Genomic DNA, 56,956 nt, shown 5'->3' on the forward strand with positions numbered 1-56,956 from the left:
CAAGACTTTCGGCACCGCTGCTGACCCGCTTCATACACATATTTCGTCTGCGACCCTTATCGACAGGGGCGGCACAGCAAACGCACTAGATATTAACAACAACGTCTCGAACGACCAGTTTACGACCAATATCGGCGCGGGTACGCAGACGTATACCTATGATGCCAGCATTATTTACAACGCGGTCATTACCTATGCCAACGGTACAACCGCCAATGTCACCGCAGTGGTCGTCCAAAGCACAACGGGGCAATTGTTTCTTGCGCCCGACCGGACAGCCAACCCTGCACCGGATACGGTGGCCTATGAGACAGCGCCGATTGTATCGGTGCGGCTGGTCAGCGTTTACAACAACGTCACGACGTTTTCGGGGCTTGATACTGACCGGATCGTGACCGGCTTTGATGATGGTTATATTGACGGCACATCGGGCAATGATGTGATCAACGCCAGCTATATAGAACCGGTTGCAAACGGCACTGACAGGGTTGATGGCGGCGACGGGATTTCCAGCGCTGGCACCGGCTGGAATGATGACCGCATCCGCGCAGGCGCGGGCGATGACACTGTGCACGCGGGGCTTGGTGATGATTATGTCGACGGTGGCACAGGCGCAGATTATATCGACGGTGGTGCGGGCAATGACACGCTTTATGGTGGTGCAGGCACGTTCACCGATACGATCTATGGTGGCGATGGTAACGATTATATTGATGGCGGTGACGGCAACGATTTTCTGTATGGTGGTGCGGGCAACGACACGATTATCGGCGGCAACGGCAATGACACCATTGATGGCGGCGATGGCAACGACACGATCACCGGCGGCAGCGGAAATGACAGTATCACGGTCGGCGTTGGTGACATCGCGACCGGTAGTGCGGATTCCGACACGTTTACACTGGATTTCGGCCAGACGAGCAGCACGGGTTCGCAGACGATAACCATCCACGGCAGCACCGATGGTGTTGACTATGATACGCTTGATCTGACCGGCCACGGCGCCTTTACCCTGACCACAACACTGGATGCAGATGGCGATTCACGCAGTGGCACCGCAACATATGCCAGCGGCCAGATTGTCAATTTTACAGAAATCGAAAATCTTGTCGTTTGTTTTGCAAAGGGCACAATGATCAGGGCCGAAAACGGGACCGTCCCGATTGAAACGCTTTGCGCCGGTGACAAGGTCGTCACCTGCGATCACGGGCTACAAACCATTCGCTGGATCGGGTCGCGCAAGGTCAGCGCGCAAAAACTGGCACAATATCCAAAACTGCGGCCGGTCCGGATTGCGGCCAACGCATTAAGCCAAGGCGTGCCCGCGCGTGATCTGGTCGTTTCGCCGCAACACCGGATTTTTCTGCGCTCGAAAATTGCGATGCGTATGTTCGGGACAACCGAAATTTTTGTCGCGGCCAAGAACCTGCTGGGATTGAAGGGCGTTTCCATCGCGGCCGACCTGAGCGACGTAACCTATTATCATATCTTGTGCGACGACCATGAAATTGTCGAGGCAGACGGCGCCTTTGCCGAAACGCTATACACCGGCACAGAGGCGATGAAAGCGATGACGCCAGAGGCGCGCGCGGAAATTGCGACTATCTTTGCGGGTGAGGCGTTTTTGAACCCGCCGATGGCGCGGCCCGCACCCAAGGGCAATCAGGCGCGCAATCTGATTGCGCGGCACTGTAAAAACGCCCAAGCGGTTTACTGCAACTGACGATCTAGGATAAGGTCGCGACCCGCGTCTGAACCGCCCCGCAATAGCACCCCAGCACCAGATCCCAGCCGGTCACATAGCTGCTGCTGACCGCATCGGCGAGCGGGCCGAGGATGTCGAAGCCGCCGTGGGTGAGGTCGACTTGGGTGCTGTCATGCGTCGCCTTGAAACTGACCGACACCACAGTCGCCTCGGCTTCGGTTTTGCCGGGGTGCCATGAGAACGACAGATACGTGCCCGGATCATATGCGATAATTTCGCCCCAGATGTATTCCGCCCCATCCGGCGCGGTTTCGATGATCTTGCCGCCCTTGTGCGGCTCAATCCGGATATTGCTGGGGATATCTCCTTTGCCAGCGGTAACGGAATGGGTCTCGCCGGGCCACCAGCTGTCAATTTCAGCGGCAAAAAGCGAAAACGCATCAGCGGGTGTCAGCGGCACGGCGACGGACTTGCGGATCGGATCGTTCATTTCACTGTCCTTTTGCTTTTTCATGGGCGGCGCGGGCAAAGGCGCCCAATGCGTCATCCCACAGGCTATCGAGATATTTGCGCAATGCGTCGACACCGTCAGGGGCAATGGCATAAAGCCTGCGGTTGCCCGATGGGGTGACGGTCAATAGCCCCGCGTCCGATAGCACGCGCAGGTGTTGGCTGACCGCGGGGCGGCTGATGTCCATGCCGTTTGCGATGGTGCCAACCGCCATGGGGCCGCCGCGCAAACGGTCGATAATGACACGGCGGGTGGGGTCGGCGAGCGCGGTGATTGCATGTTCGTAGCTCATGACTTACGGTAAGTCATTGCTTACGATTCGTCAAACGTTTCGTGCAACCCTTGAAGCCCCTGCCTGCTGTCACTAAGACTCTGTCAGGACTTTTGAATTAGGACGTACCCGTCCCAAAGTGAGGCACTACATATGCAAGACCCCGTCGAGACCTACATGAACCTTGTCCCAATGGTCGTTGAACAGACCGCCCGGGGTGAACGCGCCTATGATATTTTTTCGCGCCTGCTGAAAGAACGGATCATTTTTGTAAACGGCCCCGTGCATGACGGCATGAGCCAGCTGATTGTCGCGCAATTGCTGCACCTTGAATCGGAAAACCCGAAAAAAGAAATCAGCATGTATATCAACAGCCCCGGTGGCGTTGTGACATCTGGCCTGTCGATCTATGACACGATGCAGTACATCAAACCAAAGGTCAGCACGCTGGTGATCGGGCAGGCGGCGTCGATGGGGTCGCTTTTGTTGACGGCAGGTCACGAAGGCATGCGATTCTCGTTGCCCAATAGCCGCGTGATGGTGCACCAGCCGTCTGGCGGGTATCAGGGGCAGGCGACCGATATCATGATCCACGCCGCAGAAACCCAAAAGCTGAAAACACGTTTGAACGAAATTTACGTCAAACACACTGGAAACACGCTGAAAAAAGTCGAAGCAGCGCTTGAGCGCGACAACTTTATGTCGCCCGAAGAGGCCAAAGACTGGGGTTTGATCGACGAAATTGTCGCGAACCGTGAAAAAGCGGAAGATTAAGCACAATAGAAACCTGCCGCTTTCAGGGGCATTTTGACATTGTGGACCTTGGCGGGCTGCCCTAAAGTTGCGACAAAGGCAGTCCGCACAATATTTGACGGGCCATAGGGCCAAGGGGTTTGAGATGGCGACAACGACCGGAAACGACAGCAAAAACACGCTTTACTGTAGCTTTTGTGGCAAAAGCCAACATGAGGTGCGCAAGCTGATTGCCGGGCCAACCGTATTTATCTGCGATGAATGCGTGGAACTTTGCATGGATATTATCCGCGAAGAAACCAAAACCGCTGGGCTGAAATCCGGTGATGGTGTGCCGACACCTTCTGAAATTTGCGGCGTTCTTGACGACTATGTCATCGGTCAGGTCCACGCAAAACGCGTGCTGTCGGTGGCTGTACATAACCACTACAAACGCCTGAACCACGCCGATAAATCCGATATTGAACTCGCCAAATCCAACATCATGCTGATCGGCCCGACAGGTTGCGGCAAGACGCTGCTGGCGCAGACGCTGGCGCGGATTCTGGATGTGCCGTTCACAATGGCTGACGCTACCACTTTGACTGAAGCAGGTTATGTCGGTGAAGACGTTGAAAACATCATTCTGAAATTGCTGCAGGCCTCCGAATACAATGTCGAACGCGCGCAGCGCGGCATCGTCTACATCGACGAGGTCGACAAGATTACGCGCAAATCCGACAACCCGTCGATCACCCGCGATGTATCGGGCGAAGGCGTGCAGCAAGCGCTTTTGAAGATCATGGAAGGTACGGTTGCCTCTGTGCCGCCCCAAGGCGGGCGCAAGCATCCTCAGCAGGAATTCCTGCAAGTTGACACGACCAACATCCTGTTCATCTGCGGCGGCGCCTTTGCGGGGCTAGACAAAATTATTGCACAGCGTGGCAAAGGCACCAGCATGGGCTTTGGCGCGGATGTGAAAGATGTTGATGCGCGCGGTGTCGGCGAAGTGTTCCAAGACCTTGAACCCGAAGATCTGCTGAAATTCGGTCTGATTCCGGAATTTGTCGGCCGTTTGCCGGTGATTGCGACACTGACAGATCTGGATGCGGATGCACTGATCACCATTCTGACCAAGCCCAAGAATGCGCTGGTCAAACAGTATCAGCGCCTGTTCGAGCTTGAAAATACTAAGCTGACGTTCACGGAAGACGCGCTGACAGCTATTGCGGCCCGCGCGATCGAACGCAAGACCGGCGCACGCGGGTTGCGGTCCATCATGGAAGACATCTTGCTTGATACGATGTTCGACCTGCCCGGGATGGACACAGTGACCGAAGTTGTCGTGAACGAAGAGGCAGTTACATCTGACGTAGCCCCTTTGATGATCCATGACGAAGGCAAGAAAACCAAAGAAACCGCATCGGCTGGCTAAGATGAAACGGATCAGATCGGGCGGCATTTTCGAAGAAAAAGTCGGCTATTGCCGTGCCGTTGTGGCCGATGGCTGGGTACATGTTGCGGGGACAGTGGCACCGGGCACCGATATTTCCACCGATATCGTTGACCAGTGCCGCGCAGCGCTTGCGGTGATCGAAGATGCGCTTTCCAAAGCGGGGGCAAGTTTTGCGGATGCGGTGCGTGTGAACTATGTGGTGCCAAACCCCGCCGAGTTCGAAGCCTGCTGGCCCTTATTGGCCGAAACATTCGGGGCCAACCCGCCCGCCGCCATGATGATTTCATGTGCGCTGGTGGACCCCAAATACAAGATCGAGATTGAGCTGACCGCTTATCGCGCTGCGCTCAAAGTGGACTAGACCTTTGTGCCGATTTGAGGCATGCAGAGGCAACACATACGGAGACGTAACATGAGCCTTGGTCATAACATTAAACGCATCTTTACCTGGTGGGACGGACAGTCATTTGGCACCCAGCTTTGGACCAGCCGCAATGGCACCAAAGTCGGCGAGGATGCGCAAGGCAACATCTTTTACCGCAACAAAGACGATAGCCGCCGCTGGGTGATCTATAACGGCGAAAACGAAGCGTCGCGTGTTGCGCCTGAATGGCACGGCTGGCTGCATCACACTTGGGATGACGCCCCGACCGAAGTGGCGATTGTTCACAAGCCATGGGAACAGCCGCATGTCGAAAACCTGACAGGGACCGCTGCCGCCTATGCGCCCGCCGGTTCGATCCGCAAAGCGGCCCCCGCGGCACGCAGCGATTATGAGGCGTGGACGCCGGAATAGGCGCCACACGCAATGTTCAAAGCCCCGATATATGCGTCGATTGCAGCACTGTTTCTGGCGCTGCCAGCACTCGCGCAGGACGACCCGATTGACCTGACTGAACTGTTACAGGGGCTTGAAAGCGATGTTGTTCCGCTTGAACCCGTGCAGACCCAACGCAGTGAAATTGCGCTCACGGCTGAATCCGGGGTTGTGCGTGTGCTTGACAAGCTCACAGGTGACCGCATTGATCTGACTTTGCAGTCGGGCGAAACGGGGCATTTGGGCTTTTTACTGGTCACGCTGAACGAATGCCGTTACCCCGAAAACAACCCCGCGGGTGACGCGTTTATCAGCATGCGCATCCACTACCGCGACGAAGCTGCACCGGTGTTCTCAGGGTGGATGATCGCATCTTCACCGGCGCTGAATGCTTTGGATCACCAACGCTATGACGTTTGGGCGTTGCGCTGTATCACGTCCTGAGCGCACGGCACATCGGGGTCTTGGTTGAATGACGCAGGGCAAGCCAGCGCGCGGACAAGCTGCGCGTGATAGGTTGCACGGCTGATTTCAACCGCGCCAAGACTGGCAAGATGTGGCGTGATGAACTGCGTGTCGCATAACATGAATCCCCCCCTGCGCAGACGGTCCACCAGATAGGCCAGCGCGACTTTTGACGCATCGGTTGCCAGACTGAACATGCTTTCGCCGAAAAACGCCGCACCAAGCGCCACGCCATAGGCACCGCCGACCAGATTGCCGTCTTGCCAGACCTCGACAGAATGCGCGTCGCCTTGGTCGTGCAGCTGTGCATAAAGATCAAATATTGTGGCGTTGATCCAAGTTTCGTCACGGTCGGCGCAGCCTGCGACGACCCTTGCAAATGCCGTGTCGAACGTGACCTTGAAATGCCCGCGCCGCAAGGTTTTGGCAAGGCTGCGTGAAATGCGAAAACCGTCTAGCGGCAGCACACCGCGCATCTGCGGATCGACCCAAAACAGCGCGGGGTCGTCGCGGCTTTCGGACATGGGAAACACGCCTTGCGCATAGGCCGAAAGTAATAATTCTGCGGATAGTTCCTGCATCATGTCACCATGAAAAACGCGGCCCGAATTTCGGACCGCGCATCTACCTAACCGTTAAGGTTTTCTTCGAGCCAATGTTCAAGCCAGTGGATATTGTAATCCCCTGTTTGTACGGCTTTTTCCGCCAACAGCGCATGAAACAGCGGCACGGTCGTATCGACACCGTCCACGATCAATTCCCCCAACGCACGTGAAAGCCGTGCGAGCGCTTCGGGCCGGTCGCGCCCATGCACGATCAGTTTGCCAATCAAACTGTCGTAATAGGGCGGAATACGGTAGCCGTCATAAAGCGCACTATCCATCCGCACGCCAAGCCCGCCGGGCGCGTGGTATTGCGTAATGGTGCCGGGGCAGGGCGCAAAGTTCGGCAGTTTTTCCGCGTTGATCCGCACTTCGATCGAATGGCCGTTGATCTGCAGGTCGTCTTGGGTAAACGACATCGGCAGTCCTGACGCAACGCGCAGCTGTTCGCGCACCAGATCGACGCCAAAAATGGCTTCGGTGACGGGGTGTTCGACCTGCAAGCGGGTGTTCATTTCGATGAAATAGAATTCGTCATTCTCGAACAGGAATTCAATTGTGCCAGCGCCGATATAGTTGATCTTGGCCACGGCATCAGCACAGACCTTGCCGATTCTTGCGCGCAATTCGGGGGTGATGCAGGGGCCGGGGGCCTCTTCCAGCACTTTCTGGTGGCGGCGTTGCAGCGAACAATCGCGCTCGCCCAAATGCACAGCATTGCCTTTACCATCGCCAAAGACTTGGATTTCGATGTGGCGCGGCGTGGTCAGGTATTTTTCAATATAGACTTCGTCGTTGCCAAAAGCGGCTTTGCCTTCGGCGCGGGCGGAATGGAACGCCTTTTCCATGTCAGCGGCGGTTTGCGCCACTTTCATGCCGCGGCCACCGCCGCCTGCTGTCGCCTTGATGATGACCGGATAGCCGATTTCATCGCCAATGCGCTTGGCGTCGTCCAATGTGGGCACGCCGCCGTCCGATCCGGGCACGCAAGGCACGCCAAGCGCCTTCATCGTGTCCTTGGCAGTGATTTTATCGCCCATGGTGCGGATGTGTTCGGCTGTGGGGCCGATGAATGTCAGCCCGTGGTCTTCGAGCGCCTGCACAAAGGCCGCATTTTCCGACAAAAAGCCATAACCGGGGTGGATTGCCTGCGCGCCGGTGATTTCACAGGCTGAAATAATCGCCGGAAACGACAGATAGCTTTGCGCGGATGATGGCGGTCCGATGCAGATCGCCTCATCAGCCATGCGCACATGCATTGCATCAGCGTCCGCTGTTGAATGCACGGCAACGGATTTCACGCCCATTTCACGACAGGCCCGCACAACGCGCAGCGCGATTTCGCCACGGTTCGCAATGAGAATTTTTTCGAACATGGGCGGCCCCTATTCGATGATCACAAGAGGGGCGCCAAATTCGACGGCGCCGCCGTCTTCGACCAAAATCCGCTTGACGGTGCCTGCGCGCGGGGCAGGGATATGGTTCATTGTTTTCATCGCTTCGATGATCAACAATGTGTCGCCCTCGCTGACGGTTGTGCCAACAGCAACAAAGGGGGCCGCGCCCGGCTCTGCGGCCATATAGACGGTGCCAACCATTGGCGATGTCACAGCACCCGGGTGGCTTGCGGGGTCCGCGGAAACTTCGGTGGCTGCGGCAACGGCAGGGGCGGCAGCAACGGGTGCCGCGACTGGGGCGGCAACGGCGGCTTGCACAATGGTTTGGGTCTGGCGGCTGACGCGCACATTCAGGCTGTCATTTTCACCATAGTCCCTTTTGACCTGCAATTCGGTCAAATCGTTTTCGCGCAAAAGCTCTGCAAGAGCCTGAATAAAGCTGACATCGCTGTCGTGAGAGGTTTGTTTGCTCATGGTTTCCTCGGCCGTTGCCCTTAATTCGCTAGGATCGCGACGTAACGTCACAATGCGTGTAGGTTCTTATAGGGCAAGCCAGCCGAGGGGGGAAGCGTTGCGATATGAAAATACGACGTTAGGCAGGAATGGCAAATGTGGCTTTCATATCAAGCGTTTCTGTTTGCCCATCGGACGCAGGCGGAGAAGCCGCAGGTTTTGTTGGGGCTTCATCATCATCATAGGGCAACATGGGTACACCGTAGGGGCGTAAAACACGTTCCGGCTGCTGCGCGGTAATATTTTTTTCGTGAAGTCCGGTGAAGGCTAACTTTGCATTCACAATTGGTGCGATAAAAGGTTTTTGTTCGCTTGTTATCGCCGTTCGGTCCAGCGCTGCAATTGTCGGGACCTTGGTGTCGACCGGACGCGGAACCGGCGCAACCGGCGCGACTGTCGCAACTGCTTTGGGGGCGGTGATAGGGTGAATGTCCATGGGTCTGACTCCGAATTTGCCAAAACGGCCTTGTCACAGAATCGCGCCAGAAGATTACCAAACCCTTAATAAATATGCGCCAGATGCCTGCTTAGGGGACAAACATCTGGCGAATTTTCTTAGATTGCGAGGTATTGCGCCCGCAGATCATCGTTTTCAAGCACCTCTGCCGCAGAGCCGTCAAACACAACCGTGCCCGTGTCCAAAATCACGGCGCGGTCCGCGAGTTTCAGCGCGGCAACGGCGTTTTGTTCAACGATTACAGTGGTGATGCCCTGATCGCGGATGATGCCCAATGTCTTGGCAATTTCTTGCACAATAACGGGGGCCAGACCCTCGTAGGGTTCGTCCAGCAGCAGGACCTTGATGTCGCGCGCAAGCGCGCGTGCAATGGCAAGCATCTGCTGTTCACCACCCGAAAGCGTGACGCCTTCTTGCTTGCGGCGTTCGCCAAGGCGCGGAAACAGCTCGTAGATGCGGTCCAGTGACCAGCCCTTGGGCGGTGCGATTTGCGCAAGCTGCAGGTTTTCTTCGACCGTGAGACCGGGGATGATGCGCCGGTCCTCTGGCACCAGTGCGATTCCGGCAGATGCGGCCTGATGGCTTTTCATTTCGTGCAGTGGCTGGTGGTCAAGCCAGATTTCGCCGTGGGTCAGGGCAGGGTCGTCAAGCCGCGCAATCGTGCGCAGGGTTGATGTTTTGCCGGCACCGTTGCGGCCCAAAAGAGCAAGAATTTCGCCCTCGTGGATGTTAAAGCTCACGTTTTGCACGATGTAGCTCTCGCCGTAATAGGCTTCGACTTCCCAAACGCTGAGGAAGGCGGGATGTGTCGCCGCGTTATTGGCGTGTTTGTTAAATGGTTGGTTCATTTTGTTCTCCGGGGTGCCAAACTCTCTTTGAGAGTTTGTGACCAATTCTTCTGGGAAGAATTGGCCGCTGGATGAAGGGTTAGACCTGCGCTTCGCCGAGATAGGCTTCGCGCACCTTTGGGTGGCCTTTGATGTTTTCGGGCGTGTCTTCGACAAGAGGTGTCCCTTGTGCCAAAACCGTGATCCGCTCTGCCAGCGAGAACACAACGTTCATGTCGTGTTCAATGATGGCCATGGTGATCCCGCGTTTGGTCCGGATCTCTTTGAGCAAGGCGATCGTGTTTTCCGTATCGGCCCGCGCCATCCCCGCTGTCGGCTCGTCAAGAAGCAAGAGCTTGGGGTCCTGCACCAGACACATTGCCATTTCCAAACGCCGCTTGTCGCCGCGTGACAGGCTTGACGTCACCATGTCCCGCTTTTCAAGCATATTGACATCGGCGAGCATTTCTTCGGCTTGGGCGCGAATACCTTTTTCCGCGAAGATGCTTTCGATCGCGTGCATCCGGAATGCGCCGTCGCGTTTGGCAAAGCAGGGGATCATCACGTTCTCGAATACGGTCAGATCGGTAAAGATCTCGGGTGTTTGAAACACCCGGCTGATCCCCATCTGGTTGATCTCGTGGGGCTTGCGCCCCAAGACCGATTGCCCGTCAAACATCACCGACCCTGAATCCGGGATCAGTTTGCCAACCAACACGTTGAGCAATGTCGATTTACCCGCCCCGTTTGGCCCGATAATCGCGTGCACCGTGTTTTCTTCAACGCTCAGGTTCACGTCACCCAGCGCTTGCAGGCCACCAAACCGTTTGTTGATGCCTTTGACTTCAAGGATTCCCATATCCGTTTCTCCTTATTCGGCAGGTTTGCTGGCGCCGGGATTGGCGTCATCGGTTTTCGTGCGGCGCAATGCAGCGAGGATTTTCTGCCCACCTTGGACAAGCCCACCGGGCAGGTAGATCACAACGAGCATGAACACGATCCCGAGTGTCAGGTGCCAGCCTTTGCCCACGAAGGGGTAAATGATGGTGACGACGAAATCTTCGAGCCCGCCTGGCAGGAACCCGAACCAGTCGTGCAGAACCTGACCGTTGATCTTTGAGAAGATGTTTTCAAAGTACTTGATCATCCCCGCACCAAGAACCGGACCGATCAATGTGCCGGCACCGCCAAGGATTGTCATCAACACAACCTCGCCCGATGCGGTCCACTGCATCCGTTCCGCACCGGCCAGCGGATCCATAGAGGCCATCAGCCCGCCCGCAAGTCCGGCATACATGCCCGAGATCACAAAGGCCGCAAGCGTATAGGGCCGTGAATTCAAGCCGGTATAGCTCATCCGGGTTTGGTTGGATTTGATCGCCCGCAGCATCAGGCCGAACGGTGACCGGAAAATCCGGATCGCAAGGTAGAATGCAAGTACCAGCATCACAGCAGCCAGATAGTAACCTGTGTTAAAGGTAAACGACCACGCGCCAATATTCAGTTCATAGGATGCGCGCATTTCTAGCCCGAACAGGGCCGGCACAGGAATGTTGCCGCTTGCGGTTTGCGCAGCACCCAAAATCCGTGGATCGTCCAGCGCCAGTTGCAGCCCGGTTTCGCCACCTGTGATGGGTGTCAGCACCGAATAGGCCAGCGCGAATGACATCTGCGCAAAGGCCAGCGTCAGGATCGAGAAGTAGATCCCCGAACGCCGCAGCGAGATATACCCGATCACCAGCGAGAACAGACCCGCAATGATCACGCTCAGGATGATCGCTGGCAGTACGTTCATGCTTAGCAGCTTGAACATCCAGACAGCAGAGTATGAACCCACACCCAAGAACGCCGCGTGACCAAATGACAGGTATCCGGTCAGACCGAACAGGATGTTGAACCCGATCGCAAAGATCCCGAAGATCACAAAGCGTTGCATCAGGTCAGGGTAGCCCGCGTTGAACTGGGCCATCTCGGACCCCGCAGGGAAGGGGTTCAGGATGATGGGTGCAAATAGTGTCAGGCCAATGACAACAAGTAGCAGCCGAAAGTCTTTCTTTTCGAGACCAAGCATTGGCTTATTCCTCCATCACGCCTTTGCGACCCATCAGGCCACGTGGACGTGTTAATAGAATGATAATTGCGACCAGATAGATGATAACCTGGTTGATACCGGGCAGGTTGCTGACCGCCCAAGAGGTTGAAGCAAAGCTTTCAAGAATTCCCAAAAGGAACCCCGCCGCGACCGCACCGGGAAGTGACCCCATGCCGCCCACAACAACAACCACAAAGCTAAGCACCAGAAAATCCATGCCCATGTGGTAGTTCGGCGGGTTGATCGGCACATACATGACACCGGCAAGCCCCGCGACGGCTGCCGCGATCCCGAACATGATGGTGAACCGTTTGTCGATATCAATGCCAAGCAGCCCGACAGTTTCGCGGTCGGCCATACCGGCGCGCACAACCATCCCGAAGGTGGTGAACCGCAAGAAGGCGAATACCGCACCGATGATCACAAGCGAGAAGAAGAAGTACACAAGACGCCAGTAGGGGTAGATGATCGCGTTTGCATCAAATCCAACAAGCACACCGAAATCAAAGCTGCCCTTGAACGCGCTTGGCGCAGGGGTCGGGATCGGGTTTGCACCGTAGTAGTATTTGACGATCTCCTGGATCACGATGGCAAGACCAAAGGTCACAAGGATCTGGTCCGCATGGGGGCGCTTGTAAAAGTGTTTGATAAGCCCGCGTTCCATCACATAGCCGATGCCGATCATGATCGGAATTGCGAAAATAAGTGAAAGCGGAACCGCCCAGTCTATGATCGCATCGCCGGCGGCAACGCCGAACCAGTCGTGCACATAGGGAACGTCGACTTCCATTGGATTGCCCAAGAAGTCGGTCCGTGTCTCGTCCACAATTTTGTGGCTGAGGCTTAAGAATTTGCTAAGAGTTACGGCGCAGAATGAGCCGAGCATAAAGAGTGCGCCATGCGCAAAGTTGACAACGCCAAGCGTCCCAAAAATGAGCGTAAGCCCAAGCGCGATAAGCGCGTAAGCTGACCCTTTATCGAGCCCGTTAAGGATTTGCAGTATGAACTGGTCCATGAGGTGACCTCTGATCGGTTAAGTGTTGGCGGGATACCAAAAGACATACCGCTGCCCTTGAGGGCGCAGTTTCTTGTCGACGTGACAGGCCACCACGTGATGTGGTGACCTGTAATTTTTGGTGATTTATGCGCCCGGGTTACATGTGCCCAATGCGCCGCCCGCGAATTGCGGGTGCTCTGGGTCGTATGTGACCTGATCCACAGGGGTAACTTCAACGATTTCAACGAGGTCGAATTCGTTTTCAGGGTTTTCTTTACCACGCACAACCACAACGTCTTTAAAGCACTGGTGATCGTCTGCACGGTACAGTGTTGGGCCGCTGCCCAGACCGTCAAATTCAAAGCCTTCAAGAGCTTCGACAACGGCACATGGGTTGAACGAGCCTGCACGTGTCACAGCATCCGCATAAAGCAGTGTCTGTACGTATGTTGTGTGTGCAGCCTGGCTTGGTGGGAAGCCGTATTTCTCGCCAAAGGATTTCACGAAAGCGTTGGTGCCGCTATAACGCGCGCCTTTTTCGTTTTCGAGTTTCCAGTCCCAGTTCTGTGAACCAAGGATGCCGGCGATGTTTTCGCCCGCACCGCGTGCCATCAGCTCTGAGTAGAGCGGAACAACGATTTCGAACTGCTTGCCGTTGGCTTGTGCTTGACGCAGGCCGAACTGAACAGCGTTGGTCAAAGAGTTCACCATGTTTCCGCCGTAGTGGTTCAGAACCAGAACGTCGGCACCAGAGTTCAGAACAGGTGCGATATAAGAAGAGAAGTCGGTCTGTGTCAGCGGTGTTTTCACAGCGTTCACAGTTTCCCAACCCAATGCTTCGGTTGAAGAACGTACAGCTTCTTCTGTTGTGTAACCCCAGTTATAGTCTGCGGTCAGGTGGTAGGCCTTACGGTCGGTGCCGTATTGCGCTGCAAGCACGGGCGCAAGCGCCGCACCGGACATGTAAGAGTTAAAGAAGTGGCGGAAACCGTTGGCCCGCTTGTCTTTACCAGTTGTGTCGTTCGAGTGGGTCAGACCCGCCATGAAGATAACACCAGCTTCTTGGCAGAGAGCTTGAACAGCAACAGCTACACCAGAGGAAGAACCGCCGGTGATCATGATGGCGCCGTCTTTTTCGATCATAGACCGTGCAGATGCGCGCGCAGCGTCAGACTTTGTTTGTGTGTCGCCTGTGACATATTTTACTTCGCGGCCAAGAATACCGGTACCATCCAATACTTTAGATGAGAAGGTGCTCAGCATGCCGCCGTCGCCGCCACCGTTCAGGTGCTCGACAGCAAGCTCATACGCACGCAGTTCGTCTGCGCCCTCGTCTGCGTATGGGCCTGTTTGTGGCACGTTAAAGCCAAGGACGACTTCGCTGGCGCCTGGGGCATTTGTAAAGCCAGTATGTGAATCCGCGCGTAGATACGTCGGAAGCGCAAGACCGGCACCGGCAATTGCGCCGGTTTTCAACACGCCGCGACGTGAGAAATTCGATTTTGACATTAGTTTCCTCCCTAAAGGTTTGTGCTGCTTGATCCACAAGGGACCGTACAGCTTGTACGTGTACGTACCTTTCCATTCTTGAGCTTGAGGGGTGTTCAATCAACAAGCCATTGGGGGGACTTGTTTTATTTGTAAAGTTATGTACAAATTTTTTTGCAAGTCTGTAAACCCGTTATCCCGCAGGTGCAGAAAGCAATTGAAAGCATTGAGGTAATTTTTCATGCCAACGCAGCATTTGACCGGCGGGCGCATCCGCGACAGACGACTTGAACTGGGGTTGCGCCAAGCAGCAGTCGCAGCGGCGGTCGGGATTTCACCTTCTTACCTCAATCTGATCGAACATAACCGTCGCAGAATCGGCGGCAAGCTGTTGGCCGACATCGCGCGCCTTCTCGAAGTCGACGCGACATTGCTCACACAAGGGGCGGATCGTCACCTTTTGGAGCGCATGCGTGGCGCTGCCGCCGCATTTGAAACCGACGCCGAAATTGCCCGCGCCGAGGACATTGCCGCCCGTTTTCCCGGCTGGAGCGCGCTCATCGTTGCCCAGGCCCGCCGGATTGCGGCGCTTGATACGCATATGGCCGCGCTGACCGACCGGATCACGCATGACCCCCAGCTTGCAAATGCACTGCACGAAGTCATTTCAACAGTCACTTCGATCCGCTCTTCGGCCTCGATCCTTGTCACCCAAGAAGAGCTGGACGCCGACTGGCAGCGCCGGTTCCACGAAAATATCCACAAGGACAGCCTGCGGCTTGCCGCCAGCAGCGAAGCATTGGTTGCCTATCTCGAGACCCCAGAAGCAGATGTCGACATTGTGCAGTCGCCGGTTGAACAGCTCGAAAGCGCTTTGGCGCGCACGGGTTACCATGTTGCAGCGTTGGAAGCGGGCAATGCCGATGTGGCGCAGGTTGCCCGTGATCTGGGGCTCAAGGGGCCTGCAACCGTGCTGTTTGCCAGTTTTGCCAAGCAATATATGGCCGACGCAAGGGTTCTGCCTTTGGCCACATTTACCGAAGCCTGCCGCGCGCTTGACTATAACCCCGCGCAATTAGCAGGGGAATTCGGTGCCGATTTTGCGGCCGTTTTGCGCCGCTTGGCAAGCCTGCCTGCCGATACGTCGCTTCCGGCGATGGGATTGGCGATTGCAGATGTTTCGGGGACGCTGACGTTTTTGAAACCTGTGCCCGGGTTCAACTATTCACGGCGCAACGGGGCCTGTCCGCTGTGGCCGATTTTCGGGGCGTTAAGCCGCCCCACTCAGCCCGTCCGCGCCGAAGTTTCGCTGCCTGACGCGGCCCGTACACGTTTCTTGTGTTACGCGATTGCCCAACCCCAAGGGGCGCAGCAATTTGATGTTACCCCCGTTTTGAACAGCACGATGCTGGTCGTCGCAGACCCCCCCGAAAGTAAAGCAAATGCAATCGCAGTCGGTGGTTCGTGCCGTATCTGCCCACGCCCTGATTGTACCAGCCGCCGCGAGCCTGCGTTAATTGGTATCAGTGGAGCCAGAGGGCTTTGACTTCCCCAAGCAATCGCCTGATACTCGCGCATAGGGAGGCTGCGCTTGCGGGTGCGGTAAGACAATTGGGGAGGCGATGGGATGGGCAAACGTGTCCTTCTGATCGAGGATGAGCCGAATATTCTTGAGGCGATCAGTTTTATCCTGTCCCGCGACGGCTGGACGGTGCACACACATGAAGATGGGGAAACGGCAATGAAAAAGGTCATCGGGTTTCCACCCGATATGATCATTCTCGATGTGATGCTGCCGGGACGCAGCGGGTTCGATATTTTGCGCGACTTGCGCGAAAACCAGATTACCAAAGATATTCCCGTAATGATGTTGACCGCGCGCGGACAAGAAAAGGACCGTGAACTCGCGATGCGGCTCGGGGCGAACCATTTTATGACCAAACCGTTTTCAAATGCCGATGTGCGCGATCATGTGCGCAGCTTGATTGACGCATGAGCGGTGGTCGCAAAGCCACGATTTTTCTTGAACAGGCTGGCTACCGGCAACGCCGGCTTCGTGATGCGCTGCGGGTTTGGCCGGTTTTCGGGTGTATTCTTTTGGTGGTGCCGCTGCTTTGGTCGCTGGACCCGTCGGGACAGCCGGGAAATGCGGCGGCGCTTACCTATGTTTTCGGGGTCTGGGTCATATTGATTGCGGTGACTGTGCTGATGGCGTGGGCCTTGCGGGGTGACGACCCGAGCAACCCGAAACCCTGAGCGCGCCAATGCTTGGGATCAACACCGTCATCGCCTTTTCGCTTTGCTATGTCGCGTTCCTGTTTTTCGTGGCATTCTGGGCTGAACGGCGGGCCAAGCGGGGCAATGCGACATGGTTGCATTCGCCGCTGATCTATACGCTGTCGCTTAGCATTTATTGTACCGCCTGGACGTTTTACGGCGCTGTCGGTTATGCAGCCCGTTCGGGGCTGGAATTTGTGACAATCTACCTGGGGCCGACGCTGATGATGATCGGCTGGTGGTGGATATTGCGCAAACTAGTGCGGATCGGACGCGCGCAGCGGATTACATCGATCGCCGATCTTGTGTCGTCGCGATTTGGCAAATCCACCAGTCTTGGGGTGATTGTCACGGTGATATCCGTGGTGGCTGCGACCCCTTATATTGCGCTGCAATTGCAATCTGTGACCCTGTCGTTTGCGGTTTTTGCGCAATCGGGCGGACAGCTTTGGCAAGATGCCGATCTTAATGCGACAGCAACATGGGTCGCGGTCGGCTTGTTTGTGTTCACCGTGATCTTTGGCACCCGCAATCTTGACGCAAATGAACGCCACCACGGGATCGTTATTGCTATCGCCGTCGAAGCCGTGGTCAAGCTGATCGCGCTACTTGCGGTCGGGGTGTTTGTGGTTTGGGGCATTGCAGGCGGCCCCGCCGAGATGATGCAGCGGATCGACAATTCGCAGATTGTACTTTGGGATCAGGATGGTGGACGGTGGATCAGCCTGATTTTTCTTTCGGGTGCAGCGCTCTTGTGCCTGCCGCGGATGTTTCAGGTGCTGGTTGTCGAAAACGCGGACGAGCGTCACCTCGCGATCGCAAGCTGGGCCTTTCCGACCTATCTGTTCCTGATGAGCCTCTTTGTGGTGCCGATTGCGGTTGTCGGGCTGGATCTGCTGCCTGTGGGCAGCAACCCCGATCTGTTTGTACTTACCGTGCCATTGCAAGAAGGCAAACAAGGGCTTGCGATGCTGTCGTTTTTGGGCGGGTTTTCTTCGGCCACGTCAATGGTGATGGTTGCGACAATTGCGCTGGCAACGATGGTGTCAAATCATATTGTTGTGCCGGTCTGGCTGTCACTGCGGCCCAGCCAGCAGGCGGTAATTTCAGGCGATATCCGGCATGTCATTTTGTTGGCGCGCCGTCTGTCGATTGCGGGCGTGCTATTTCTCGGGCTTGTCTATTACCGTCTGTCGGGCGGCGGGACAGCGCTCGCGGCCATCGGGCTTGTATCGTTTTCAGGGGCGGTGCAAATCCTGCCTGCGATGCTGGGCGGCGTTTTCTGGCGCGGTGCGACACGGCTGGGCGCGGCCACAGGGCTATTGATCGGGCTTACGGTGTGGCTTTGGACATTGTTCCTGCCCAGCTTTGGCGATGCGGCGCTGATCGGTCAGACGGTGCTGGATCAGGGGCCATTCGGGATGGCTTGGGCGCGCCCGCAGGCGCTTTTCGGGATTGTTGGGCTTGATCCGTTGGTGCACGGGCTGCTTTGGTCGATGCTGTTGAATACAGCGGGATTTATCATTGTTTCGCTCGTCACTTTTCCGACGCCGCTGGAACGGCTGCAAGGCGCACAATTTGTGAATGTGTTTGAACATTCCGCAGCGGCACCCGCATGGACCACCGCCGCCGCTGGGGCCGAAGACCTGTTGATCATGGCACAGCGCATTATGGGCAGCGAACAGGCGCAGGCGATTTTTGAACGCGAGGCCGTGCGTCAGGGCAAGAAGGGTTTTCTGCCCGAAGTAACACCAAGTTTTGTCGAACTGCTCGAGCGTGACCTTGCGGGCAGCGTTGGCGCGGCCACGGCCCATGCGATGGTCGGACAACTGATCGGCGGCAGCGGCGTGTCGGTCGAAGACCTGATTGCGGTGGCCGATGAGGCGGCGCAAATCCTCGAATACTCCAGCAGGCTCGAGGCCAAATCCGCCGAACAAGAACAGACCGCGCGCGCCTTGCGCGAAGCGAATGACAAGCTCACCGCGTTGTCGATCCAAAAAGACGCTTTTCTAAGCCAGATCAGCCATGAGTTGCGGACACCGATGACCTCGATCCGGTCGTTTTCCGACATCCTGCGCGACGGAGAAATCGGGCTTGCGGAACAAAAACGCTATTCGGGGATTATCCATGACGAGGCAATTCGCCTGACCGGATTGCTGGATGATTTGCTGGACCTGTCCGTGCTCGAGAACGGGCAGGTAATGTTACATGTGAAAACGGGCAATCTGGGGCAATTGCTCGAACGCGCAATCGGGGCCGCGGGCGGGCTGGGCGATGCATTTGAAATCCGTAGCGCGCCTGATCTGGGTGATATGCGCGTGACCACAGATTTGGACCGTTTGGTGCAGGTCTTTATCAACCTGATTGCAAATGCACGCAAATACTGTGATGCGCAAACACCCTGTCTCAGGATTTCATGCGCCGATCATGGTGATAGTTATCTAATTGATTTTATTGATAATGGAAGCGGCATTGCCCCCGAAAACCAGCAACTTATCTTTGAAAAATTCTCGCGGGTTGCGGATGGATCAAAGGCCGGCGGTGCGGGGCTAGGTCTTGCGATCTGTCGCGAAATCATGCGCCGGCTGGGGGGCGATATTGCCTATCTGAACGGGCAATACGGCACAGCGTTCCGCGTCACATTGCCCAAAGAAAAACCTGCGGATTGTTAGGATAACCGTAACGATTGGTTGGCTATTCTAATCGCGGAATTCTTGGTAACGGGCGCATGTCTGACAGCACACATTCATCCATTTTGCGGCGTATGACGGGGCAAAATGAACAGGCCAAAGGCCACAGCCCTGTCACATCGTCGCGCGCGGTGCGGCTGGCATTGACCAAGGCTGCAAATGATACGGTCGGGCTTGAACTGACGGTTGGCGGCGTTGCCGATCACATTGTGCCGCTTGATGAAATGCTTGCCGCATTGGATGACGGGCTGCTGCTTGTGGGGCTAACCCGTGATGCACAGCTTGTCGGTCTTGCAGCACTCGATATGGAACTGCGCGCTGCGATTGTCGAAATGCAGACAATGGGGCGGCTAAGCACACAAAAATCTGATGGTCGTGCACCAACGGGTACGGATAAAATCCTTTGTGACCCGATGCTTGCGGCGTTTCTGGGCGCTTTACCACCCGCATTGGCCGGCACCAGTTTTGGCGGTTGGGTTGATGATATCAAGACGCAAGACCAGATTGATAGCAAACGATGGGCGGGGCTGAACCTGCGCGACTGCCCCTACCGATTGCTGCGCATGACGGTTGATCTGGGCGTCGCCGACCGCGAGGCGCAAATCGTGATCGCGCTTCCGGTGATTACTGTCGCGCAAGAACCCGAAGTAACGCCGCCAGCCTGCATCAATTGGTCCAGCGCGTTTCAGGCCAGTATTGCGGCGGCACCAGCCTGTCTTGACGCGCATTTACACCGGTTCAAAATGGCAATCGGTGCGGCGCAATCGCTTGCTGTGGGGCAGGTTGTGCCGCTTCCTGGATGTACGGTTGGTTCGGTGCGTTTGCGCGCGCCGGACGGCAAGATAATCGCCCATGCCAAATTGGGGCAGGTGGGTGGCATGCGCGCGTTGCGGATCGAAAAACAAATCACACCAGAACTGTCTGAACTTGACGGGGCACCAATGGCACCCCCGCCCGCACTTGGCTTGGATCACATGTTGGGGGATGCCGAATCCTATCCAGAGGCGTCGGAGGCAACTGATCTGGGTATTCCAATGACCGCAACTGCGGAACTACCGGCGCTGGAAGATAATTAACCGGCGCTAAGGTGGTCCAGTTGCGCGCGCATCCCTGCCAGATCATAGCCGGCAGCGGCAGTAGCTGCGATGATATCATCGGTCGGCATTTCACCAGCCTGGCCAAGCGACCAGACGATGGATGATCTGGTGCCAGAGGCGCAATAAGCCAAAGTCGGACCATTTGCGCCCAGCATGACCTCTTTTTGAAGCCTTACCATATCCATGTTCAACCCTTGATGGGTGACGGGATTAACGACAAATGCCAGTCCGGCTGCCTTGGCTGCGGCTTCTATTGCGTTGGCCTGATGGCTTGGCGGGACTTCGGCATCGGGGCGGTTGCAGATAATCGTCGTAAACCCGGCCGCAATAATTGCAGGCATGTCCGTGACATCAATTTGCGGCGAGACCGCGTAGGTCGGGCTGATCTGTCTAATATCCATGACGGGTCTTTTAGCTTGCTGTTTCGTATTGGTCCAGATGTGTCCGCACGCGTGGTGCGATCGCCATGCCTGCAAGCATCGCAATCATAAATGCAATCCCGCCAATGCCCCCAAAAAGAAGCGAAGCAACCGCCGGACCAGGGCAAAGCCCCGCCAGCCCCCAACCTATGCCGAACAATGTCGAGCCAATCACAAGATTGCGCCCGATGCGCGGTTCAGGCGGCGCGGGAAAACTGTCGGCATAGACGGGTTTGCGCGACTTTGTCAGCTGCCATGCAATCGCCATTGGCACGATCGCGCCGCCCATGACAAAGGCCAGTGTCGGATCCCAATTGCCAAAAATATCCAACCATCCCTGCACCTTATCGGTATTGGTCATGCCAGATACCAGCAATCCTACGCCAAATGTGGCGCCGGTAATAAATGAAACAAGCACCCGCATCAGATTACTCCTAGAACATGTTTAAAGATCACAACGGTCAGCCCGCCCGCGCCGATATAAAACCCTGTGGCCACTATGCCGCGCAGCGACAGTCGCGAAATCCCGCAAACCCCGTGCCCCGATGTGCAGCCGTTCGCCAGCCGTGTGCCGACCCCCACAAGCAGCCCCGCGGCGACGACCACCACCAGATTGCCTGTCACATTGGTTTGCGCGCCGCCCGTCGCAAAGGCGGCTATCCCCGGCACGAACAACAGCCCTGCAACCAAAGCGGCGCGTTCTTGCCAGTCGCTTTTGCCCGAGCCGTCGACCAGCCCGCCGATGATCCCCGATGCGCCCATTATCCGCGCGTTAAACAAAAGGAATATCGCGCCTGCGATTCCAATGATCGCGCCGCCGATCAGCCCGTAAATCCAGTCGATATGCATGTCACAGTCCTGTCTTCTTGCCCGTTAGGACGCTGATAACCGCACCGGTTTTGGCCGGGCGTCGTCGCGGTCCTGTTAAAAATGCCTTTACATTACGGGCTGTTCAATTTCTCTAGGGGTGAACATATAGGCTTTCCAAAACATTTCAATATTGGAATATAAATAAATGCAGCGGTGTTGGTTCGATGTCGGAAACAGTTGAAATGATTGCGGAAAAAATGGATGCGGCGGCGGTCGAAGCCGCTGAACTGTTCAAGGCGCTTTCCAATCCGGGCCGTTTGCGGATTTTATGCGCGCTTGTGCCGGGCGAACAAACTGTTGGCGCGCTCGAAGAGCAATTGGGCGCGAGCCAGTCATATGTATCGGGTCAGTTGCTCCGCCTGCGCAGCGAGGGGCTTGTCATCTGCGAACGGGACGGGCGCAGCATGCGCTACCGGCTTGCGGATCCACGGGTCCGCCCGATGCTTGAACGCGCCTACGAGGTGTTCTGCCCGCTTTAGCCGAAGAAAACCCCGATCACGACCGCCATCAGTCCGATCATCGACACGAACAATGCGCCAAGGTTGATCGGCAAAATCACCGACACACGTGCGCGCAATTCTTCGTCGGACAGGTTTGCGCGTTTGGCTTTGGTCACCGCGACGATGCTATAGACGATGCCGGCAAGCCCGATCACCGACAAAATCGCACCGCCCCAAACAATGATTTCCATGACCCGTCTCCTTGCGTTTATGTCCGCCTATCGCGCGCGCGCGCATCGTGCAAGGGTTGCGGCGCTGCGGGGCAAGGGCTAGGACATGAAAAACCTATCAGGAGAGCAGCCATGAACGATCAAGTCACCGATTCTGTATCCACTGTCGCAGGCGACGAATTGCGCCAGTTTATCGAGCGTTATGAACGTCTTGAGGCGGAAAAGAAGGACATCGCCGAGGCGCAGAAAGAAGTCATGGCCGAAGCCAAAGGGCGCGGTTACGACACCAAGGTGCTGCGCAAGATTGTCGCAATCCGCAAGCGTGACGCAAATGATATCGCCGAAGAAGAAGCCGTGATGGACATGTATATGGCCGCCATCGGCATGTAGGTTCTAGGCGAAGGGCAGCAGCAATGTGACGCCATCCATCGCCGCGATTTCTGCAAGGTCTGCCTCGTAGTTATCTGACATCATTTGGACCATGCCCGCGTCCAGTTCGGGCAGGTCGATTTCGGCCTCATCCGCGCCAGGGATTGCGTATTCTTCCCAGCAATCGGCAATGATTGTCTGGCGCGCGCTTTCGCTGGCTGCGGGCTGCGCATTCAGCCGGTCGCGCAAGACTGTGAACCCGTCGCGCTGCATCAACCCGTCCAATGCGTCCAGCCCACCCGAAATCGGGGCCGCAGCCGGAAGGCCCGTGAAACGCCGGATCAGCTGGGGCCAAAGGATCGGCGCGTCTTCTTCGCACCAAACGGTCAGTTGGGCATCCGGCGCCCCCGCCAATAGGCGCCGCACGACATCGGCCCAACGCATATCCGCCGGTCGCGTGATCCCGAAAAGTGATGCAAATCCGGTGGCCTTGGGGCGCCGCATCAGGTCTTGCAAGAATGTGGCGGGGTGTTGCATGCCAAAAAACAGGCTTAGCTGGTCGTCGGGGAACAGGCTGCGCAGCGCGCGCGTTTTTGTTTCGGCCTGCGGGTAGAATACCCCATGTTCGAACACCCGATTGGGCACGCAGATAAAGTTGCCGTTTGCCAACAACAGCCGCTGCGCGTTGTCATCCTCGACAATGCTGTCAAGCAGCACATCACGGGTGCCCGCCGCAGGTATCGCGCCGTCAAGTCCTTGAATTGTTGTGCGAATAAGGCTGCGGTATTTTCCCGGCCCGGGTGCGGCAATGCCGTGTTTCACCAATGCATCCGCATTGCGCAGGGTTGATTTCAGCAACCGATCTTCATCGGTGCCATGCGCGCCGATGTGATGTGCAATCTGCATGGGGCTCACTCTCTTGGTATGATTGTCCCTATCATAGGGGGATTTCTGGACAGTTAAACTGCTTTCGGATAGTCGGTTTTCATGTCCGGAACTATTCGACAAATATCAACGCATGCGCGCAAGCGTTCCCCTGTATCGCCCTGGTCTGTCGGGGCGGTTGTGATTGCTATGATGGTGCTGATCCCCATTGGCGCAGTGATCTGGTTTGCGCTGACTCCGACCGAAAATATCTGGCCGCATTTGCTGCGCACGACCCTGCCGCGCTATCTGGCGAATACCGCGATCTTGATGGTCTGCGTCGGCACATTGACCGCAATGATCGGCACTGGCGCTGCGTGGATGGTCGTGATGTACCGGTTTCCGGGGCGGCGGGTGTTGCAATGGGCCTTGCTGATGCCATTGGCGGTGCCGGCCTATGTCGGGGCCTATGCGCTGGTGGATTTTCTGGAATATGCAGGCCCTGTGCAAACGGCGCTGCGCGAAATTATGGGCTGGCAAACCGCCCGCGACTACTGGTTCCCCGGAATCCGGACGCGCGGTGCAGCGGTGCTTGTGCTAAGCATGGCGCTTTATCCTTATGTCTATCTTTTGGCACGGGCCGCGTTTCGCGAACAATCCGGCGCCGCCTATGAAGTTGCCCAAGCATTGGGGGCAGGGGCCTTTGGCCGGTTCTGGCGGGTGGGGCTGCCGCTCGCGCGGCCTGCGATTGCCGCAGGCGTAGCCGTGGTGATGATGGAAACGGTGAATGATTTTGGCACTGTCGACTTTTTTGCCGTGCAGACGCTGACGACAGGGATATTTTCGGTCTGGCTACAGGGTGGAAACCTTGGCGGGGCGGCGCAACTGGCGACCTGTGTGCTGGGGTTGATCATACTGTTGGTCACGCTTGAAAAATTCAGCCGCCGCAAAAGCAAATTCTTTGGCTCTGCTCGCGGGCTGCGCCCTGTTACGGCTGCCCAACTGCACGGCGCGCGGGCTTGGGCGGTGACGTTTTGCTGCCTAATTCCTGTGCTGGGCGGGTTTATCCTGCCTGTGGCGGTGCTATTGACCCATGCGTTTGACGCAGGGCAATGGGTCGCCCCCGGCCTGCGCAAGGCCCTGTTCCACACCATCACCGTTGGCGGGATTGCCGCCGTGCTGACGGTCTTGGGCGGCGTGTTTATGGTCTACGGCGTGCGCCTGTCCGGCAAACGGCTGCCCGCGCTTTTGATGCCGGTCACAGCAATCGGCTACGCGGCGCCCGGCGCGGTTCTTGGGCTTGGTATTCTTGTGCCTTTGGCCTATTTCGACAATGCGCTGGCGGATACATTCGTGCGCTTTGGGCTGCGCGATCCGGGGCTGATCTTTACCGGCACCGCCGCCGCGCTGGTGCTGGCCTATGTGGTGCGATTCTTTGCGATCGGGCAGGGCACAGCGGATGCCGCATTGGGCAGGGTCGCGCCCAGCCTGCCGATGGCCGCCCGTTCACTGGGGCGCTCAGCGGGTGGGACGTTGCGCGCGGTGCATCTGCCGCTGGTTAAAGCCTCGATCGGATCGGCGCTGCTTTTGGTCTTTGTCGATTGCGTCAAAGAGCTGCCCGCAACCCTGCTCTTGCGCCCGTTCAGCTATGATACATTGGCCACGCGCGTGCACGCCAAAGCCTCGCTCGAAGACATCGCCCAAGCCGCGCCCGCAGCGCTGATGATCACGCTCGTCGGGTTGGCTGCCGTCGCATTGCTTGCCCGCACAAACCGGTAAATCCGCGGATAAAACTTTTTTCGGAAATGTGCAAAAAACCCCATTGCATTGCCAAGTTTGTCCCTGCTATATGCCGCTCAGTCGATAAGACGAAGCAGGAAACTGCACACCAGTGCCCCTATAGCTCAGCTGGTAGAGCAACTGATTTGTAATCAGTAGGTCCGCGGTTCGAGTCCGTGTGGGGGCACCATTTTATCATTCAGACTTATCCGATGACTTCCGATAGCACCTTGTTTGTAAGGTTTGTGTCGAGATCGTTTGTCCAATGCTTCTTTATAACGTCCAGCAGCGTACCCCCAGATAGGGGGTATTCTAGGGGGTACGATGAAAACTGGAAAAACTGCGTAGCCCCACCATGCCCCTAAGCGATATCAAGATTCGAAATCTCAAACCACGCGAGAAAGCGTGCTAAGTCAGCGACTTTGAAGGGCTGTTTGTGCTTGTGAAGGTTAGCGGATCAAAGTCGTGGCGCTTTAATTACCGTATCGATGGCAAAGAGCGTTTGTTGGTCATCGGTGACTATCCAGCAGTAGCGTTAGCCAAGGCGCGTCAAGTGCGCGACATTGCCAAGGCCTTATTGGCGGATGGCATTGACCCCAGCGAAGCCAAGCAAGAAGAGAAGCGTATTAGGCTTGAGGCCAAAGGTCAGACCTTTGAAAAAATCGGTGCCGCATTTCTTGCTAAACAACGCAAAGAGGGGAAGTCAGCGGCCACACTGTCGAAGACAGAATATCACCTGAAGCTCGCGAAACGTGACTTTGGCCGCTAGCCGATAACAGAGATTACCGCGCCTATGATCCTTAAGATGCTTCGTAAGGTTGAGGCGAAAGGCAATTATGAGACAGCGCACCGCCTGCGTGCAAGTATCGTATCTATATTTCGCTGTTCTGTTGCCAGCGGGATAGCTGAGACTAATCCAACCAATGCGCTGCGCGACGCCTTGATCCGCCCCACCCGTGTTCACCGTGCTGCAATTATCGAACCCAAAGCACTGGGACGCTTAATGGTCGAAATCGATGGATTCGAAGGGCAGGCAACGACGCGCATTGCTCTAAAGCTGTTGGCGATCCTTGCCCAAAGACCGGGGGAACTGCGTAACGCGATGTGGGAAGAGTTCGACCTAGCCGAGCGCGTTTGGTCAATTCCTGCGGCTAAGAAGAAAATGCGTCGTGATCATAATGTACATCTGCCTGATCCAGCGATCACGTTGCTGGAACAACTGCGCGCCATGAATAACAAAGGCGACTACCTGTTTCCGTCTTTGCGAACATGGACGCGCCCTATGTCTGAAAACACCCTGAACGCGGCATTGCGCCGTATGGGGTATTCTGGCGACGAAATGACCGCCCATGGTTTCAGAGCCTCATTTCGACATTGGCCAATGAAAGCGGATTGTGGAACCCTGATGCTATCGAACGTGCCTTGGCGCACGTCGAGAAAAACGAAGTGCGCCGCGCCAATGCGCGGGGCGAACATTGAGATGAGCGGGTAAGGTTGTCAGGGTGGATTGCAGACATTCGCTGATGCGAGCACCAATGATTGCCGAGCGGGTCACTGTATGCTTTCGCCGCAAGCGCGAAAAACAACCCTTGAACTAAATCATCGACACCAACTGGCGGCCAGCGGCCGTTCGCTGCGGCGTGCACCAAGGACTGCTACGCGGACAAACCCGCGTTTTGCAGATGCAGCTATTGCTCACGCAGCATTTACCGGCATGTACAGCGGTAAGCATTCTGAAACGCAGCAGATTTTACGAGAGCGGCCATCGAGAGGGGCAAAATGAGGTATTCCCAAACCACACTTTCGCTGCGTGCGGGTCCAATAATCAGGTCGCGGACAAACCGGCTGTCGTGATGAACCGTGCGTAGGGCAGCTTTCACGCACTGTTCTTTTCGATGCCCCCCAAGCATCTGCTGCTGGCGTACGAGGGATTTACCGCGCCCGGGCAAAAACTACTTGGGGCGGTGCTGGGGGTGTCAATCGCGCGAGACGGATACCGTTGATATTGTCTGGCAGTGTCAATTCAGCAATCACGGATACTCCGAAGAATATTGGAGGCCGGTCTTCCCTTCTCACCTTCCTATTAGTTACCAAACCTCACCCAAATGAGTGACGGTACACTAGTCCTTCTTGCGGTATGTTTCCTGACTACAGGAGACGATGAATGCAAAAAAACAAATCCACCATGCTGGCAGTTGCAGCACTGGCCATAATCGCAGTGATAGCTTTGACATTTGTAATGACGATGGGGCGCACTGCTGACGAACCGTTTGTAAAATTAGAAGAAACCGCCCCCTCTGGCCCGGTGATGGTCGTCGAACAAAGCGCGGTCGGTTCATGGACTGTTGCAACTTATGAGATTTTACAAACGCCGGATGGTGCTTTGAGCGCAATGCTAACGTTTGATACTGCCAACTCCGAAGAATGCGCCAATTTTGTGAAACAGGCACAACCATGGCTGACGATGTGTGATATCGCAGCTACGCAGGGGTATCCGGTCATCATGGAAGGGTCTCTTGTTCAATCATATCAAGACACTACGGTGTATGATGGGATGCTAGTGCGCACCGATACATCAGATGAGTACCGCGCCGCCTTTAGCGAGGCACCGTTTGATAGCTATAACATGCGCATGAGCCCGGTTCCCGGCAATAACCTTGATCAAGCCCAAAACTTTTTCTTTGATGCTGACGCCAGCGCGGCACGTTCGGAGATCCTGAGGATCGAAGAAATGCGAGAGAAAGGATAAGTTCTGATGACACGCTTATTACAGGTGCTCATCGCCGCATCCCTCTTCGCAATTGGGCAGACGGTGAATGCACAAGATATCAATGTTTGCGGAATGCGCGATGCAAGATTTAACGCCCAATTAGAGGCGGTTCTTGAACAAGATTGGCTGTTACAAATTGGCCCCAGCGTTGCCGAGGTTTCGGGGACTGCCATCCCAGACGGTTTTCTCTCTCCGCTACTGAATGTCACTGTGTCGTTCGACAATGGAACGCTTGTGATCCAAGGCGACAGTCTGCGCCGCGAATTTGTGTTGGATTGGGAACACGAAAGAACTGCCAATTTTGATGCCCCCGACCCCACAAACCCCGCATACAGCGACTTCCCAGACACGGGCGAGGTCGACACGCTATTTGAGTGCGGTCTCGCCGGAACTCCGTTTTTGAGTGGATATGGCGTCTCTACAAATGCAAATGCGCCGCAATTGTCGATCTATCTATGGATTCAGTCTGACACCAGCGTGATGGGCATGTCTGTTGCAGAGGTTAGAAATGGCGCTGCCCGCAGTATGCTGAGGTTTAGGAAAGTGGAAATAGAGTGAAATCGCCCATATTTGGTAAGTCTCATCAGCTCACACCCATAGCTGTCGCGCGTGGCTGAAACGCATAATAGCTTATGCTGGCCACCATAAACCCAACAATTGTGGCAAAATCCTGTGCGAAAAAGTTGACGAAAAGTGCGCTGAAGACACCGGCGTTCATGGAAATGAAAGCAGCCCGGGCGCCGGGAGCTTTGAGAAACAAACTACCCAAAGCCACAGGAAGAAAAACAGAGAGCGTGTTAAAGGCCGTTATGACCTGATTGATCAGATCTCCCATCAAGATCGAGACGACAGCCGTTATTGTTAGCAATGCGACGACAATGAAACGCATGCGTTTGATGCTCAGATTGGGGCCAAGCCCGTTGGTGAGCGGCATGATGAACGTGTCTACCGATGACATGATGCAGGCCGTGAGCATTGCAATGACGACCCAACCCATCCCTGCGGGGAGCATCATTTCAAAGGCGGCTTGCATCGTTTGGGCTGGGGATGCAAAATATCCAACCAGACAGATCACTCCGTAAATAAAGCCACATACGATCCCCGCAACCACATAGCTTTGTCGCGCGATTTGCGGGGTTTGTGCAATGGTGATGCGTTGCCAGTTATCCACCGCAAGCAATGCGCTGAAAGGGATAAACAGACAGATCCCAATGAGAATGGCTGGGTGATGCGTCCCGAATGTGATGACGGGCGCAGTTGGTGTTGTGGGAACCGTTAGGTTGAGCGCAACGAAACCTATCGCCCCGAGAAGTACGGCAGCTTGGAAGACATCGCTTTGGACGGCTGCTTGATAGCCGCCTATCACTAGATAGAGGCCCAAGACCGCAGTGCAGATTACCACGGCAACTGTGTATTGTCCGGGTAGACTGGCCTGCACCAAAAGCCCGAGCGCCCCAATTTGGACTGCCGAGCGCAATACAAACACTATCGCAAGTGGCATCCAGATAAGGCTCTGATGACGCAAGCCATGGCTTTTGGTGATCAAATCAACAAGGCCGACGATGCCAAAATGCTCCCCGCGTGCATGTAATATCGGCGCCAGCGCCGCGCATAAAAACAGCCCCGACGTATAGGCCAAAGCAATCGCAAATCCTATGATCGGGCTGTTTTGGCTAAACAAGAACAAGGCCAGAAAGGTCCCAACCCCGACATTGCCACTGATTGCGCCTGCGGTTGTGCAGACCCAACCATTGCCGCCAGAGTTCAGCGCAAATTGCCCAGCGTCAACAATGCCACCGCGTCGCAGGTAATCCCAAGCGGACATCACAAGCGGAACCAACAACACGCCAAGAACTGCAAGGGTTTGGGCAGCGCTTACATGGAACATAATGCGTTAACGCCGCGTGATCAGGCCAAGCGGCCCCTTCAAAAGCCGCGCCACGAGGTCAGTTTGCCCCTTAACCCCCACTTTCTCGTAAATACGCTTAAGATGCGTCCGGGTGGTATGGATCGACACGCCAAGCAGCGTTGAAATCGCATCTGGTGACAACCCGTCAAGAATACCTACCGCTGCCAGCGATTCTTTGCGTGTTAACCCATAGGCAAGTTGCAACAGTTCGGCACGATTGCTGTTATCCATGTCATGCCCCGTCGGCCGCAAGATCAGCACCGCTGCGGGCCCACCACGTTCAAGGGCAGTTTGACGCAACGCGGCTGGGCGGAAATGAAACCCTACGGCCTCTGAGTCAACAATAAGAAGTTGCTCACCGGACCCTTTACGACAGGCCGCGCGGAATGAAGCATCGCAATACGACTGTGCAATGCGTGTCAGTGCATTAAGGTCGACGGGCGCAGGGCGCGGATGACCCAACTCTACGACCGCATCAAAGAAACTGTCATTGGCATAAGAAACTTCGAAATTTGCCGACACAACGGCGATCCCGATTTGAAATCGATCAATCACATTCTGAAAAATCGCCCCAAGGGCTGCGGACGACATCAGTTTCTTATTCAACGCATAAGACCGTTCCATATGCGGCATCAATGCCCTTAGAACGCTGTCAAATTGCGCAACACTTAGGGGGGTGTCAGCGGCCATCGCATGGGTCCAGCGATAAAGCAATTCAACCCAGCGGTCATCGTCTTCAATATGCGTATAGCAAAACGCGACTAGTTCTTCTGGTGTGAAAATGCGATCAAGGTCTTCATGTCCAAGCCGCCGCAAGATATCAGAGCTCACATCAGCCATGTCAATTGACGTGTCCGCAGAAATCGTCTCATGGCTGTCGTGTGTTTTTCCACACCAATCGCTGATCAAAGTGGAAATCTGCAAACGCTTTTCGTCAATCACCATGCCTGCGCGGCCGCCTTCGACGCACAAGCTATCGACTTGTGTTGCGCCCATTTTTGCAAAGTGTTTTTTCATCGGCACAACAAAGGCGCCACTGGCGGTCATCGGATCGTCGCTGCCATACATGATAAGAAAGGCAGTCCCTTTTGCCAATTGCACCGCCTTGTCGCGTTTCCACGCGTTATCAATGCCACGAAACATTTCATAGAAATACCCGGTGGTTGGTGTCGGCCAAGCCAAGGGATCGGCCAGCAAAACATCCGTAATTGCACGATCCGAGGACATGACATCAATCAAATGATCACGATCCGTAAGATGCGCCCCAAGAAAGCTATAAAGCTGATGCATGGTCAGATCGTCAGGGCTATCCTCAGGATTAAACTGAGCCCTCGCACGCGAAATCCCACGCGCCAATTTCATGATCACAGGTTGATTTGGCGGCGGGGCTATCATCACGATTTTGCTGGCAAGGTCAGGCCATGTTTTCAACACCTCAAGCACGAGTGGACTGCCGATGTTGGGCGCAACGATCAAACGGTCTTGCCACGGCACATCTTCAAATGCGGTCTTCATCGAGAGGATCAGATCGGCCACGAGTTTCTCCCAGCCTGCCCCAATTTCCATATGTCCCAAAGGTGCGCGCGGTCCTGATGAATGCCCATGCCCGCGCAAATCCGCCGCACAGACGTTCCAGCCGTGTTTGGCCAGCCCACGCATTGTTTCTGCCAGATTAAGCGAATGTTGCGCCGTGCCGTGGATCAAAAAAGCAGTACCACGCGCAGTCCCTACCGCAGCGATTTTCCTTCGTGCCAAGGCCACACCGTCAAGTGCGAAAATCTGGTCTTCTGTTATTGGTATTTCCGCTTTTTGCGCATGACGAACGTATGGCATTCTCGGTTTTTGCTCCAGTGTGGTGTGCGCAGGTAGGTGGTCAATCGCAAAGAGAATCCGTCATTGCGCCATCAATCGGAAAATGAATGTATGAACAATCTGAACGCACTATGACGCGGTTTGCTTTGCGGTTCAATGCAACCAACTGTGGTCAGGTCACCCATTTGAGTGAGGGCAAGCTAATGGACGGGTGATAGGCTTCGAAAATTGCACCATAAGGATTGAACGGATGCACGTTGCAAAATTGAAGACTATGTTATTTGCAGGCGCTTTAGCGATGATTAGTAGCAATTTTGCACATGCCCAAGGTGATGCCCAACAAAGTGATTTAATGGTCGTTTTGGATGGGTCCGGGTCGATGTGGGGGCAGATTGACGGGCGCACCAAAATTGAGATTGCGCGTGAAACGCTGTCGCAAGTGTTAGAAGAAACTACCACCGAAATGAATATCGGCATGATCGCCTACGGCCACCGCGAACGCGGCGCGTGCGGCGATATTGAACTGCTTGTGCCTGTAACCCCTGCGGCGCAATCGGTGTCGCAAATCATCAGCGCCGCATCCAACCTGCAGCCCAAAGGTAAAACGCCCTTGTCTGATGCCGTCCGAATGGCTGCTGAAACAATGCGCTACACGGAAAATGCGGCGACCGTTGTGCTGGTTACAGATGGAATTGAAACCTGCAATGCCGATCCTTGCGCGCTGGCGTCCGAGCTTGAGGCTGCGGGCATTGATTTCACCGCGCATGTCGTGGGCTTTGGTTTGAGCGCCGATGAGGGCCAACAGGTTCAATGCTTAGCTGACATAACGGGTGGTGCCTATTTTTCGGCAGCAGATGCCGGAGGACTTCAGGATGCTTTGACTCGCGCACTCAATCACCCAGAGATCACCTTGGACGACAGTGATTTCACCCCCATCGGGCCTGTACCACGCAATGTGGAATTCTTTATCCGCGATACCGCAAATGATCCAATTTTGGGCATACGTGAATTGACCATCGCCATCACACAAGCGGATGGAACGCCCGTTGCGCGCGATAACTACAGTCTCAATTATCCAGAGGCATCCGACCTTTCGGCAACCGCGAGCCTGCCACCGGGCCAATATATTGCGGCGATCACCCGGGTCGGAATATATGACGCATCAGCGACCTTCCATGTGCCAGAGGGTAGGGGCACGCATTTGGTTGACTTGTCCCTGTCAGCACGGCTTGTGATCAACACATTTTTGAACCCTGCCATACCGCTTGACACAGCGAACCCACCGACGTCATCAGTGAAACCGCACGCATGGTCCTATTATGAGATCTATCCTTTCGTCGATGGATCGCTCGCAGAAACGCCATTGCATGAGGCTTACGAAAACTTAGATTTCGCCCTGCCTGCCGGCGACTATCTGATCCGTGCCAATTTGGACCGCACGACGTCAGCGGAGAAAATCGTCTCTGTCGCGCCCGGCGGCATCACAGAGGTCGATTTTTCTTTCGATGTGACCCGTGTTTTCGTCGAAGCCATGCAGACAAACGGACAACGTGTTGAGCGTCAGACCACGTACTTCTATGACGAACCCCGCTCGGGTCGGAATTATTTTGCAAGCGGCGGCGGGATTGCCAGCAATGGGGACGTCACCCCGTTTTATCTACCGACTGGTCGTTTTGTGATGAATGTTGGTGGCGAAGGTTATGGCGTGCGGCGTAGCGAATTGATCGTCGACGTGACGGGCGACTATGCCGACATCCGCTTAGTCGTCGGTGAAGGTGCGACACTCAGCACTGATGAAATCGCATTCCTGACTTCGCCCGACCATCGCCCCTGTGCGACATTTCTACGTGTAAAATATGTCGGTTGTTTGATGAATCCTGTTCCATGATGTTCCGCATATGCGCCATGATCTGCCTCTTCTGCGGCAGTAGCCTCGCGGCCCAGGATGTGCGCGACGGATTAAGCAATTGGTACGCTCGGTTTGAGGCCTTGGAAGCCTTAGGTGGCTTTGAAATAGCAGCCGACATTATCCATTATACGGGGCAATCACAGATCACGGCAGATTTGCAGATTTATGACGTAGGTGCCCCCTGCGCGGCCACGTTAGAGTACACATTTTGTCCGGCGTTACGGCTTGCAACCAATGAATATGGGTCTGCACAGGTCCACGTTCTACAGAGCCAATACCTTTCCAATGGCCTCGGTGACGACGCCGTGGAAATTTCGTTTCGCATTGGGCAAGCGCCCGAGGTATACCGTCTGGCTCTGTCAACGGGGCCGCGCCGCGATACCGCATCGCTTTTCACTGGTGCAGACGTTGCCCCGATCTGGCAGGGTATTGCCTTTCGTGGCCCGCATGTGTGCGAAGAGATGATGTGTTCAGCGGATGTTTTTGCCCAAGCCAAACAGCCGCAGCCCGCCGGATTGCCGCACGGCTTGCATTTTATACGTGATGACGCCGGGCGGGATCTTGGGAATATCTCGTTTTGGGATAGTCCGACAGGCCCTTCGGCGACGGGCGCGTTATTTGGGCTTTTTGGCAGCCCTGTCGCGCATGAAACGCAGTTTACTTTTGATCGTCAGGCCGCCGAAGCGCTGTCGTTGAAAGTGACAACCCGTGACGCCAATAGCATCGCGCAATGGTCGGGGCATTTGTTGATCGACACGCGCAGCCATCCGCCGCGGGGAACGCTGTTCATCGGTAACGAAATTTTTTTAGTGACATTGACCCCTGTGGGCACGTCTCCAAGTACACCCGAAGACGAATACGACACGCCCGGTTTTGGGATTTATAAATACACCTACAGATTACGCGACATCCCCGCCAACAGCAGCTTAAATCTACGCAGTGCGGCAGATCGCACATCAGCCATTGTCGGCACATTGGCGGGGAATGTGCAGGGCCTGCAAGTAATCACCTGCCTCCCCGAGATCGACAATATCATGTTTGAAGAATTCACGGCCGCCCAGCAAGCGGCAACTTTGGCCCGTGTCTGGTGCAATATCACCACCGGAACCGTTCAAGGTTGGATGCCGGGGCGATACCTTGTGATTAACCGATAAGAAGGGGCACACATGTTTCAACGCGCAAAAATATGTACGTTTTGGATTCTTTGCGCCGCGCCATGCACAGTGCAAGCCGACACCTTGACCTATTCTCACAACGGATCTGACATGGCGGTTGAGGTGGAAGGTGCGCGTGTCACAATCCGATACCTGACACCGCGACAAGGGTTGCAGGACATTGGGGTCAATGCAGGCACCGTGCTTTTTAGCGGACAACACGGCGATGGGTATCTTGACGGTATGGCCCAGATATTCAGCGCAAATTGTGGGGCCTTAGACTACTTCGTCTTTGGGGATTTCATCCAAGGGGCTGATTTCACGCTGCGCGGGGTCGCCCCGGTTTTGGCCACCGACAGCTGCCGCGTGGTGGATAATGTAAGCGGTACAGGAAACGGGGTGCTTGTTTTCAATGTGACACCACAAACGCAGGCGGGGTGTTTGCGAGGCGTCAACACGACCCTCAACGTCCGTGTAGGCCCTAGTGTAGATTACGGCGTGATTGCCGAACTGCCAGCCGGAACCTGCAATCTGCGCATGATGGGCCGGTGTGATAGCGCATGGTGCAGCATCAAGGCCGGCGGAATCGTGGGATGGGTCGATGAAACATATCTAGCCCGATAGTGCGGCACAATTTTGATGGTTTTCACTTAGACCGGTTTGGCGGAACGATTTATGAACTTATTCACGACAATTTTTACATTCAGTGCCGCGATCCTTTTCGCGACACATGTGCAAGCAGACCAAGCCGCAGACGTGGCCTGCGATGCTGTGGGGCTACCGGTACAAGTGACCAGCTTTCAGACGGCAGCCCTCAATTTGCCATTTGATCAAGTGGACACACCTGTCGTCTGGCAAGCCGTGCTTTTAACTCCCCAAGATGACCGTCTGCTCTGGCTCCAAAACCCCGAACCCGCATCAGACACGAGGCTGATCATTCCCCTGATTGAATGGGCAAGTTCAGGTGTCGATACGCATGTATTATTAATGGCCAAAGATCAAAATGAAGATGTGGTTTTTGAATGCCCACCGCATCCGTTGCGGATTTTGCCCCCCGCAATTCGACCAAACGCCTACCTTGAATTAATCATGCACAACAGGGAACTGGCTGTCCGCACGCAAAGATTGATCGACATGATCACGCCGGAGGCAGCCCCGTTGATGACCCGCCAAGAGCAAAACGCACTTCATCTCGAAGACCTTGATAATGCGGAACACTATCTGAATGCGGATGCGCAAACGCAACGTGTTCAAGATGCAATTGCGACATATGTTCTGGACCTGCCCAATACGGCAGCCGTGCAAACACTGGATATGGTCTTGGCATCGCCCCAACAAGCATCTGTTGTCGATAAAATTAGTTTCAATACATCAGATTTTTCGGCGCAAACCCTTGCATTTCAACCCGATCTTGACCGTTTCGCGTTGCATAACGCTCAAGACTTTATCGCAAGTGGTCTGCGTACATGTCCGCAGACTGAGGATGAATTGCAACAAATGGTAGCGGCACTTGATCAGGCCAACCAAGACACAGGCGGCACCATATACGCCAAAGAAAAGGCGACTTTGAAATCAGTCGAAGTCGTTTTGATTGCGTCCGGTGTCGGTTTGGTGAGCGGAAGCACCAAAGCTGCCACGACAACAGCGAACACGCTCAACACTTATCTGGCATTTCAAACACTGCTGGATGACGTCATACGCGGCACCTATCCATCTAAGTTTACCAACCTATTCGCAACAGCAACCCCAGACGCGATCTATGCAGACAGTTTGCCAGAAGACCGTATCTTTCGCGTCGAAACAGTCGAATTGACAACACTAAGCGCCGGATGGTCGATGTCGAAAGCTGCCTTTGATTTCACGATGGCAACTATAGGTGGCAAATCTGTGCCGGGCGACCTTAAACAATTGCTTGTCGCTGCCCCCAGAAATCGCGCAGCCCTTGTATCACGGGTGCAAGCAGCACATCAGAGCTTTCGCACAACAAGCCATGCGGCCACCCGCCATGCACAGCTAGATATTTATCTGTCCGGCGCAGAAGGGGTCAGAGACGGTGAGATCCTGAACAATGCTTACAGCCACATAACCAAGTACCTTGGCGAGACCTCTGAAATCAGAACCCCGCCAGAGATATGCCGCTTGGACCTGACCGCATCAACCTTGATCGCCGCAAATACGGTAGACCTCCCGCTTGGCAATGCCCTGCGCGCCGTCAATATCGGAATTGAGAACCGGGAATTTACAGCCGTAAACACAGGTCAAGGGGCTGTTGCGATCACTTTTGAAAACTTACCACCAGAATTCAAAATCATTCCTGAGCTGCCAACAACGACCGTCCGGATTGATATCCCGCAAATTGCTATAACGATTGACGGTCCCGGCGACATTTCACCCTATGGGACCGGAAATTACGAATTCACCATAGAGAATAGCGCCCCTATCGCGTCACCGACTGTGAAATGGGACCATCTTCCGCCAAATTTGGTAGCCGCAGGTCCGCATAACCTGGATGGGTACGCAATGACGCCCTTGGACGTCACCTGTGAGGCCCGCACCATGCTTTTGACAGCGACCTACAACGGGGCCTTTCTAGATGAGATCGACGTGGCACCGTTTGCTTCACGTCAGGTGACATTACTTGCGGATCAAGATGAATGTGAAGACGTCGAAGACCAGCCCGATGTCGACGCTCCAACATGGGACGCCGTGCGCGGACAATGGCTAGAGACACCATTAAATGATCCTTTTGTGTGTACATTTCTTGGGTCGGCAATCGGTTCCGGACACGGACCCGGGCAGACTGTCGTTGCGCGGGGGTGTAAACGAATTGACGAAGCGACGTTTGACTTTGCCGACAGCAACACCCGTTTAATCGTCAATGCATTGGGCATGGAGTTTAGATTTCAAAAGTCTGAACAACGTTACACGGATATACGTGATCAGATCCTATTTTACGGTGGCCGTTCAATTACAGCCTACCCGCCCATGGACCTGTTTCGGATCGAGGTCGATGTTGAAGATCTACAAAGTCAAAATCCATTTATTTATGAAAGCGAGAACTACGGCTTCAATGATTTCGCAACTTATGCGATTGTATATCGTAACACGTTGTACGCGATGGGAGGGTTTTCACAAGCTGACTCAGGCTTTGAAACCATATACCGTATTCCCAATTCTGCGACCAAATAGTGTGGATCAAGACCTAGATACGACCTCGCACATACTCCACTCATCACGCATCGGAAAGCCAATATTAAATGCATAGCCGATAACCTCTTTACTGTGCAAACATTACTGCAGCGCAGCATAGAGTAGCATTGTCAAAGTCCGCTATGGACCGGAAGCAACAGACTTGATTTTCTGAACTCGCAAATTGATGCGTGATGGCATCTGGAAAACGGGGCTCAAAGCGGATCTTCGTTCGAAGTCGAGTGAATGACTGCTATACATTCGGGCGGCATTTCGACGGGCGCGTAAAGTTTGCCGATTGGTGGCTGGGTTCTTGGATAAGTTGAAGGCAGGATGAGCTAACTGTCTGGATGGTGCAATTATCAATGTCGTCAAGTGAAGCTAAAACTCTGATACGTAGGGCCGTTTGTCGGCATTTCGTGTTATGGGCCTACGTCCGAGAAGGAGAGTGCTTGCTTGCGTTCGGGGATGGGTTTCGTGCGATAGTTGAGAGCTTTTTGGAAACGCGCAATGAACATGTTAAACTATTCGAGCGCTATTGCGCATCGCTTGATGCAAAAGTTTTAAAGACGCTTGCTGATGTGTCCTAACCTGCAGGCCTAGAACAACACGCAAACGAGATCACTACGTTGCGAAAAGCTGCGTTCACTGCCATTGCACCCAGAAATAAATTCGTCCTGATCGCGATTGGTGCGTCTCCTGACGAGGCCGCTGATTCTAAGATGTGGAGTTTGCGCGATAGCTTTGATGGCCAGGAGTTGATGTGGCTTTCACTGGGTCTTGAACCAACGCCCGAACTGAACGAACAGTTTCAAAATATAGGTCAGGGCGGGGAGACTTCGACGCGTTTGTTGGAAAAGAAGCCGTCAAGCGGCTCAACATCATTAATCGGTCAGAAACGCTTGGCGTATATGGTTTAGGAACAGCACGAGATACTAGAGCCCGGGAGTGGTTTAATTCAGTCGAACTTGAGGCCCCACGGGTTTTGGCGATATGCTTCAAACCACGGCAGTTCGTCTTGATGCCAGAGATCAAAGTCAAGATGTGGCCGCAAACAGTGGAAGTGTTAAGGCATCAAGTCCTGACCCACGAGGTGTTCGCTCTATAGCCAAGCTTGTTGCGGCGATGGCAACAGATGAATACGGCTGGGACCACTCAGATAAGAGAAGCCCAATTGCAGGCAAGCTTGAGTAGGTTTGCTACAAGCTTGGCGTCTCCGTCAGTCGGGAAACGATTTTGAAGTACCTTAGGATGGGTGCATCCTATTTCCCCGAAGATGAATAACTAATCGTACTACGATTAGATGAGTTTTCTTTCAGTGTTTTCAATGAGTGGAATTGTTTGGATAGGCGCGTTTTCTATTCGCACCATACCAATATGGATCATGTCAGCTTTGCGAGCATCACAGCACATGAGGCAATACGATGACACACAGACCAGAATTCCGCCGGACCGGGTTGGTCAGAATTTCGCAGATATTGGCGCCCGTTGGTCCAATTCCCGTATCTGTTCGTCGTCAGGGTTTTTGGCACCAAGTGCGGCTTAAACTAAGAGAGCGTTTGGCTCATCTGGTTGGTTTTATTATGCGGCGCGTTGTCTGTTATGCAAGCGGCGCACTTCGAGCGTCTTTCGTTTGATCCTTTCCCTTTGCTGTAGAATGGCTTTGTCACGGCCGAAGTAGACGTCGGCGGGTGTGACGTTGTTGATGCTCTCGTGGTAGCGCTGGTGGTTGTAGTGATCGACGAAGGCTTCGGTCTGGGCTTCAAGATCACCCGGCAGGAAGTAGTTTTCCAGCAAGATGCGGTTCTTCAAAGTTTGATGCCAGCGTTCGATTTTGCCTTGGGTTTGCGGATGATACGGCGCACCACGAGAATGCTTCATGCCTTTGTCTTGCAACCATTCTGCCAGATCGCCCGAGACGTAACTGGATCCGTTGTCGCTGAGCAGACGTGGCTTGTGAACGACATGAACTTGATCGCAGCCAGATGCCTTTAGCGCCAAGTCCAGCGTGTCGGTCACATCTTCAGCGCGCATGGTCGTGCAGAGTTTCCAGGAGACGATGTAACGGCTGTAATCGTCAAGGACCGTGCTGAGGTAAACCCAGCCCCATCCCATCACCTTGATATAGGTGAAGTCAGTTTGCCAAAGCTGATTGATGGCCGTCGTCTTGTGCTGGAACTCATTCGCTGCCTTGAGCACAATGAAGGCGGGACTGGTGATCAGATCATGGGCCTTCAGCACACGGTACACCGTAGATTCCGAGACAAAATACCGTTCTTGATCCGTGTACGTCACCGCAAATTCGCGCGGCGACAGCTCTGTTTCTTGCAAGGCGAGGTCGACAACCTTGCGCTTCACCTCGTCAGGAACGCGGTTCCAGACGTGCTTCGGCTTGGGAGATAGATCCTGCAATCCAGCCTTACCGCGTTGCAGATAACGATCATACCAACGGTAGGATGTCGTCCGTGGGATACCCAGTTTGGCCAATGTCCGACGGGCAGACAGATGGCTTTCCTCGCCCCGCAGGATGATCTCTAACTTCTCAGATGCGGGATACCTCATTCGGGGTCGCCCCCACCGTCGTACATGCTTTTTTTGAGAAGACGCAATTCAAGCGTCTGCTCTGCAACCACCTCCTTAAGGTCCTTTGCTTCCCGGCGCGGTTCCTTCACTGCGTCCGTGGTGGCGGCTCGCGCCGTATCGCCAGCAAGACGACGCTTACCAGCTTCCATGAAGTCCCTGGACCACTTGTAATAAATGCCCTGCGATATCCCTTCACGGCGACACAGCTCCGAGATGCTGTCTTCGCCACGCAGGCCATCCAGTACGATCCGGATCTTATCTTCAGATGATTAGTGTTTGCGCGTGGCGCGCTTGATGTCTTTGACGATCTTCTCGCCGGGGCTCTTCGTTGTCTTTCTCATCGTCCACGCCTCAGTGGCTACGATGAGCAACAAACACTATCTTAGCAAATCGACCTATTTGGACCCATAAGTTCTGACGTCAGACAAGTTTTCTGATAGTCATGCGAACAGTATTGCTATCCGCGATCCATGTGGTGGATGCAGCCTCTGGGTGGTGTTCTGAACGCAATGGCCATTTCCAACGCACGGATCGCCAAGTCCCGTGGTAATCCCCCCATTTTTAGAGGGGCGCGTCAATATAATCTAAGCTGCCTTCCGAAATTCTTCTCTAGTTTTCGTAAGGGCACTTTCTGGCCTATAACCTACGTGTAGATTGTTTGAAGTTAGAGTACGGACGTCTTCACTACCGTCATTAAATCGGTTCTAGCATTTCACCTGTGGGCGCCAGCACCGCAAGTAAGGACGGCCCAAAGTCGTTGCTGGCGTTGGTACTAGTGGTGCCGCACAGCGTCCTCAAACCAGATATCCACTCTAGGTTGCTCTAAATCCCGCAAATATTGAACACCCTCGACGGGTTTCGATCTACTTTTGCTGGCGCACAATGAACCCCTTCATAGGGTTCGACGTTCCCATCAATCCGGAATTTCAGCTTTGCACCAAACGTAGTCGTGATCCGAAAGCGGCCTTCCATCGGCCATTGTCGATGCCACAACGCCGCGGTCCAAACTCTTAAGGTCACGACCGGCAAGCCAGTCCAGCTTCATTACACGGTCCGGATGGGGCGAAATAAGGCTCGGGCGGGTGCTATTACCCGGCGCGGTAAAGTCCCACGCATAGCCCCGACCCTCTGCCAGCGAAAACAGCGTCTCGTCGCGCCAATCGAAAAGCGGCCACAAGTGATTTCCAGTGTTGAGGTCGCCGCCGATGATAACAGGCAAATCAGGCGCGAACGCGTCTATCGCGTCGAGCAGTCGGAGCATTTGCACGTGCCGGTGGGCTGCATCCGCATTGCTTTCGAGATGGGTAGATGCCACGCACAATGGCCCGTTCCCCGTTGGCACAACAGCGAGGAGCGCCATACGCCCGCCCAACCGTGGTTGCTCGGGGTCGACAGTTTTCGCGTCGCTCGCAAACCAATGGCCGTGATCGTCCAGCCGGATCAGCGCGGTGCGCTCAAACGGGACCGAAGACAGGATCGCATTACCGTGCCAGCCCAATGCATTGAAGTCGTCCGTGCAATAGGCGCGCTCCGTGGCGCCGCCCAGATCAAGCTCGTGGAACTCGACCCCGAAGGCGTAGGCCATGCCAAGCCGAGCGGCCATCACTTCGGTTGTGTGGCGCTGGCCTGTACGGGCCATGCCGTGATCGACTTCGGACAAGAGCACAATATCGGGTGCGACGGGCGCAAGGTGGGCGGCCGTGTCTTCCGGGAAAAGGCAACGTTCCACATTCCACGCCGCAACTGTGAATTGTGATCCTAGAAGAGAGGCGGACGCGGTGCCGCCCTGCTGAATTGCATTCATCGCAGGCGTCTGTGCCAACAAGGCGCGGTGGGCGTCGGGGGTGCGCGGTGCGGACACGATGTTTGCCTGCTCTGCGGCGGTGATCGGCGGAAGTTCTGCCAGCTGAGTTGTGATCATAACGCGAGCCCCGACTTGGCATCGAACAAAACCACAGCGTCGGGATTGATCGACATGCGAATCGGCCCAGCGGAGACGACGACATCCTTGCCGACGTGGATCGTAAGCTCTTGCCCGCCCAACTGGCCGTGCAGCAGACGGTGCGCGCCCAGTTCTTCGACTATATCAACAGTGAAGGGGATGTCGCATGTTGGCCCGATCTCGATGTCTTCGGGGCGGATGCCCAAAGTGACGGGGCCATCAGCGACCTCGGCGGCCACCGAAATGGTTTCACCAACGGTCACGCGCCCGCCCGAACCTTTGGCAGTCAGCAAGTTCATCGGCGGCGCGCCCATGAAGCTGGCAACAAAGGTCGAGGCTGGACGGTGATAGATTTCAGCGGGCGTACCGATCTGTTCGATGCGGCCTGCGTTTAACACGATGATCCGGTCGGCCATTGTCATTGCTTCGACCTGATCATGGGTCACATAGATCGAGGTCACACCAAGGCGGCGTTGCAGCGCCTTAATCTCGATCCGCATCTGGTGACGCAGTTTAGCATCCAGATTGGACAGGGGTTCGTCGAACAGGAACAACGCCGGATCGCGCACAACGGCACGGCCCATGGCCACCCGCTGACGTTGGCCGCCAGATAGCTGGCTTGGCTTGCGGTCCAGATACTCTGTCAGGTTTAGCATCTTGGCCGCGGTTTGCACCTTGTCTTCAATCTCGCTTGCGGGGGTTTTGCGGTTCTTCAGCCCGTAGCCGATGTTCTTGCGCACGGTCATATGCGGGTAAAGCGCGTAGTTCTGGAAGACCATCGCGATATCGCGGTCAGCCGGATCAACGTGGTTCACATTGCGATCCCCGATCGACAGCGCCCCTTCGGAGATGTCCTCCAGCCCTGCGACCATGCGCAGCAGCGTGGACTTGCCACAGCCCGACGGCCCGACCAGCACAACGAATTCCCCGTCTGCAATGTCAAAGCTGGTGGGTACGACGGCCTCATACCCGTTGGGGTAGATCTTGCGGATATTGTTAAGCGATACTTGCGCCATGTCTTCTGTCCTATTTGTCGGATTCTGTGAGGCCCTTGACGAACCAGCTTTGGAAAATGATCACGACCAGCACAGGCGGCAGGATCGCGATGAGGGCCAGCATATTGGCACGGCCATATTCTGGGATGTTTGTCCCCTCGAGGTCTTGGGTCAGTTGTTTGATGCCGCGCACGAGGGTGTACATACCCTCTTCGGTCGTCACCATCGTCGGCCAGAGGTATTGGTTCCAGCCGTAGACGAACATAATAATGAACATCGCAGCGATCATGGTTTGCGACAGAGGCATAAGGATATCTATAAAGAATTTCACCGGACCCGCGCCATCAATCCGCGCGGCTTCGACCAGTTCTTCGGGCACAGAGCGGAAGAATTGCCGAAAGAAAAAGGTCGCCGTGGCCGAGGCAATCAGCGGCACGATCAGGCCGGTGTAGGTGTTCAGCAGCCCCAGCTGCTGCGCGATCTCGTAGGACGGCAGGATACGCACCTCGAGCGGCAACAGCAGGGTGGTAAAGATCAGCCAGAATGCCAGCGTGGCAAACCGTAGGCGAAAGTAGACCAGCGCATAGGCGGCCATCATCCCGATGACAATCTTGCCGATCGCAAAGCCGATGCCAAGGATCAGAGAGTTTATCAGCATCCGCAGTCCAGTATTTTCGCCCGAAAAGCCGGATGCCTTGAACATTGCCGCCATAAAGTTGTCGTCGAAGCGGTCGCCGATAACAAATTCCGGCCCGTTCTTGATGGTTTCAAGGTCGGTCGTGGTGGTCGTTTGCAGCACCATCAGCAATGGCACCAGCATAAACAGTGATCCAAGGATCAAAATGGAATGGTCCATCACGCGGCCCCATTTGACGGGGCGTTTTGCAACGGGAATATGTGTGGTCTCGGTCATGTCCGGCCCCTTCAGGTATAGTGGATGCGGCGTTCGACCAGTCGGAACTGGAATACCGTTAGGGCAAGAACAAGCACCATTAGGATGACAGATTGTGCAGAGGATCCCCCCATATCATTGCCGCGGAACCCATCGACGTAGACTTTGTAAACTAGGGTCATCGGGTTGTTGCCGGGTTCACCCTTTACTAGCGTATCAACCACACCGAAGGTGTCGAACAATGCGTAGGTGATGTTGATAATCAGCAGAAAGAAACCTGTGGGGGCCAGCAATGGAAACGTCACGTCCCAGAAGCGGCGGAAGGATGATTTTGCATCAATCAACGCAGCCTCGCGGACGGATTTGGGTATGGATTGCAAACCCGACAGAAAGAAGATGAAATTCACAGGTACCTGTTTCCAGACTGACACCAGCACCATCGCGAATGCGGTATCGTTGAAATTAACGCCGAGCTTGAAATCCCACCCAATCGATTTGGCCAGCTCTGTCAGCGGTCCCCAGCTTTGGTTGAACATCAATAGGCCGATAAAGCCCGCAACGGGCGGCGCAACCGCGTAGACCCACATCAGCAATGTGCGATAGGTCTTTGCGCCGCGGATCACATTGTCGGCCTTCACTGCCAGCAACAATGCCAGCGCGAGCGAAAAGAAGGTCACAAGCACTGTGAACAACACGGTAAACTTGGCGATGCGCCCGTATTCCGAGCTGCCCGTCAGATGGATATAATTGTCAAACCCCACAAAACTGGATCCGAACCCGAAAGGGTCTTCGAGGTAGAACGACGACTTCACCGCGTGGGCGGCAGGCCAGTAAAAGAAAACGGCGATAATTGCCAGCTGCGGCAGCAACAAAAGGATCGGTAGCCAACGCGTGGCAAAGCCTGCTCTTTTCATAGTGTCCTCGGGGTCATGAAAGGGAAGCGCCCGCACGATTGTACGGGCGCTTGGGTCACGGTGAAGTGACTTAGTTCTGCGTTTGTGCGAAACGGGCCAGCAACTCGTTTGATTCAGCTTCGATCGCGTCGAATGCGTCATCTACAGATGTTTCACCCGTCAGGATGCGCCCGAATTCACGGTTCATCACATCACGGATTTGCACGTAGAACCCCATGCGGTAGCCGCGTGTGTTTTCGCTCGCATCCAGTGACAACTGCAAGATACCTGTTTCAGCGGCAGGGAAGCGGTCATAGTGGCCGTCGGCGGTTGCCATTTCATATGCGGCAGTTGTGATCGGCACATAGCCTGTCTCACGGTGCCACATATACTGCACCTCGGGCGAGGTCAGGTATTCGAAGAACGCAGACGCAGCGGCATTTTCTTCGTCAGACTTGCCAGACATCGCGAATAGGGCCGCGCCGCCGATGAAGGTTTGCTTTGGCTCAGTTGTAACCGCTTCCCAATAAGGCAGATAGGTCGCGGAGAAATCAAAGCCGAGGTCCTTCTGGGACAGACCACCAAAAGAACCCGAAGAGCCGAACCAGATCGCAACCTCACCTTCTTCGAACGGTGTTTGGTTGTCGCCCCAACCTGTACCGAACCATTCAAAATAGCCCGCGTCCTGCCATTCAGTCAGTGCGGTGAAATGCGCTTTCAGCGGTTCGATATTAACGAGGATTTCAGTGCCTTCAGCGCCATCATACCCGTTATTATTGGTCGCAAATGGCAGATCGTTGCGGGACATGAAGTTTTCAACGAAAATCCACGGCAGGTGCGATTGTGCCATCGCGGTATAGCCTGCGTCTTTCAAGGCGGGCGCTGTGACCGTTTCGAATTCTTCCCATGTGACGGGCGGTGTGACACCAGCCGCTTCAAGCGCTTGCACGTTGTAATACATGATGGGCGAAGAGGAGTTGAACGGCATGCCGATCATTTTGCCGTCTGCGTCGGCGTAGAAGTAGCGCACACCAGAGATGTAGTCGGTGATGTCGAAGTCGACGCCATTGGCTTCCAATAGATCCTGAACCGGAACAGTCGCACCTTGGGCCGCGATTACTGTTGCCGCACCAGCATCAAAAACCTGCATGATATTTGGCTGTTCGCCTGCGCGGAATGCGGCAATGCCGGCTGTCAGAGTTTCTTCATATGTGCCTTTGAAGACGGGGGTGATGGTGTAGTCGTCCTGGCTGGCGTTGAAGCCTTCGGCGATCTGGTTGACGGTTTCGCCAAGAGCGCCGCCCATGCCGTGCCACCAAGTGATTTCGGTTTCGGCAAAGGCTGTGTTTGCCAACATGCTAAGCGCGGCAGCTGAGCTTATCGCGATGTTCTTCATGATCGTACTCCGGTGTCATGTTTCGCACGCCCCGTGGCGCGCATCTTATTGGTCGGGCGTAAAGCATCGCCCTTAAACGGAAAAAATGCGTCATGACGGCACTCACGTCCCGCCTGACGAACATGCAGGTCGTCTGCACTGGGCGTCGGCTACGGCGGTCGCGTGACGCTTGTGTGAAGGATATGTATGGGTTTTGTGACAGTGCCCGCACGGGGCAAAGTTTCATCATTCTGTTACGCTGGCGTCACCGAACCATCATGAAACCCGCCATCCTGTGTGCCGGAATTCATTCATATTAGGACCACAGAATGTCCCTTAGCCTCATCGGCATGAGGTCGACACTCGCGCTTGCGGTGACGGGCGCGCTTGCGGATATGAGCGTTAACCGTAGCGCGAGTCTCGCGACCTTACCAACAACGTCGACACATTGGCGGAATCCTCGGCCGAAATCATCAGCGTCTCTGACGACGGGATGACGCTGGTCTATTCCGACAGCCCGCTTGGCATGATCGACATCACCGAACAAAACGCAACAAAGCCGATGGGCAACATCGCCATAGCAGGCGTGAGCGCATCCGAAAACTACACCGCCCCATCGGGCCCGCTGAAAGCCTTCGAAATCACCACAGGGGCCGATGCTGACGCCATTTCAGCATAGGTGACTAAGCGAAAAATCGGCGTATGCCTATTGGCCCAATTCAGTTTTAGAATTAGCTGTCAATGGACTGAGAATGCGATATGCTGCGGTTCGCGGCCTTATTGAGTTCTACCGCAACCCCAACGCCCCCAATTGCCACAGATATCTTATAGCGTCGCATCTGCAGCGAACTTCTGCTTCCCGCCCAAACTGCGAGAGTGACGGTCGCTGCCATCTGCCGCTTTCGCCGGGGACATTTGTCTAGTGGCCTTAAGCTTGATTTCGTACGGTCATGTTACGTCAGCAATAGAACGCTAGAGACGCTATATGGGGGTGCGATTAATATTGATTCATATTTTATCAATTAATAACAGTACGCTAAATTCTAAATAGGGGGCCGTGTGGGCACTATTTAAACCAACAGCTTAGAGATTTTTGGCGCTCCTGGTTGGGCGCGTGGTGGCGCAAATGGATTGGATGTGCTGATCCTATGTCGGAATCCTAGTCAGCCTTTGATCCAATAGGTTTGCAACAAAGGCAAGAATGGGCCAGTGGCATGTTTTTGGCATCGGTTCAAATGGCTGCCAAAAAGGAAAACAAGATCAGTGATTGGCCGCCCCAGTATAGGAACCACAGAAGTTTGGCCGGGCCATGGCGAGGACCGGTTGCGTCTTTAAAAACAAATACTTCGAACCCCAGGATCGCATCAGAGGCGATAAACATGAGCGCACCCAATATGGTCAAGGCAAACGGCCATTTCGCAGGGACATTAAGAGCGCAAACACCCATAACAACGATCACAAGGACATAGATCAAGACCGGCATGCGCAACGCACCCAAATAGGGAAACAGGCGCCGCGTGATCAGGCCCGCAGTGATAAACAATGCCGCACTTGCGCACAGTAGAAGCGGATTCGAAACAAATGCAGCACATGAACCGCCATAGCCGATCAACAGGCCAATATATGCCATGTGGCCGATCAGGAACGCGCCCAGACCAAACAAGAAGTTCCGCTCGCCTTCGCGCGATAAGAACACGTCACCTATTGTGCCTAACACCAATGCAGCGGTCAAAAGCATTGGTGCGCCGCATAGCGCCCCGATCGTGGCGAGCGATGCAACTGACGCGGCTTTGACAATCGTGCGCAATGTGCTTGGGCGCTGGTGCACCAGCACGCTGCCATACGCCAAAGCACAAAGGGCCGAGAGCCCCATAACCAAGTAGACAATATTCATTGTGACCTCGTTCGCGTGACACTGATGCGGGCCAAGGTAACGCAGCTATGCGGAAAATACCCGTATGACGTCACGATAGAATCGCAGTCGGGCACAAAATACGAAGCGCGTATTTGCGAGGGGTGCGCCCATAGAAGATAACTGCTGTTGTGGCCGTTGGTATCAGATGGCGCAAAAGCATTGTGTTAAATGCAATTTGGGGAACGGATTTCTCCGCTCCCCAAAGAGTTTCACGTGGGAATGCAGGCCCGCGCTTAGTTGAAAGAATAGACCAGTGACACGCCAAAGGTGTTGTCTGTGTTTTCTGCAGTGCCTGGCTCTGTGTGGTACTCGGTCAGGATGCTTGTGCGCAGCGCCAGTGTTTCGGTCATCGCCACGTTCAAAGCAAGGTCGTTGAACACAACAGTGTCGGATTCTGACCAGATCACATCTGTATCGTTGGTCACAAACAGACCTTCGCTCAGCTTTTGGGCATAGTCGGAAGACACACCAAATGCGCCTTCGCTAACGTCGCCAGCTGTAATGTCTGTCAGCGTTGCATAACGGTAGCCTGGGCCACCCTGGACAGACCATTGACGGTCTGCATCGTTAAAGACGCGGTAGCCCGCACCAAAGCTTACGAACGTGTCAGTTTCAAACGCTGCATCGGTCGCGCTATCGGCTGAACCCTGTACTTTGGCAAAGCCGAAAAGCTGAGGGCTAAAGTCGCGTGTGTATTCAAGGCCGTAGAACAGGCTTTCTTCTGCGGCTGTGTCGTCATCGTCGCTGTAGGCATAGTTCAACTGCAGTTCGATCCCGTTTGGACCAAACACATAGTTCATGTCAGTACCGATACCGACGTTGGTGGTGTTTGTGTTACCGCTTTGAATAATGCCGCGCAGTGCAACAGAACCTGTAAAGCCTTGCGGGCGGCCTTCGTTGCCGAAACGGTCAAGTTCACGCTCTGCATCGTCTTCGATGGCTTGCAACAGGTCTTCGTTACGGTCGCCGGCAATTGTATCGCGGCCGATCAATTCTTGTGCTGAAACCGATGTCGCAACAGTTGCGGCAATCGCTGCCACGATAAATACGTTCTTTGTCATGGGTCTATCCTTTCCCAATAAAGGTGATCCGTCCTGCTTGAGGATCGGGAGCATCTCTGCTGAGAGAAGACATAGTGGAGGTTTATGCATAAGTTAAATTCAAAATAATCATGCTTAAAACAAGTAATGGTTATGAATTATGCGCCGCCTCTTCGCCAAGCACCTCAACGATGTGATCGTCGCTGATACCGCGCAAACGATCCAAAACGGCTTCGCCATCTGCCTCGGCGATACTGGCAACTATGGCGAGTTCCTGTTTGGCTAATTTCGTCAGCGCAGGGTCAAGGTCATCGCGCCAAACGGCCCAGATCGGATAGGGAAAGCGCGGCGCATCCGCGACAAGATGCAATTGCCCGCTATCAAGATACTTCTTGATATAGCGTGCGGGCAAATAGGCCGATGACCGCCGGTTAACGATATATTCCGCAGCCATGGCGCCCAACGAAAGCGTAAGACCGGGGTTGGTTAATGCAGGCAGCGCCTGTGCGTGGGCGCCTACAAATTCCGGCCCCCAATCTACAAAGACGTAATTGTCGAGATTATCAATATCAGCGTCCGGCCAAGAGGCCACCAGCACAAGCTCTTCGTTCATCACCTCTTTGGCGATCAATCCGGGTCTGATTTGCGGCATATAAAGCAACCCGACTTGCATGATGCCTTCGGTCAAAAGACGGGTAAGACGGTCCGGCTGGCCCAATTCGGCGCGGATATTTAGATCTGGCGCAGATTCTTGCAGCCTGTCCATCCAGCGAAATCCAAGGCGCGGCCAAAGCGAATACTGTGCGCCAATCGTCAAGCTGCGGGTAAACCCTTCGGGGATTGCAACCTGTTGGCGCGCTTCTTCCCATACGCGGATAATAGAAAGCGCGTAGCGTTCGAACTCGCGGCCGGCGTTGGTCAATTCCGCCCCGGCCTTGGAACGCGTAAACATCGGTTTGCCAAGCGAATCTTCTAGCCGTTGAATGCGGAGCGAAACGGCGGATTGGGTCACAAAAAGGCGTTCCGACGCTGACACAAAAGAGCCGGTAGCCGCAACTTCGAGAAAGGTTTTGAGCAGTGTAATATCCATCCCCCGATCTTGAGAGATGCTTATATAAACGTCAATTCACTTAATATTTGTTCTTGTGGGCCATGGCGGGGGCAGCATGTTACTGCTCCGCGGCCGAAACTGCGGCGCCCGTCCGGATATGCACATCGCGTTGCGGAAAAGGAATTTCGATATTGTGGGCTTTGAATGTACGCCAGATTTCGAGATAAACTTCGCTTGCTATGTTTGCCACGCCCAATTCGGGGTCGGCGATCCAAAACCGCACCTCAAGATCAATCGATGAATCGCCAAACTGCCTGATCAGGCAAATCGGCGGCGGTGTTTTGAGCACACGGCCGCATTTGGCAGCAGCTTCGACAGCAACGCGCAGCGCCAGTTCCAGATCAGCACTATAGGAAACGCCGACCTGAATATCACGACGCACCAATTTGTCAGAGAATGTCCAGTTGGTCACAGGATTCGAGATCAGCAATTCGTTTGGAATCAATGTTTCCGTGCCAGAACGCGTTTTCACGGATACATAGCGCGCGCCAAGCGTCTTTACTTCGCCGTATGTAGGCCCGGTGCCTGTTTCGATTTCGATAACATCGCCAGGTTTGATTGACCTATCGGCAAGCATCGTAAAGCCGGCGACCAAATTCCCGATTGTCCGCTGCATACCCAGACCAACACCCAGACCAATCGCACCCGAAAAGACCGCAAACGCAGTCAGATCAACGCCCACGCTTTGCATGCCCAGCACCACCGCAACGACGATCAGGCCGATGCGCAGCAGCTTGGTCGTCAAAACGCGCATCGAGGGGTTAAGCGTCGCGGATTTTTCCAACCGGTTCTGCACAAGACGCACCAGCAAATTGGCGGTCCATAGCAAAACACACGTAACAAGAGCGCCCTGCACGATATCCCAAACCGAGATATTGACTGTCTCGCTTGTCAACCGGATGCCGTCCAGCCACCGGATTGCGGGGTCAAGCTGACCCAAGGCATTAATTGCTGCAACTGCCCATGCCGTCCACGCAAATGCGTTCGAAACGGCCGGGCTGGGAATGGCTGTGGATACGATGCGGATGATAACCCAAGCGTTGAGCAAACTCGCGCAAAGCCGCAAAAGTCCGGTGGCCTGATGCGCAGCACCCAACACAGCCAACGACACCCAAAGCCCGAATACCCAAACAATGGGCAGGCTGATCGCGCGAGCGGTCCGCAATAGTTGTTTGAACAGTTTGATGTCCGTTTTTGCTTCGCCAGATGCGATGAATGTGCGCACCCAACGGTGAAACCCGATTGCCACCAGTAGCGTCAAAACCAATGCGACAGCCTGAATCAAGCTGACATTGTTTCCAATCACGCCGGAAAGCCAATCCGCCATCGTATCAATATAGGCCATAAATGGTGAAATGGATTTCTCGAGTTCTTCCATCGGGTGTGCCTTTCGTTTGCGCAGGGCGCGACTGGTATTTATGGGGTTTTAGGATCGTCCAAATGGGCCGCACCATTCAGATGGTGCCAGCCCAAAAGTTGGTTGTTGTGACTTTAACAGCGCTTTCATTGGCGCGCGCAGATTAGCGGCGCGATGCACGCAGCAACCATCCGATCAGAACGCCCGCAGCAGCGCTTGTGGCAACGACGACATACCGGTGTGTGTTGACGGACCAATTCAGAAAACTAATTTCGACTTCCCCAGTGTTTTGCACGGTAAAGATCACAAGGAGCAAAATCAGTATTGCGGCAAATGCCTGTTTCAGAATGCGCATCGGATCCTCCTTATTTTGCTAGGTTTGGATTGCTTGGAATGCCACGTCCAGAGATCATACCCAAACTTGTACACAAACGCAGGATGGACCAATAACTTTCTTTTGCGGCAGCCTCGCGAAACGCCGTACGCGGGGCATAGGGCAAAAACAACAGCTCATCAGGGCGACCTTCGATGACAGAAGCAACACTGCGCGACATTGCGGCCTCTTCCAAGGCATCCAATGAAATAACAGTAAGCGTGCCGCGCATCCAATGGATCGTAGGAAGCTGCAACAGCCTGTCACAGACCATTGAAGTCAGGGGCCTATGTCCGGCCACCAAGACATTTGGGCCTGCAAATGCGCCCCCGAACTTGAGCCCAAATGGCTTGCCTTGTTGGTTGGTTGTCAGAACCTCAACAAACGCGGCGCTGTTTTGATCCCAAGCTTCCATCGCAATGTCTAACATGTCGTTATCCCCCTGCATCTTCCCAGTTTTCCGTCCTACGCGATGTTCATCCACCGCCGGTTGCCGCATTCACTGCGGCGCCCGTACCGCGGACGGCCAGTTTGCCAACACCGACAACGCCCTTGACGGCAGCGCGGCCAACAAACAGCGTGCCGTCGACGGAATTATCGACCACCTTCTCGGTTGAGCATGCAGACAGAGCCACAGCGCCGACCAACGCAAACATCAGGCATTTGTTCATCACGAAATCCTTTCGAACCAAGAGCACCGCGCAAAATAAGAACGCACGAACCCTCGTGTTCCCGAAAAGGTATCGGAGGAAATATCATGAGGGAAATTCAAAATAATCATGTTTAAAGCGATGTTTTCTAATGTATAAGATTGTGATTATGGCAATGGGTAGGGCGCATTGACCAAGAGCCACTGATGAAATCGACCGGACCAAGGATGTTTCGATCCAATCTTGAGTGGTCTATCAAAATGCGATCTGTGCTGAACGGCTGCGCAACCTTATCTTGCCGCGTTACAGCAACATGTATTCGTCGAGCCAAGTCTGCGGTTCGGATTTGCGAATTCTTGCGATAGGGACTTCGGTGCCGTTCTGCAAGGCAAGTGTTTGCTTGCGCACGTTGATTTTATGGGGGTCCAATACCGATTTTGCGACCCAGAATGAACGGTGCGGAATCAACCCTAAAGAGGGGGGCAGTTGCACCGTGACGTCTGACAGACGCGCCCGAAAAAGAGCGGTCTTATCGTCCGTCGTCACTTCGAGTTAATGCCCCTGTGACTGGACCAGCTGAAGCTTTGCCGCGCGGATTGCACTTTTGGAAATTGCGCTTAAGGTCAGATGCGGATTTGAACGGATCATGCAGCGGATCATTCGGGGGGCTTTGGTTATGTGTGGGCGCTTTATTGATCCTGATTTGCGCGGCACCGAAGCCGAACATAGCGAGACGCTTGTCGACCCTTTTGTCGATACGCCCGTTATCGTGCCCCCGCGCGCACCGCGCCGCTACAATGTTGCACCGACCCAGGAAATCCTGATCCTTGCCAAATCGCCACTAGTGGCCTTGCAGGCGCGCTGGTGGCTGGTGCCATCATGGCATCGCGGTGCGTTGAAAGACTGGAAAGCCACAACATTTAACGCGCGTATCGAAGAAGCGGCGCAAAAGCCTAGCTTTCGCGCGGTTTGGCGGCATGGCCGCTGCTTGATCCCCGTGGGCGGTTATTACGAATGGCAAAGCCAAGACGGGCACAAGGTACCGCATGCGATCTTGTCGCATAGCAATGATCCAACGCTTTGGTGCGCGGGGCTCGCGTCGCGCTGGCAGGATTTACTGACCTGCACCATGTTGACCCGCGCCGCTAATGCCGATGTCAGCGATGTGCACCACCGCATGCCTGTGATTCTGGACGCGGATGAACGTGCCGCGTGGCTGGCAGGCAGCGACGATTTCGCGGGGTTTGGTCAAGGCGCGCGGTTGCGCCATTATCCGGTTGCGCCATTTAACAGCCGCGCCGAAGGTCCTGCGCTTTTGCAGCCTGTTTAGCGGCGCAGATTTGCGCGCATTTTCGCAACCAAACTCTTGTCTGGATTGCCGCGCCGTGCCAACCTTTGATTGTATTTCGAGAAAGGCTTGCGCATGTTCCGGTCATTGACAGCATTTATTTTTGCAATTGCAACCACGCTTGGCGGCACTGCCGCGGCCCAAGAACAAATTGCGGCGACGCGGACAATTTACGCGCGCGGCGTTGATCTTGTGGGGACCGATCTAGCGCAGATCTTTGACACAACCGCCGCCGCCTGCGAGGCGGCCTGTTCGAACAGCAAATCCTGTACCGCGTTTACGTTCAACCAACGCTCGAACGCGTGTTTTCCCAAGACAAATATCACCGATATGATCCCGTTCGAAGGGGCGCTTTCAGCGTGGGTTTATGCGACGGATCCTGCCGTTCTGGCCGGCGCGCCCGCGCGGATGGCGGAACTGGATTTCTTGCACGAACGTGATTTTGCACAGGCTGCCGAATTGACACAGCTTGCCAACCAGCCCATCCGCAATGCAACCCCCGCGCAAAGCTTTGCATGGGATCAGGCGCTGGCTTCGGATGTTGCAGGCGACTGGATCGCTTTCGGGCGCAGCGCCCAAGGGTCCGGCAGCCGCGTGAGCGGCATGGCCTTTCCAGCCTTTATCAACGCCTATGTGCGTTCGCTTGATCTGGCGACAAGACGTGACGCGGCGATGGCCGTTGCTTATGCGCTCGAGGATATCAATCGCGGCCGCCAAATGATCGACGCTTTGCGCCTTGCGCAAGAATTGCGCTTTGACCGTGAAACAGAACTCCTGCTGGAAGAAGCGATCGGAAAATACGGGTTTCGCGTGGTGGATACGAAAGTAGAAAGCGACAGCGCAACCCCGCGTATTTGTGCGGTTTTCAGCGAAGATTTGATTGGTGCGGGCACGGATTACACCCCCTTTGTACAATTGCCGCAGTCGCAGTTGGTGGTCAGCGTGAGCGATGCGCAGCTATGCGTGGACGGGGTTGTGCATGGTGAACGCTACCGGATTTTGTTGCGCGAAGGGCTGCCCGCCGCCAGCGGTGAAACCATGATCCGTCCGGTGGAGTTGACGCTTTACGTGCGCGACCGCGCACCGTCGATGCGTTTTGGCAGCCGCGCCTATGTGTTGCCGCGTTTGGGTGATATCGCGATTCCGCTTGAAACGGTGAATATGACAGGGGTCGACCTGAGCCTGAGCCGGATCGATGACCGCAACCTGATGCGCACTTTGCAATCGGGGTTGATGGATGACACCCTGTCTTATTACGGGGGCGATCTGTCATCCGAGATCGGCACAACTATATGGGCCGGCAGCGCCGACGTGGCGCAAGAGCTGAACCGCGATATGTTGACCCGCCTGCCAATGGCTGACGCGCTGCGTGACGCGCCCGCAGGGCTTTATGCGCTGCGCGCAAGCAGCGCGGATAACAGCGATGAGATTGGCACGGTCACGCAGTGGTTTGTGCTGTCCGATATCGGTGTTGCCACCTATTTGGGCAATGACGGGCTGACGGTTGCCGCGCGCGGGCTTGGCGATGCGCTGGCAATTGCAGATGCCCAAGTTACGCTTGTTTCGCGCAGCAATTCGGTTCTGGGGATGGCGCAGACCGATGCCGATGGCGTTGCGCGTTTTCCGGCCGGATTGACCCGTGGAACCGGCGGCAATACCCCCGCAATGGTCACCGTGTCCTTGGGCGATGATATGACGTTCCTGTCACTGACGGATGCCGCATTTGACCTGTCGGATCGCGGTGTCGAAGGGCGTGCGCCCAGCCAGCCGATTGATGTGTTTCTGTCCAGTGATCGCGGGGCATATCGCGCGGGAGATACGATTCATCTGACAGCATTGATGCGCGATCAAACCGCGCTGGGGCTGGCGGGTATTCCACTGACGGCAGTGCTGACCCGCCCCGACGGGGTTGAATATGCGCGCCAGATTTCAAGCAATGACCGCGCCGGCGGGCATGTGTTTGCGATGCCTGTGGCGTCAACCGCGCCGCGCGGCACGTGGCGGGTCACGGTGCAAGCCGATGAAGACAGCGGGCCATTGGCGCAAACCACCGTGCTGGTCGAGGATTTCCTGCCCGAACGCATCGACTTTGATCTGACGCTACCGGACTCAATTCGTCTTGGTGATGTGCCCAATCTGCGGGTTGATGCGCGCTATTTGTTTGGTGCAATCGGCGCTGACCTGGATGTCGAGGGCGAGGCACTGCTGCGCGCGGCAAGCAGTCTTGAAGGTTATCCGGGCTACCGTTTCGGGCAATATGACGCGCGCTTTGACGGGCAGTTGAATTATCTTGATGGTGGCACGACAAATGCCGCAGGCGTGGCAAACCTGCCCGTTGATCTGCCTAATTTCACGGCATCCCAACCGCTTGAAT

At 55.1% G+C, this 56,956-nt stretch carries 56 protein-coding genes, 1 tRNA gene and 2 pseudogenes (2 of these 59 only partly in view); 26 read left to right on the top strand and 33 right to left on the bottom strand.

Annotated elements, in window-relative coordinates; translation table 11 throughout:
* A protein-coding gene (locus BM320_RS16540) for a Hint domain-containing protein (RefSeq protein ID WP_090196984.1) crosses the window boundary here: on the top strand, positions 1–1,723 show its 3' portion. Its footprint begins 107 nt before the window's first position; 1,723 of the gene's 1,830 nt are visible here — the last part of the coding sequence; the start codon falls outside the window, past its left edge; the stop codon is at positions 1,721–1,723.
* A 4-nt stretch (positions 1,724–1,727) separates the two neighbouring features.
* Here the strand turns inward: BM320_RS16540 and BM320_RS04570 are convergent, their stop codons facing one another.
* Entirely contained in the window at positions 1,728–2,195 is a 468-nt protein-coding gene (locus BM320_RS04570) for an SRPBCC family protein (RefSeq protein ID WP_165614987.1), read from the bottom strand.
* Position 2,196: 1 nt separating this feature from the next.
* Positions 2,197–2,508 (bottom strand): ArsR/SmtB family transcription factor, encoded by a 312-nt coding sequence (locus BM320_RS04575; RefSeq protein WP_090196990.1) that lies wholly within the window; start codon positions 2,506–2,508, stop codon positions 2,197–2,199.
* A gap of 132 nt (positions 2,509–2,640) precedes the next feature.
* Between BM320_RS04575 and BM320_RS04580 the strand changes: the two genes are divergently transcribed.
* The 5 genes from BM320_RS04580 to BM320_RS04600 all read left to right on the top strand — a co-directional run bounded on the left by BM320_RS04580 (position 2,641) and on the right by BM320_RS04600 (position 5,936).
* Positions 2,641–3,261 (top strand): ATP-dependent Clp protease proteolytic subunit, encoded by a 621-nt coding sequence (locus BM320_RS04580; RefSeq protein ID WP_090196993.1) that lies wholly within the window; start codon positions 2,641–2,643, stop codon positions 3,259–3,261.
* Between the two features lie 124 nt (positions 3,262–3,385).
* On the top strand, positions 3,386–4,654 hold the full coding sequence (gene clpX / locus BM320_RS04585; RefSeq protein WP_090196995.1) for an ATP-dependent Clp protease ATP-binding subunit ClpX: 1,269 nt from the start codon (positions 3,386–3,388) through the stop codon (positions 4,652–4,654).
* A 1-nt stretch (position 4,655) separates the two neighbouring features.
* Positions 4,656–5,036, top strand: coding sequence for a RidA family protein (locus BM320_RS04590; RefSeq protein WP_090196997.1), 381 nt, complete (start codon positions 4,656–4,658; stop codon positions 5,034–5,036).
* Between the two features lie 51 nt (positions 5,037–5,087).
* Positions 5,088–5,471 (top strand): NADH:ubiquinone oxidoreductase subunit NDUFA12, encoded by a 384-nt coding sequence (locus BM320_RS04595; protein WP_090197000.1) that lies wholly within the window; start codon positions 5,088–5,090, stop codon positions 5,469–5,471.
* A 12-nt stretch (positions 5,472–5,483) separates the two neighbouring features.
* Positions 5,484–5,936 carry a DUF2155 domain-containing protein gene (locus BM320_RS04600; RefSeq protein ID WP_090197003.1) on the top strand — a complete coding sequence of 151 codons (453 nt, stop codon included), beginning with the start codon at positions 5,484–5,486 and terminating at the stop codon, positions 5,934–5,936.
* Here the strand turns inward: BM320_RS04600 and aat are convergent.
* From aat to BM320_RS04645, 10 genes and pseudogenes are all read right to left on the bottom strand, one after another.
* Positions 5,900–6,538: a leucyl/phenylalanyl-tRNA--protein transferase gene (gene aat / locus BM320_RS04605; protein ID WP_090200363.1), complete on the bottom strand. Its 639-nt coding sequence runs from the start codon at positions 6,536–6,538 to the stop codon at positions 5,900–5,902. The genes BM320_RS04600 and aat overlap by 37 nt on opposite strands.
* Positions 6,539–6,585: 47 nt before the next feature.
* Positions 6,586–7,935 (bottom strand): acetyl-CoA carboxylase biotin carboxylase subunit, encoded by a 1,350-nt coding sequence (gene accC / locus BM320_RS04610; RefSeq protein ID WP_090197006.1) that lies wholly within the window; start codon positions 7,933–7,935, stop codon positions 6,586–6,588.
* 9 nt (positions 7,936–7,944) lie between these two features.
* On the bottom strand, positions 7,945–8,430 hold the full coding sequence (gene accB, locus BM320_RS04615; protein ID WP_090197009.1) for an acetyl-CoA carboxylase biotin carboxyl carrier protein: 486 nt from the start codon (positions 8,428–8,430) through the stop codon (positions 7,945–7,947).
* A 118-nt stretch (positions 8,431–8,548) separates the two neighbouring features.
* Positions 8,549–8,905, bottom strand: coding sequence for a hypothetical protein (locus tag BM320_RS04620; RefSeq protein ID WP_090197014.1), 357 nt, complete (start codon positions 8,903–8,905; stop codon positions 8,549–8,551).
* Between the two features lie 119 nt (positions 8,906–9,024).
* Positions 9,025–9,774, bottom strand: a complete 750-nt coding sequence (locus BM320_RS04625) for an ABC transporter ATP-binding protein (protein WP_090197016.1) — start codon at positions 9,772–9,774, stop codon at positions 9,025–9,027.
* 79 nt (positions 9,775–9,853) lie between these two features.
* On the bottom strand, positions 9,854–10,078 hold the full coding sequence (locus BM320_RS16625) for an ABC transporter ATP-binding protein C-terminal domain-containing protein (RefSeq protein WP_446001681.1): 225 nt from the start codon (positions 10,076–10,078) through the stop codon (positions 9,854–9,856).
* 15 nt (positions 10,079–10,093) lie between these two features.
* Positions 10,094–10,612: pseudogene (locus BM320_RS04630) on the bottom strand (ABC transporter ATP-binding protein); the annotation flags it as partial.
* Between the two features lie 12 nt (positions 10,613–10,624).
* Positions 10,625–11,824, bottom strand: coding sequence for a branched-chain amino acid ABC transporter permease (locus tag BM320_RS04635; RefSeq protein WP_090197021.1), 1,200 nt, complete (start codon positions 11,822–11,824; stop codon positions 10,625–10,627).
* 4 nt (positions 11,825–11,828) lie between these two features.
* Entirely contained in the window at positions 11,829–12,860 is a 1,032-nt protein-coding gene (locus BM320_RS04640; protein ID WP_090197023.1) for a branched-chain amino acid ABC transporter permease, read from the bottom strand.
* Positions 12,861–12,986: 126 nt separating this feature from the next.
* A complete protein-coding gene (locus tag BM320_RS04645; protein WP_090197024.1) occupies positions 12,987–14,351 on the bottom strand; it encodes a substrate-binding protein in 1,365 nt (454 codons plus the stop codon).
* A 220-nt stretch (positions 14,352–14,571) separates the two neighbouring features.
* Between BM320_RS04645 and BM320_RS04650 the strand changes: the two genes are divergently transcribed.
* The 5 genes from BM320_RS04650 to BM320_RS04670 all read left to right on the top strand — a co-directional run bounded on the left by BM320_RS04650 (position 14,572) and on the right by BM320_RS04670 (position 20,373).
* Positions 14,572–15,876, top strand: coding sequence for a short-chain fatty acyl-CoA regulator family protein (locus BM320_RS04650; protein ID WP_090197027.1), 1,305 nt, complete (start codon positions 14,572–14,574; stop codon positions 15,874–15,876).
* Between the two features lie 81 nt (positions 15,877–15,957).
* Entirely contained in the window at positions 15,958–16,326 is a 369-nt protein-coding gene (locus BM320_RS04655) for a response regulator transcription factor (protein ID WP_090197029.1), read from the top strand.
* Positions 16,323–16,586 (top strand): hypothetical protein, encoded by a 264-nt coding sequence (locus tag BM320_RS04660; RefSeq protein ID WP_090197032.1) that lies wholly within the window; start codon positions 16,323–16,325, stop codon positions 16,584–16,586. Before BM320_RS04655 ends, BM320_RS04660 begins: the two co-directional genes overlap by 4 nt.
* A gap of 8 nt (positions 16,587–16,594) precedes the next feature.
* Complete coding sequence (locus tag BM320_RS04665) at positions 16,595–19,279, top strand: ATP-binding protein (protein WP_090197035.1); 2,685 nt, start codon at positions 16,595–16,597, stop codon at positions 19,277–19,279.
* A 56-nt stretch (positions 19,280–19,335) separates the two neighbouring features.
* Entirely contained in the window at positions 19,336–20,373 is a 1,038-nt protein-coding gene (locus BM320_RS04670; protein ID WP_090197038.1) for a FliM/FliN family flagellar motor C-terminal domain-containing protein, read from the top strand.
* Here the strand turns inward: BM320_RS04670 and BM320_RS04675 are convergent.
* The 3 genes from BM320_RS04675 to BM320_RS04685 are packed head-to-tail and all read right to left on the bottom strand — an operon-like array spanning position 20,370 to position 21,662.
* Positions 20,370–20,795, bottom strand: coding sequence for a protein tyrosine phosphatase family protein (locus tag BM320_RS04675; protein WP_090197041.1), 426 nt, complete (start codon positions 20,793–20,795; stop codon positions 20,370–20,372). The genes BM320_RS04670 and BM320_RS04675 overlap by 4 nt on opposite strands.
* A 10-nt stretch (positions 20,796–20,805) precedes the next feature.
* Positions 20,806–21,237, bottom strand: a complete 432-nt coding sequence (locus tag BM320_RS04680) for a DUF6691 family protein (protein WP_090197044.1) — start codon at positions 21,235–21,237, stop codon at positions 20,806–20,808.
* On the bottom strand, positions 21,237–21,662 hold the full coding sequence (locus BM320_RS04685) for a YeeE/YedE family protein (protein WP_090197047.1): 426 nt from the start codon (positions 21,660–21,662) through the stop codon (positions 21,237–21,239). The genes BM320_RS04680 and BM320_RS04685 overlap by 1 nt, the downstream gene beginning before the upstream one ends.
* A 185-nt stretch (positions 21,663–21,847) precedes the next feature.
* On the opposite strand from BM320_RS04685, the gene BM320_RS04690 reads away from it, so the two are divergent.
* Positions 21,848–22,162, top strand: a complete 315-nt coding sequence (locus BM320_RS04690; RefSeq protein WP_090197051.1) for an ArsR/SmtB family transcription factor — start codon at positions 21,848–21,850, stop codon at positions 22,160–22,162.
* On the opposite strand, the gene BM320_RS04695 is transcribed toward BM320_RS04690, so the two are convergent.
* Positions 22,159–22,374, bottom strand: coding sequence for a hypothetical protein (locus tag BM320_RS04695; RefSeq protein ID WP_090197054.1), 216 nt, complete (start codon positions 22,372–22,374; stop codon positions 22,159–22,161). The genes BM320_RS04690 and BM320_RS04695 overlap by 4 nt on opposite strands.
* Before the next feature lie 111 nt (positions 22,375–22,485).
* Here BM320_RS04695 and BM320_RS04700 point away from each other — a divergent pair, with 111 nt between their 5' ends.
* Positions 22,486–22,743: a DUF2312 domain-containing protein gene (locus BM320_RS04700; protein ID WP_090197057.1), complete on the top strand. Its 258-nt coding sequence runs from the start codon at positions 22,486–22,488 to the stop codon at positions 22,741–22,743.
* 3 nt (positions 22,744–22,746) lie between these two features.
* Here the strand turns inward: BM320_RS04700 and BM320_RS04705 are convergent, their stop codons facing one another.
* Positions 22,747–23,628: a hypothetical protein gene (locus BM320_RS04705; protein WP_090197060.1), complete on the bottom strand. Its 882-nt coding sequence runs from the start codon at positions 23,626–23,628 to the stop codon at positions 22,747–22,749.
* A gap of 81 nt (positions 23,629–23,709) precedes the next feature.
* Between BM320_RS04705 and BM320_RS04710 the strand changes: the two genes are divergently transcribed.
* The 6 genes from BM320_RS04710 (at position 23,710) to BM320_RS04730 (ending at position 28,693) form a co-directional block, all read left to right on the top strand.
* A complete protein-coding gene (locus BM320_RS04710; RefSeq protein ID WP_090197063.1) occupies positions 23,710–25,365 on the top strand; it encodes an ABC transporter permease in 1,656 nt (551 codons plus the stop codon).
* A 114-nt stretch (positions 25,366–25,479) separates the two neighbouring features.
* A tRNA-Thr gene (locus BM320_RS04715) sits at positions 25,480–25,555 on the top strand.
* A gap of 246 nt (positions 25,556–25,801) precedes the next feature.
* Positions 25,802–26,134: an Arm DNA-binding domain-containing protein gene (locus tag BM320_RS16495; protein ID WP_242650953.1), complete on the top strand. Its 333-nt coding sequence runs from the start codon at positions 25,802–25,804 to the stop codon at positions 26,132–26,134.
* Positions 26,135–26,170: 36 nt separating this feature from the next.
* Positions 26,171–26,857 (top strand): tyrosine-type recombinase/integrase, encoded by a 687-nt coding sequence (locus BM320_RS16500; protein ID WP_242650954.1) that lies wholly within the window; start codon positions 26,171–26,173, stop codon positions 26,855–26,857.
* A gap of 672 nt (positions 26,858–27,529) precedes the next feature.
* Positions 27,530–28,114: a hypothetical protein gene (locus tag BM320_RS04725; RefSeq protein ID WP_131802281.1), complete on the top strand. Its 585-nt coding sequence runs from the start codon at positions 27,530–27,532 to the stop codon at positions 28,112–28,114.
* A gap of 6 nt (positions 28,115–28,120) precedes the next feature.
* Positions 28,121–28,693 carry a hypothetical protein gene (locus BM320_RS04730; protein ID WP_090197072.1) on the top strand — a complete coding sequence of 191 codons (573 nt, stop codon included), beginning with the start codon at positions 28,121–28,123 and terminating at the stop codon, positions 28,691–28,693.
* Between the two features lie 25 nt (positions 28,694–28,718).
* On the opposite strand, the gene BM320_RS04735 is transcribed toward BM320_RS04730, so the two are convergent.
* Positions 28,719–30,023, bottom strand: a complete 1,305-nt coding sequence (locus BM320_RS04735; RefSeq protein ID WP_090197075.1) for a sodium:solute symporter family transporter — start codon at positions 30,021–30,023, stop codon at positions 28,719–28,721.
* Positions 30,024–30,029: 6 nt separating this feature from the next.
* A complete protein-coding gene (locus tag BM320_RS04740; protein WP_090197079.1) occupies positions 30,030–31,877 on the bottom strand; it encodes an alpha/beta fold hydrolase in 1,848 nt (615 codons plus the stop codon).
* A 277-nt stretch (positions 31,878–32,154) separates the two neighbouring features.
* Here BM320_RS04740 and BM320_RS04745 point away from each other — a divergent pair, with 277 nt between their 5' ends.
* The 4 genes from BM320_RS04745 to BM320_RS04760 all read left to right on the top strand — a co-directional run bounded on the left by BM320_RS04745 (position 32,155) and on the right by BM320_RS04760 (position 38,108).
* Entirely contained in the window at positions 32,155–33,744 is a 1,590-nt protein-coding gene (locus BM320_RS04745) for a vWA domain-containing protein (protein ID WP_090200365.1), read from the top strand.
* A 17-nt stretch (positions 33,745–33,761) separates the two neighbouring features.
* The gene (locus tag BM320_RS04750; RefSeq protein ID WP_131802283.1) at positions 33,762–34,919 is read left to right on the top strand and encodes an SH3 domain-containing protein; all 1,158 of its coding nucleotides are present in this window, start codon (positions 33,762–33,764) and stop codon (positions 34,917–34,919) included.
* A 111-nt stretch (positions 34,920–35,030) separates the two neighbouring features.
* Positions 35,031–35,543, top strand: coding sequence for an SH3 domain-containing protein (locus BM320_RS04755; protein WP_165614988.1), 513 nt, complete (start codon positions 35,031–35,033; stop codon positions 35,541–35,543).
* A gap of 51 nt (positions 35,544–35,594) precedes the next feature.
* Positions 35,595–38,108 (top strand): hypothetical protein, encoded by a 2,514-nt coding sequence (locus BM320_RS04760; protein ID WP_090197085.1) that lies wholly within the window; start codon positions 35,595–35,597, stop codon positions 38,106–38,108.
* Between the two features lie 1,581 nt (positions 38,109–39,689).
* Here the strand turns inward: BM320_RS04760 and BM320_RS04770 are convergent.
* The 6 genes and pseudogenes from BM320_RS04770 to BM320_RS04795 all read right to left on the bottom strand — a co-directional run bounded on the left by BM320_RS04770 (position 39,690) and on the right by BM320_RS04795 (position 46,809).
* Positions 39,690–41,032: pseudogene (locus BM320_RS04770) on the bottom strand (IS3 family transposase).
* A 572-nt stretch (positions 41,033–41,604) separates the two neighbouring features.
* Entirely contained in the window at positions 41,605–42,612 is a 1,008-nt protein-coding gene (locus tag BM320_RS04775) for an endonuclease/exonuclease/phosphatase family protein (RefSeq protein ID WP_090197091.1), read from the bottom strand.
* Entirely contained in the window at positions 42,609–43,649 is a 1,041-nt protein-coding gene (locus BM320_RS04780) for an ABC transporter ATP-binding protein (RefSeq protein WP_090197094.1), read from the bottom strand. The genes BM320_RS04775 and BM320_RS04780 overlap by 4 nt, the downstream gene beginning before the upstream one ends.
* 10 nt (positions 43,650–43,659) lie before the next feature.
* On the bottom strand, positions 43,660–44,541 hold the full coding sequence (locus BM320_RS04785) for an ABC transporter permease subunit (protein ID WP_090197096.1): 882 nt from the start codon (positions 44,539–44,541) through the stop codon (positions 43,660–43,662).
* Positions 44,542–44,552: 11 nt separating this feature from the next.
* The gene (locus tag BM320_RS04790) at positions 44,553–45,434 is read right to left on the bottom strand and encodes an ABC transporter permease subunit (RefSeq protein WP_090197099.1); all 882 of its coding nucleotides are present in this window, start codon (positions 45,432–45,434) and stop codon (positions 44,553–44,555) included.
* A gap of 70 nt (positions 45,435–45,504) precedes the next feature.
* A complete protein-coding gene (locus tag BM320_RS04795) occupies positions 45,505–46,809 on the bottom strand; it encodes an extracellular solute-binding protein (protein ID WP_090197101.1) in 1,305 nt (434 codons plus the stop codon).
* Between the two features lie 427 nt (positions 46,810–47,236).
* On the opposite strand from BM320_RS04795, the gene BM320_RS04800 reads away from it, so the two are divergent.
* On the top strand, positions 47,237–47,467 hold the full coding sequence (locus BM320_RS04800; protein ID WP_090197104.1) for a hypothetical protein: 231 nt from the start codon (positions 47,237–47,239) through the stop codon (positions 47,465–47,467).
* Positions 47,468–48,019: 552 nt separating this feature from the next.
* Here the strand turns inward: BM320_RS04800 and BM320_RS04805 are convergent.
* From BM320_RS04805 to BM320_RS04840, 8 genes are all read right to left on the bottom strand, one after another.
* Entirely contained in the window at positions 48,020–48,682 is a 663-nt protein-coding gene (locus BM320_RS04805; protein ID WP_090197107.1) for a lysoplasmalogenase family protein, read from the bottom strand.
* Between the two features lie 254 nt (positions 48,683–48,936).
* Positions 48,937–49,764: a DUF481 domain-containing protein gene (locus tag BM320_RS04810; protein ID WP_090197110.1), complete on the bottom strand. Its 828-nt coding sequence runs from the start codon at positions 49,762–49,764 to the stop codon at positions 48,937–48,939.
* A gap of 130 nt (positions 49,765–49,894) precedes the next feature.
* Positions 49,895–50,833 carry a LysR family transcriptional regulator gene (locus tag BM320_RS04815; protein WP_090197113.1) on the bottom strand — a complete coding sequence of 313 codons (939 nt, stop codon included), beginning with the start codon at positions 50,831–50,833 and terminating at the stop codon, positions 49,895–49,897.
* Between the two features lie 79 nt (positions 50,834–50,912).
* Positions 50,913–52,232, bottom strand: a complete 1,320-nt coding sequence (locus tag BM320_RS04820; protein WP_090197115.1) for a mechanosensitive ion channel family protein — start codon at positions 52,230–52,232, stop codon at positions 50,913–50,915.
* Positions 52,233–52,374: 142 nt separating this feature from the next.
* Entirely contained in the window at positions 52,375–52,566 is a 192-nt protein-coding gene (locus BM320_RS04825) for a lipopolysaccharide assembly protein LapA domain-containing protein (protein ID WP_090197117.1), read from the bottom strand.
* A 10-nt stretch (positions 52,567–52,576) separates the two neighbouring features.
* Positions 52,577–53,014 carry a hypothetical protein gene (locus BM320_RS04830; RefSeq protein WP_131802285.1) on the bottom strand — a complete coding sequence of 146 codons (438 nt, stop codon included), beginning with the start codon at positions 53,012–53,014 and terminating at the stop codon, positions 52,577–52,579.
* A gap of 46 nt (positions 53,015–53,060) precedes the next feature.
* Positions 53,061–53,255: a hypothetical protein gene (locus BM320_RS04835; RefSeq protein WP_090197121.1), complete on the bottom strand. Its 195-nt coding sequence runs from the start codon at positions 53,253–53,255 to the stop codon at positions 53,061–53,063.
* Positions 53,256–53,537: 282 nt separating this feature from the next.
* Positions 53,538–53,780 (bottom strand): LytTR family DNA-binding domain-containing protein, encoded by a 243-nt coding sequence (locus BM320_RS04840; protein WP_090197123.1) that lies wholly within the window; start codon positions 53,778–53,780, stop codon positions 53,538–53,540.
* Between the two features lie 58 nt (positions 53,781–53,838).
* On the opposite strand from BM320_RS04840, the gene BM320_RS04845 reads away from it, so the two are divergent.
* Both BM320_RS04845 and BM320_RS04850 read left to right on the top strand, forming a co-directional pair.
* A complete protein-coding gene (locus BM320_RS04845; RefSeq protein WP_242650955.1) occupies positions 53,839–54,564 on the top strand; it encodes an SOS response-associated peptidase in 726 nt (241 codons plus the stop codon).
* A gap of 93 nt (positions 54,565–54,657) precedes the next feature.
* Positions 54,658–56,956 carry the start of an alpha-2-macroglobulin family protein gene (locus tag BM320_RS04850; protein ID WP_090197128.1) on the top strand. Its footprint extends 3,044 nt past the window's final position, so only the first 2,299 of its 5,343 coding nucleotides appear in the window; the start codon lies at positions 54,658–54,660; the stop codon falls past the right edge of the window.

Origin of the sequence: Yoonia tamlensis, assembly GCF_900115105.1 — a bacterium.
GTDB classification, from domain to species: domain Bacteria; phylum Pseudomonadota; class Alphaproteobacteria; order Rhodobacterales; family Rhodobacteraceae; genus Yoonia; species Yoonia tamlensis.

What these genes read in the sequence shown, in the direction of transcription:
- BM320_RS04570 (WP_165614987.1), bottom strand. Translation starts at nt 2,195, where the DNA reads ATGAACGATCCGATCCGCAAGTCCGTCGCCGTGCCGCTGACACCCGCT.
- BM320_RS04575 (WP_090196990.1), bottom strand. Translation starts at nt 2,508, where the DNA reads ATGAGCTACGAACATGCAATCACCGCGCTCGCCGACCCCACCCGCCGT.
- BM320_RS04580 (WP_090196993.1), top strand. Translation starts at nt 2,641, where the DNA reads ATGCAAGACCCCGTCGAGACCTACATGAACCTTGTCCCAATGGTCGTT.
- clpX (WP_090196995.1), top strand. Translation starts at nt 3,386, where the DNA reads ATGGCGACAACGACCGGAAACGACAGCAAAAACACGCTTTACTGTAGC.
- BM320_RS04590 (WP_090196997.1), top strand. Translation starts at nt 4,656, where the DNA reads ATGAAACGGATCAGATCGGGCGGCATTTTCGAAGAAAAAGTCGGCTAT.
- BM320_RS04595 (WP_090197000.1), top strand. Translation starts at nt 5,088, where the DNA reads ATGAGCCTTGGTCATAACATTAAACGCATCTTTACCTGGTGGGACGGA.
- BM320_RS04600 (WP_090197003.1), top strand. Translation starts at nt 5,484, where the DNA reads ATGTTCAAAGCCCCGATATATGCGTCGATTGCAGCACTGTTTCTGGCG.
- aat (WP_090200363.1), bottom strand. Translation starts at nt 6,538, where the DNA reads ATGCAGGAACTATCCGCAGAATTATTACTTTCGGCCTATGCGCAAGGC.
- accC (WP_090197006.1), bottom strand. Translation starts at nt 7,935, where the DNA reads ATGTTCGAAAAAATTCTCATTGCGAACCGTGGCGAAATCGCGCTGCGC.
- accB (WP_090197009.1), bottom strand. Translation starts at nt 8,430, where the DNA reads ATGAGCAAACAAACCTCTCACGACAGCGATGTCAGCTTTATTCAGGCT.
- BM320_RS04620 (WP_090197014.1), bottom strand. Translation starts at nt 8,905, where the DNA reads ATGGACATTCACCCTATCACCGCCCCCAAAGCAGTTGCGACAGTCGCG.
- BM320_RS04625 (WP_090197016.1), bottom strand. Translation starts at nt 9,774, where the DNA reads ATGAACCAACCATTTAACAAACACGCCAATAACGCGGCGACACATCCC.
- BM320_RS16625 (WP_446001681.1), bottom strand. Translation starts at nt 10,078, where the DNA reads ATGGCGCGGGCCGATACGGAAAACACGATCGCCTTGCTCAAAGAGATC.
- BM320_RS04635 (WP_090197021.1), bottom strand. Translation starts at nt 11,824, where the DNA reads ATGCTTGGTCTCGAAAAGAAAGACTTTCGGCTGCTACTTGTTGTCATT.
- BM320_RS04640 (WP_090197023.1), bottom strand. Translation starts at nt 12,860, where the DNA reads ATGGACCAGTTCATACTGCAAATCCTTAACGGGCTCGATAAAGGGTCA.
- BM320_RS04645 (WP_090197024.1), bottom strand. Translation starts at nt 14,351, where the DNA reads ATGTCAAAATCGAATTTCTCACGTCGCGGCGTGTTGAAAACCGGCGCA.
- BM320_RS04650 (WP_090197027.1), top strand. Translation starts at nt 14,572, where the DNA reads ATGCCAACGCAGCATTTGACCGGCGGGCGCATCCGCGACAGACGACTT.
- BM320_RS04655 (WP_090197029.1), top strand. Translation starts at nt 15,958, where the DNA reads ATGGGCAAACGTGTCCTTCTGATCGAGGATGAGCCGAATATTCTTGAG.
- BM320_RS04660 (WP_090197032.1), top strand. Translation starts at nt 16,323, where the DNA reads ATGAGCGGTGGTCGCAAAGCCACGATTTTTCTTGAACAGGCTGGCTAC.
- BM320_RS04665 (WP_090197035.1), top strand. Translation starts at nt 16,595, where the DNA reads ATGCTTGGGATCAACACCGTCATCGCCTTTTCGCTTTGCTATGTCGCG.
- BM320_RS04670 (WP_090197038.1), top strand. Translation starts at nt 19,336, where the DNA reads ATGTCTGACAGCACACATTCATCCATTTTGCGGCGTATGACGGGGCAA.
- BM320_RS04675 (WP_090197041.1), bottom strand. Translation starts at nt 20,795, where the DNA reads ATGGATATTAGACAGATCAGCCCGACCTACGCGGTCTCGCCGCAAATT.
- BM320_RS04680 (WP_090197044.1), bottom strand. Translation starts at nt 21,237, where the DNA reads ATGCGGGTGCTTGTTTCATTTATTACCGGCGCCACATTTGGCGTAGGA.
- BM320_RS04685 (WP_090197047.1), bottom strand. Translation starts at nt 21,662, where the DNA reads ATGCATATCGACTGGATTTACGGGCTGATCGGCGGCGCGATCATTGGA.
- BM320_RS04690 (WP_090197051.1), top strand. Translation starts at nt 21,848, where the DNA reads ATGTCGGAAACAGTTGAAATGATTGCGGAAAAAATGGATGCGGCGGCG.
- BM320_RS04695 (WP_090197054.1), bottom strand. Translation starts at nt 22,374, where the DNA reads ATGGAAATCATTGTTTGGGGCGGTGCGATTTTGTCGGTGATCGGGCTT.
- BM320_RS04700 (WP_090197057.1), top strand. Translation starts at nt 22,486, where the DNA reads ATGAACGATCAAGTCACCGATTCTGTATCCACTGTCGCAGGCGACGAA.
- BM320_RS04705 (WP_090197060.1), bottom strand. Translation starts at nt 23,628, where the DNA reads ATGCAGATTGCACATCACATCGGCGCGCATGGCACCGATGAAGATCGG.
- BM320_RS04710 (WP_090197063.1), top strand. Translation starts at nt 23,710, where the DNA reads ATGTCCGGAACTATTCGACAAATATCAACGCATGCGCGCAAGCGTTCC.
- BM320_RS16500 (WP_242650954.1), top strand. Translation starts at nt 26,171, where the DNA reads ATGCTTCGTAAGGTTGAGGCGAAAGGCAATTATGAGACAGCGCACCGC.
- BM320_RS04725 (WP_131802281.1), top strand. Translation starts at nt 27,530, where the DNA reads ATGCAAAAAAACAAATCCACCATGCTGGCAGTTGCAGCACTGGCCATA.
- BM320_RS04730 (WP_090197072.1), top strand. Translation starts at nt 28,121, where the DNA reads ATGACACGCTTATTACAGGTGCTCATCGCCGCATCCCTCTTCGCAATT.
- BM320_RS04735 (WP_090197075.1), bottom strand. Translation starts at nt 30,023, where the DNA reads ATGTTCCATGTAAGCGCTGCCCAAACCCTTGCAGTTCTTGGCGTGTTG.
- BM320_RS04740 (WP_090197079.1), bottom strand. Translation starts at nt 31,877, where the DNA reads ATGCCATACGTTCGTCATGCGCAAAAAGCGGAAATACCAATAACAGAA.
- BM320_RS04745 (WP_090200365.1), top strand. Translation starts at nt 32,155, where the DNA reads ATGATTAGTAGCAATTTTGCACATGCCCAAGGTGATGCCCAACAAAGT.
- BM320_RS04750 (WP_131802283.1), top strand. Translation starts at nt 33,762, where the DNA reads ATGATCTGCCTCTTCTGCGGCAGTAGCCTCGCGGCCCAGGATGTGCGC.
- BM320_RS04755 (WP_165614988.1), top strand. Translation starts at nt 35,031, where the DNA reads ATGGCGGTTGAGGTGGAAGGTGCGCGTGTCACAATCCGATACCTGACA.
- BM320_RS04760 (WP_090197085.1), top strand. Translation starts at nt 35,595, where the DNA reads ATGAACTTATTCACGACAATTTTTACATTCAGTGCCGCGATCCTTTTC.
- BM320_RS04775 (WP_090197091.1), bottom strand. Translation starts at nt 42,612, where the DNA reads ATGATCACAACTCAGCTGGCAGAACTTCCGCCGATCACCGCCGCAGAG.
- BM320_RS04780 (WP_090197094.1), bottom strand. Translation starts at nt 43,649, where the DNA reads ATGGCGCAAGTATCGCTTAACAATATCCGCAAGATCTACCCCAACGGG.
- BM320_RS04785 (WP_090197096.1), bottom strand. Translation starts at nt 44,541, where the DNA reads ATGACCGAGACCACACATATTCCCGTTGCAAAACGCCCCGTCAAATGG.
- BM320_RS04790 (WP_090197099.1), bottom strand. Translation starts at nt 45,434, where the DNA reads ATGAAAAGAGCAGGCTTTGCCACGCGTTGGCTACCGATCCTTTTGTTG.
- BM320_RS04795 (WP_090197101.1), bottom strand. Translation starts at nt 46,809, where the DNA reads ATGAAGAACATCGCGATAAGCTCAGCTGCCGCGCTTAGCATGTTGGCA.
- BM320_RS04805 (WP_090197107.1), bottom strand. Translation starts at nt 48,682, where the DNA reads ATGAATATTGTCTACTTGGTTATGGGGCTCTCGGCCCTTTGTGCTTTG.
- BM320_RS04810 (WP_090197110.1), bottom strand. Translation starts at nt 49,764, where the DNA reads ATGACAAAGAACGTATTTATCGTGGCAGCGATTGCCGCAACTGTTGCG.
- BM320_RS04815 (WP_090197113.1), bottom strand. Translation starts at nt 50,833, where the DNA reads ATGGATATTACACTGCTCAAAACCTTTCTCGAAGTTGCGGCTACCGGC.
- BM320_RS04820 (WP_090197115.1), bottom strand. Translation starts at nt 52,232, where the DNA reads ATGGAAGAACTCGAGAAATCCATTTCACCATTTATGGCCTATATTGAT.
- BM320_RS04825 (WP_090197117.1), bottom strand. Translation starts at nt 52,566, where the DNA reads ATGCGCATTCTGAAACAGGCATTTGCCGCAATACTGATTTTGCTCCTT.
- BM320_RS04830 (WP_131802285.1), bottom strand. Translation starts at nt 53,014, where the DNA reads ATGTTAGACATTGCGATGGAAGCTTGGGATCAAAACAGCGCCGCGTTT.
- BM320_RS04835 (WP_090197121.1), bottom strand. Translation starts at nt 53,255, where the DNA reads ATGAACAAATGCCTGATGTTTGCGTTGGTCGGCGCTGTGGCTCTGTCT.